Raw genomic sequence first — 53,224 nt, 5'->3', positions numbered from 1 at the left:
ATAAGGCCCGGCACCGCGTTTGATCGTCCAGGCCAGTTTCCACTTCTTCCAGAAGGGACGGCCGCGCGGCAGCGTGAGAGCGAAACCTGCAAAGCAATCGAACATCCATGCCAGCGCGATGCCGCCCATCAGCCACGCGCCCCAGTTGCCGGGCATGGTCAGCGAAGAGTGCAGCCTGTAAAGGAAGGGGATGAGGCGGAGCCGATCGAGGCCGAAGACGCCATTCATGCGCCTGCCAAGGATGGCGCCGGTGCCCGGGTCCACGAACAGCTGATCATAGGCGAGAGCGGTATCGCCGCCCCTGGAGCCGACAAACGCCTGGGCACTCTCGCCCGGCGCCGAGGGAAAGACGAGCGTGAAAATCTCAACAGCAGGATCGGCGTGTTCGATCGCCTTGGCGAGCCGCGAGGGCGACAATGACTGACCCGTCCGTTCGATATGGAACAGGCTGGGATTGAGCCAGGCGTCCAACTCGGACTGGAATGCCACTATGCTGCCGGTCAGTCCGGCGATGACGAGAAATCCCGCGATCGCCAGACCGACATATCGGTGAAGGATGACCAGCAGCGCGCGCATGGCCGGCGCCTAGAATCCCATTCTGGCCGTCAGCATGACATTGCGCGGATCACCGAAATAGCTCTGGCGCGACCAGCCCTCGATGCGGGTATAATATTTCTTGTCGGTGAGGTTTTCGCCCGTCAGCCGCAGGCTGAAGCGCTCGCTGAACTGGTAGCCGATCTGGGCCGAGAGCAAGGCATAGGCTTTCTGCTTCCATTCGAGATCGCCGGACCCGGCATAGATCCCGCTGCTCACATTGACGCCGCCGCCCAGAATCAGGCCGCGGCCGGTTTCCTTGCTGAAATCCCGCACGGCCCATAGCTTGAGATCATGCTCGGGGGTTCCGGGCGCGAAAACCAGGCCGGGCAGTCCTTCATCGGCGGTCAGATACCGAGTCCGCGTATAGGCATAGCCCAGCGTCACATTCCATCCGGTCGCGGGTTCTCCCACGACCTCCGCCTCGAAGCCCCGACTGCGCACCTTGCCCAGCGCCACCGACGCATCCGGATAGTCCGGATCGGTCATCGCCCGGTTACGGTCGATGATCTGATAGAGCGCCGCATGGCCGGTCAGCGCGCCGTCCAGGAACTGCCCCTTCAGTCCCAGTTCGTAGAGAGTGCCAGTGCGGGGCTTCAGCAGATTGCCGTCCCGATCGACGCTGGTCTGCGGAACGAAGGTCGCTGAATAGCTGGCATAGGCTGACAGCTCCGGCGTGATGTCATAGCTGAGCGCGGCATAGGGCACGAGCCGCGCCGATGCCTTGCTGTCGGCGCTCTGCCAGTTGGCCGACCCTTTGTACCAGCTCAGGCGGCCGCCCGCCGTCAGCGTCAAACGATCAACCAGCTTGAAACGCGCATTGGCATAGAGGCCCGTCTGAATGGTTCTGGAGGTCGTCGGCCCGTCATCCTCGAACGCAGGCTCGGGCGTCGTCGGATCGGGATTGAAGATGTTGCGGGTGATGACCGGTCCATAGATCCAGCGCGTGTAACTGCTGTTACGGCTGTGGTTGACGCCGATCACAAGGTTGTCGGCGCTGGTGAACAGCGTCGGCAGCGTCAGGCTGAGATCGACGGCCTCGTCACGGGAATGCCCGTTGCCCGCGATCTGCTGGATATCGACGTTGCCTGTCGCACGGTCGATATAGCTGTCGGTAAAGGCGCCCGACTTGAAATTGTAGGCACGGTCCGTTCGGTCGCCGCGCAGCCGGATCATCCCGCCATTGTCCAGATGATGCTCGACATCGACGAAATAGCGCTCGGCATCGTCGCGTTTGCGATCCCAGAGCGAGCCCATATAGACGCTGCGCCGCCCCATATAGAGGCCCCCGTCATCATAAGTGGGCAGGCCGAAGATCGGCCGCGAGGGGCCGCCCTGATGGATCGCGCCGACAGAAACGGTCGTGTCCGGCGTAATGTCATATTCCAGCGTGCCGTAGAGCACGAGCTTGCGCGCGAAGACATGGTCCATGTAGCTCCCACGATCATCATAGGCCGCGACAAGGCGGCCACGCAGGCTGCCGCTGGCGTCCAGACGGCCGGTCACATCCAGTTCGCCGCGATAGCGATCCCATGAACCGGCCTGCGCCATGATGTTGACATGCGTATCGGCGAGCGCCCGCTTGCGCACCAGATTGACCGCGCCGCCCGGCTCGCTGCTGCCCTGGAACAGCGCGGCGGGGCCACGGACCAGTTCGATCCGGTCATAGAAGGAAATATCGAAGCTGTCGGTCGTCCACGCCCCCTGCGTGTCGGCCGTCTGCAAACCATCGACCTGCAAGGTCGTGATGTTCATGCCGCGGGAGGTGAAACCGAAATTGCCGAGACTGTATTGCACCACCTGAACGCCGGCGACCTGCTTCAATCCATCGGCTACGCTATTGATGTTGCGGTCTTCGATCTGCTGCCGCGTGACGACGCTGACAGAATTGGGGATTTCCTTGAGCGACTGTGCTTGCCGGCCGATGGTGACGGCTTGCGCGGCATAGGATCCCGTTCCCTCGCTCGCCAGCATGGCGTCACCGCTTCGGGACGTGCCGGCCGCGCCCTCGACCTGCACCGGGCCGAGCTGGATGGCGTTTCCCGACGATTGCGGCGCCGTCTCGATCTGGACGCCGTTGCCCACGAAGCGGAACGTCAGGCCGGTTCCCGTGAGCATCTGGCTGAGCGCCTCGGCCGGGGCCAGCTCGCCCTTGACCGCCGTGCTGGTCTTGTCCTCCGTGACCGCACCTTCCGCCGTCACCTGCAACCCGGCCTGACGCCCGAAAATCATCAACGCCTGGGCAAGCGACTGCGACGGAATGTCGAAGCCGCGCCGTGCGCTGGCGCTCTGCGCCGCTGCCGGCGTGGCGACCAGGCCGGCCATCGCTGACGTCGCCATCAGGACTGCGCCCATTACCCCAAAGCGACGCCCGCGCCGCTCAGCACTCGCAAAACCCCCGAACATTGCAATCTCCACCTCATGTTACCGGCGCAGTTGCGAAGCATTTGCAATGCGCTCTCGAGGGCAGGATGCTCGGGACGGGCGCTTTTCCAAAAAAAGTTGAAATTATTTCGGGCGGGCGGTCCTGTCCGCTGTGCTTCGCGGACAGGAGCCTCAGTTTCCGCTGACGATCAACAGCCACGGCGTGATGCGCGTGATATGCCCGCCATAAGGCCGCACGATCATCTCCAGAGCCTTTTCGGGGTCTTTGACGTTATAGATGCCTGTCACGCGCCGACCGGCAAGCCGGGCGTCGTTGAGGACTATCCGGCCGCCGAACCATGGGCGGATTTCGTCGACGACGCTGCCGATCGTGCGGTTCTCGGCCAGCGCCTCGCCTTGCCCCCATCCGCCGACCAGTTGCGGCGCGAGTTTGCCGGTCTCATCGTGATGGGCGCCGTCGATACGAACCCAGTCGCCGGGAAGGAGGTCATGGGTAGTGGCAGGCACGTGCCCGGGATCCTCCACCCGCACATGTCCCCGCGCTACGGCAACGCTGGTAGTATCGCCCAACATCCGCACGTCGAACTTTGTGCCCAGCACGGTCGTCGTCACCTGTCCCGCCTCGACCCGGAACGGGCGAGAGGGATCATGCGTCACATCGAACAACGCTTGCCCGGAGAGCAGGCGCACGACGCGCCCGCGATCGCTGTAATCGACGGCGATGGCGCTGTCCGGCCCAACCTGCACCATGCTACCGTCGGCCAGACGCACCTGTTCGACGTGCCCCGCGCCCGTGATGTGATCCGCCCGCAAATGCAGGCTGACGATTGGAAGCGCCAGAACGATCGCGCATGCGGCAGCTACGGCCCCAGCGGCGATCTGGATGCCCCGCCTGCGCTGCTCCGGCGAGCGGCGGCGTGCAGATCTCCGTCCCCGGCGCTGTCCATTGCCAGGCAACGAATAGGAGCGCCAACCGGCAGGCGCGCGCCCGGCCACCTCCATGGTTTCGCACATATCGGTCCACGCTTCACCGTGGAGCGCATCGGCGCATAGCCAGTCCGAAAATTCGGCTTTCAGCGCCTCATCGTGCTCCTCCTCGCGGAGACGGACATACCAGTGAGAGGCGTCCCGGCGCGCCTCGGCCCCATCAAGCGCCATGGCCTGCGCATCCCACACCAGCCTCGGGAAGAAGCGCATACAAGGCGGGCGCTGGTGGCGGCTCATAGTGCCTAGATGCTTTTGCGCTGCGGTTTTCCAAAAGAATTTTGTTCGCGCCTCTCATTCCATGCCCCGTTTGCGCCGTTCGTCGCAAAGCTGCATCGCTTCGGTCACCAACAGATGTGCCAGCGACGTAGAAATACCGAGCCGCGTTGCGACTTCGCGCAGCTTCATGCCCTCGAAATGATACATTTTGAACGCCGCGATCTGCCTTTCCGGCAGGGCGTCCACCAAGTCCATCACCAGCCGCAAGTCATCACGGGCGATAAGTTCCGCTTCTGCCGACGGCGCCTCGTCGGGCAGCTGCGCGACGGCAGCCGTCATATCACCGCCGATGATCTGACCCTCGTAGCGGCTGCGACGTGCTTGCGCGAACACCAGATTGCGGACGATCCGCTTGAGATAACCCAATGGCTCGCGGATGGGTTTGCTGGCCGGTTGCCGGTCGAGCAGCAGCCAGGCGTCCTGCACGATATCTTCGGCCACGACAGGATCGCCGGAGAGTCGGCCCGCATAGGATATGAGCGACTCCCTGTGCGACTTGTAGAGGCTGAGAGCAATCGGCTCCGACTTCAACGCCACATCCTCGAACACGCGAAGCCCGCGCGCAGGAAACAAAGGCCTAGTTGCGAGCGATTATCAATAACCATGTAGCGGCGGCGGGCGGATTACGCAATGCTGAACGTTGGCATTGGCGGCGGGATTGATGGATTCGAACAGCAGTACCCACCCATGTTTCGCGCGAGGACCCGTGGTCAGCGTCCAGTTATCGCCCATGATGTTATGGACGATGCGGCTTCCCGGCCAGGTCAGCAGCGAGGGGATGACGAGACCAACGCCCTTCCCCGCTCGCGTCGGCGCATAGCAATGCACATGCTTGGGGCCGTCATGGCGCAAATAGTGCTTCTCATGCCAGCAGCAGCGTAGGCTCCTGTACGAAAGCTTCAGGAAAACATCAGGCTGGCGTTGCGCTGAGCCAGTCCATCGGCAACAACAATCCCTCCGGTCCAGCGCCCCAATGGATCCTGATAGCGGAACTGCATCGCTTTGAGGATTGGCCCGAAGCGTTGCCTCAGAGCCGCAGCGCCAGGCTGGACATGCACATTGGCCACATAGCCCGTGCAATAGGCTTCAGCCGCGATGGGATAGAGGAGAGCCGAACAGATGATATCGCAGATCTGGATACCGGCGTGGTTCTCACTGTGTCCGAAGGTCGGCAACTCGAGAATGCGCGTATAAACAGTCGATGAAGCCCGAAACTTCTGGGTGAAGACCGAATGCGCGACATTCACGTTTTTGAGATGGTCGCGACTGTCTGCAATGCAAAACCCAAGAGTATCCTCAGTCGACAGGAACTGGTCAAAATAGGTGTAAAGCCCCTGGATCGAGGAGGTGTAGACGGACTTGCCATTGAAAGGCTGTCCGAGCGCCTTGATCCAGATCCGGGCAATCAGGCGCACACCATGACTCTGCAGCATGGCGAGTAACTGATCGAGAAAGCCCGTTGCGTGGCGGCGCTGGTTGCGTCCCGATCGTGTCAGGTTGCGCCGAAGATCCCCGCCCTTGATCTCAGGGATGATTCGGTCGAGATGGTTGGAGGAAGGGTAAGGCAGGCCTGGAAACCACCGGCGCTTGAGATCAAGGAAATCCTGGGTGACGGCCTCGAGCCGGCTGGCGTCGATGATCAGTGCGCCGAGCACGAGAACCGGCTGGTCATTTCCCGCAGGCAGGGGCGCCGCTGGCAGTCCTCCAAGATCCCCGGATTCGTCGACGTACAAAATGTGCAATGACGAACCCCCAAAACAGCTATGGCCACCGTGAGGTGGCCATAGGATTTGCTGCCCGACGAATCGGGACAGCGATTAGCGTTGCTTCCGTTTAAATGGTCCACAGTTATCCAAAAGTCAAGATTTGCCCGTATTTCCACGCCACCGCCGCCCTGAGAGGCGTTGGCAATGCCGTCCGTGGCGTTTGGAGGCAAGGGTCATGGCTGGACCTTTTTGGCGAGAAAATGTATGGATATTGTCATGACAATGCCGTGATCGGTGCGGCGATGAAGGACAAAGATGATGGCGCGGGCAGAGCGGCACGAGAGCGGGCGGACGGCGCGCAAGGATGATGTGATCCAGATCCGGGCGATGGCAGGCACCAAGGCACTGCTCAATCGCGCAGCGGCGATGCGTGGCCAGAAGCTCTCCGAGTTCATGCTGGAGAGCGCGCGCCGCGAGGCGGAGAATGCCTTGCTCGACCAGCGCAGCTTCTTCCTCGACGATGAAGCCCATGAGGCCTTTGTGGCGCTGCTCGATGCGCCGCCTGCGCCCTCGTCGAAGCTCGTCGACCTGATGGCGCGCAAACCCGCCTGGGATCACTGAAGCGCTAGCGCGGGGATTATATGCCGGAACTATCGGTCACTGCGCCGGCGCCGCTGCGTGCCGATCATCTGGTTGTCGACTTTTCGTGCCAGACCCATGAGGCGCTGGACCACTGGCTGCGTGAGCGGGCGCTGACCAGCGAGGGGCTCTCGGCGCGAACCTATGTGATCTGCGCGCGCGACGAGCCGCAGCGGGTGGCCGGCTATTACACGATCACCACAGCCCAAGAGCATCGGGCGGTTCTGCCCAGCGCGAAGCCGCGCAAGGGGCAGCCGGACAGGGTGCCCTTGCTGCTGATCGCGCGCCTCGCGGTCGACGCCCGGTGGCAAGGAATGGGTCTTGGCGCCGATCTCCTCGCCGACGCCTTGCGCCGCTGTCTTGCCGCGTCGGGCATCGCGGGCGCGCGCGCCGTCATAGTCCATGCAATGGACGATGCGGCTGCGTCCTTCTACGAACGCTATGGCTTCTGCCGCTCGCCGCTGGGTGAGTTGACGCTCGTCCTGCCAATCGAGACGGTCCAGGCGATCGCCGGTTGAAACAGGATCATAGTCCGATCCCCCGACCGCGCCCGAGCGACCAGTCCACGCCGCCGCCAGGCTGCATGGTTCCGGTGATATGCTGGCCCAGATGCTGGTCGAGCGCCGGCCGCCAGGGCACGAGCTGGAAGCCCACCGCGTCGTCGATCATGGCGAAGCGCCCCGAAGCCAGAGTGACGCGCTCGCGATAGACGCCGCTCACATAATCGCCTGGCCCCGAAGGGCGATGGGCAAGGCCGGTGCGCTGCGCGATGGCGTCGATCTGCTGCTCGATCTCCTTCTCGCGAAGCGTCGCGATCAGATCACGCGCGAACAGGAAACCGGTCCCGCGCCGCTGGGCGAGCCCCTGGGTTTCGAGATGGCGGGCGCGCGCGTCCATCGCGTCGCGGACCTCCTGCCCGAACCCGTTGCCGGTCGCGACGGACTCGCGCGCGATGAGCTGACGGTCGAGCCAGGTCGCACCCGGCGCTTGTACCTGCTCGGCCAGCGTAAGGTCGGAGCGCGTCGCCAGCGACAAACGACTAATGCCTTTCACGTCCTGCCAGACCCGTGTCTCAACAATCGCACCGGCTTTGGCGTCACCGGTCATGTCGATGTCGCCGAAGCGCAGATGATGGGTGCGGCCGTCCGCGCCATCGATCACGGCATAGGCCGAGCCGGCCAGTTCGTCATGAAGGCCGCGCTCGACCAGCCGACCGATGATCGGATCGGCCGGCGTCGCCTGATGCAAGGCGATGCTGGCGGGATCGAGCGCGCGGGCCTGCCCCTGCATCGCCCGATGCATGGTCTTGATGATGTCGGTGCGGATCGAAAGATCGCGCAAGGTCTGCTCCGCGTCGGCGCGGAGCGTCCAGACTGCCGGCCCCTGATTATTGGCGAGACCCAGCCGTTCGAGCTTCTGCGCCCGCCCGATCAGCAATCGGTGCATCTCCGGATCATCGCCCGTCTGGGGGCGCAGATCGACGACGCCCGCCATCTCCTGGGCCATGCGCTCCAGCCGGCGATCGAGGCTGGTCCAGCGATCGGCGTCGACTTCGCGTTCGAGTGCGCTCCGGATATCCTGCTCGCTGCGCGGCCCCAGTTCCAGCGTGACGCGGGCCTGCGCCCGATCGCGCATACCTTCGCGGATATAATCACGGTCGATGACGAGATCGGCGCCGGTGTCGTCCACCCCGCGCAGCAGCACATGGATATGGGGATTGTCGGTGTTCCAGTGATCGACCGCGACCCAGTCGAGCCGGGTACCGAGATCGCGCGCCATGTCGTCCATCAGCTCGCGGGTGAAGGCACGCAGGTCGGCCATGTCGGCCGCATCCTCCGGGCTGACGATGAAGCGGAAATGATGCCGGTCCTGTTCGCAGGTGTCCGCGAAGGCCTTGCCATCGGCGGCATCACCCCGCGCATCGAACAGACTGGCGTCGCGCCCGTCGCGGGTAACGCCGTCGCGCTTCAGATAGGCGATGTGCCGGGCGAGCGGCGCCGCGCGATAGCGGCTGCCACTGTGCCGCACGACGCGCGCCTTGATAACGACGCGCCGGGCGTTGGCGGGCGAACGTGCATTGAGGCGAGCGATACGGCCGCGGCCATGACGCCCGGTCCCACGCCCCCGCGACGGTCCTTTGCGGCTATAGCCCGCCTTCGCGGCCGCGCGCTTCACCTGGGCCGCGAGACTCTGGGCCTTGCGCCCTACCCCCCTGCCCGCGTCCCCGCTCCTTCCCGGCCGCACCTCGAAATCATCGTCGCCGATGATCACAGGAGCCTCGCAGATGGCGGTGCCACCCGCTGACGCTTTGCATTGACGCGATAATTCCGAAAACGCGCCACCCGGGGCAATGCCGAGCCACCCGGAAAAATCCCACAATCCCAACCACATAACGCCCCACAGGTGGCGTCCTTTTTATCTCGCCTTCCCTTTTTCCCTTCAATTCCTGTGACTTGCCTTCCTTTCCACCACACTACGCCCTGCGCCGAATGACGCCTGCGAACGCCAGCGCGGCTCATCGCTCGCTGCTCCCCGAGACGGGCGCGAACAGCCCATGCGAAGCGAGGGTGGAGGCGCGTGAAGAGCGCATGGCAGACTGAGAGGGTGGAGCGGAGACAAGCCGTTCGGCCTGCGCGGAAGGTGCTGCACCGGATGCCGCATCGTCGCTGTCCGGTTCGCCATCGCCGCGCAGCACGAACAGCGTCGCGCTGCGCCAGGAGGGCCCGGCCGGTGCGATCGGCGTGCGCGAAACTACCGTCAGATCGGCCGACGCGGCGACGCCGGATGTGCCGACCATCGGCGCGATCTTCGCCACATAGGCGATCGTTTCGGCGGGTAGCGAACGACCACGCTGGCGCCAGTCGTCGACGCGGCCCGGCCCCGCATTATAGGCGGCGAGCGCGCTGGACAGATCGCCATAGCGGTCGACCATTTCGCGCAAGTATGCCGCACCGGCGAGGATATTGGCGCGCACGTCCCAGACATTGCTCCCCAGCCCATAGCGCGCGGTCAGCGTGCTCCAGGTGCCGGGCATGAGTTGCATGAGACCCATCGCGCCGACCGGCGATGTCGCGTTCGCATCGCCGTTGCTTTCGACGCGCATCACCGCCCATATCCACGCTTCGGGAATGCCGAAGCGCTGCGCCGCCTCGGCAACATGCGGGGCGTAAGGATGCGCGGCGATGGAGGCGACCTGCGCCGCCGCCGTGCCGGGCACCAGCAGAGCGATGACCGGGAAGAGGAAGGAAGCCGTGCCGGCAAGGACCGATGCGGCAGTGAAGCGAATGGCGCGGCGATGGCAGCGCGAAGCGAAGCGAGGCTGCATCGTCCTATTCCGCTTTGGGACGCCGCAGCCGCGGCGACCAGAGCAGCACATGTGCGTCACCGTCGCGATGGGAGCGCAGCAGATTGGCGCGAACCGGGCGCGAGAAGGACGGGCAATCGAGCTGGAGCGCGATGAAGCCGCCGGCCTTGCCGTCATGGTTCCAGCCGGAGCCGACCTCCAGCCCGATGCCCTCGGGCGCAGCGTCGTCGGCGAGATGGATGCGCCAGTCGGGCGCGCGGCCGTGGCCGGTAAAGCCGGTCGGCACGAGCCGCAGCGGCACGTCGAGCGTGAGCGTCAGCAAACGCCCGACGAAGCCGTCGCCGGATTGTTCAAAGCTACCGATCTGCATGGGACTTCTCCTTTTGCGTGGGGAAATGGTCTGAGCGCGCGCTACCGAAGCGCCAGCGCAGCGGCGCGTTCGGCGTGTCGCGGGTGAGGATCGGCGTCGCGCGGCCGAGCAGGCCCGCAGCCGGAACGGCCCCAAAATAGCGCCCGTCAAAACTGTCCGGTGCGGCATTGAGCAGGAACAGCTCGCCATCGCGCAGCACATGGCAGCCGCGCCAGACCGGCAAGGGACGGCCGTGGCTGTCCGCGGATTTCGCTGTCGCGACGCGGCGCCCGTCGATCGTCACCGTCGCATCGCGGCGGCAGATCAGGGCACCGGGCCGCGCGGCGACATGCTTGAGGAGCGGCACGCCGACAGGCAGATAATGGCGCTGCGCCATGATCCGGCCAAGCGCGGGCGGCGGCATGACGGCGACCATGTCGCCGACCGCCGGTTCGCGCAGCGGATTGATCGCATAGAGCCCGATCGGCGCGCTGGCGCTGGCGTTCCAGAGCAGCAATTTTGGCATGGGCAGGATGAGCGTGCTCACCGCCATGCCGATCGCCACGCCGGTCAGATGCGGCACATAATAAGAGAGCGGAAGGCGGCTCATTGCCCCAGCGCCTTGCGCTTGAGCCATGCCTGATGGCGCTCCATCGTATAGGCGCGGAACGGCTCGCCGGCGGAAAGCCGGTTGTGGACGTGGCGCCAGTGATCGGGCGCGATATCGCAGGGATCGAGGCCTTCGGCCTCGACCTGATCGATCGCCTCGATCACGGTGCGTACCCTGGGCCAGCCCTGGATCGAGAGCAGCAGTTCCCCGCCCGGCCGCACGAAAGGCACGGTGGTATAGGGCTCACCGCTGCGCACCGCGCGCAATATGTCGATGCGCGAATGGACGGTGCCATAGTCGTTGGCCGACCAGCGCACGAACGCGACGACGGCATCGGGCCGGAAGGCAAAGATGCGTGTCTTGCGCGTGAGGATGCGTTCGCTGGCGATCCGGCCGAAGCGTATCCAGTGCTCAAGCCGCTTCTCGATCCAGATCAGTTCGATCTCGGTGCGGTCATGGCGAAGCGGGACGGCGATGCCCGAAGGCACGCGCGCGCCGGGCGGCGGCTGGGTCATGGAAGGTCTCCGGAAAGAGGCGGTGCAGGGAGAGGAGGTGCGCAACCGAACGGCAGCGCCGCCGCGATGCGGATGCTCGCGCGGCGCGCCATGTCGGCGTCGATTTCGCAGCCAATGGAGCGCCGGGCGGTGGCGCGGCAGGCCTCGCCGACCGCGCCGGAACCTGCAAACCAGTCGCCGACGTGACCGCCCGGAGGACAACTGTTGCGGATCAGAATTTCGAGCAGGCCGACCGGCTTTTGCGTCGGATGGATGGCACGGCCATGACAATTGCGTGCATAGATGACCGAGCGCATCAGCCGGGGACCGCCATCCTGGCTCACATAGCAGCCGGCATCGATCTGCCCGGTATGCGGCGGACGATGCTTGCGCCGGGCGGTGCGCGCCGTCGCGTCGGATGTCGTCTGGACGTCATTGTAGATGTCCGACCAGCGCGCATCGTCGCGATAGAATTGGACGATCAGTTCATGGACACGCTTGAAGCGATCGGCATGAAAGGCGCTGCCATTCTGCTTTTCCCAGACCAGTTCCTGCGCATATCGCAGCCCGGCAGCGCGTATCTCGGCGCCGAGCGTGAGGAAGCTGCGCAGCGAACCGAACAGCCAGAGCGATCCTGAAGGCGCGAGCGCATTGTGCGCGAGTGCGAGCCAGCCCTCGACACGCCGATCCCAGCCCAATGAGGTATCGTCATAGGGCGGGTCGGCCAGAATCATGTCGAACGGCGCATGAGCCGGCATGAGGACGCGACAGTCGCTGGTCAGCAACGTCATGGCTGCGCACCCGCATGGCCTTGAAGAGGAGACTGACCGTTGCGCCAGTCTACGATTAAAGGACAACCAGTCTCCGGTTTAAGGGGAAGATCAGTCACCGATCACCCCCAGTCTTCGCTTTGCCGAAAACCGACACATTCGAACGCCGATCGTCCACAAACCGGCAACCGGTTAGCAAGAGTCCGAAGGACTCTATTGTTAGCACCGTTAGAAGGGGCGGATTCGTCGCAGATTTCCTGCGAGTCGCGCGGGCTTGAGGTTTTTGATAGGCCAAGCGGACGGTTTTCAATCGGCCAGGTCGCGCGGTTTTTAATAGGCCATGTCTCATGGCCGGTTATCCACAGGCCTGAGCTTGAGCCGGCGCATGGCGCGGTCGAGCGGATCAACCGGGGCGGCGACGAAGTTCAGCCGCTCGCGGCCGAAGCCATATTCGATGGTGAGGATATAACCGGGAAGCGCCTGTCGGCGGACGATACCGCGCACCTCGAACGCGAATTGCTTCAATGGCGAGAGCGCACCTGACTTGAGATGCAGATGCGCGATGTCGAAGCTCCAGCCGCCAGGCTGATGACCGCCATGCTTGCGCACGATGCGGTAGAGCCAGCGTTCCAGGCCACCGGTGAGATCGAAATAGGCGCGGTCGATGGTCAGCACGAGCGCGCGATCGACGACGCCAGCATAGAACCAGTCGGGCAGGATCAGTTCGATGCCGAGCGGTCGCCCCTGGCCATCGGCCAGTTCGCGCCATTCGTTGATCCAGGAAAAGCGATGACGGCGGCGCTGGTGCTGCTGGCGGATCGACGTGGCGACCGTGGTGGACTGCAGCCGGTCCAGCGCGGCCTTCAGGCGGTCATAATGATCGCGCCCGATGCTGCGGCCTGTGAAGGCGAGGATTTCATGGGGGGTCGTGACCATCAGCCGTGAGGTCGGGCGGCCGGCATCGCGCGCTTCGACGATCTGGCTCGCCGCCCAGATCAGGACATCCGCGTCCCAGATGGTCGCCATCCCGTGTTCCGGCACCGCCTCGACCGAGATCCATGTCTCGCCCATCCGGAAATCGATGGGCGCGGTGCGTTTGCGCTTGGCGAGGCTGAAGAAGGGCCAGGACATGAGATCCTGCGCATCGCGCGGGGCGATGTCGCCCGGCACCGACCGGAACAGGTCGAGCTGGGCGCGTTCGCCGGAGAGGGGGGAAACGGCGCGCGACATCGCCGGTCAATCCTGCCGGAACCGGCGCTGCGCGGGCAGGACGGTGCCGACGCCGGGATCGGAGGTCGATTTGCGCGTTCCCCGCGCCGCCCAGGCGTCAAGATCGTCGATCGCATAGACGATGCGACCGCCCAGCCGGCGATAGACCGGGCCGGTGCCAAAGCAGCGATGCTTTTCGAGGGTGCGGGGAGAAAGACCGAGATGCGTCGCGGCATCGGGGGTCTTCAGATAGCGCGGCCGCACGATCGCGGCCGGATTGGGCTCGGCGAGATAGCGTGGGCGAGCGGCGGTGGGCTCGGGCTCCATGATCGTCCTCCTGACAAGAGCCGGCAGCAACGGCGCTGACCGGCGATGAGGAGGGCAGGATTGGCGAGCGCGATGGCGTCGAAGAAGGGACAGACAAAAAAAGAAATTATGTCCCTATGGGCCGCCCAGCAGGGTGCGATATCCTCCTTCGACGAGTCGCATGGCCTCGGCGAGCCAGCGGCGCAGGCGCTTGCGCTCGGCGCTGTCGACCCAGTCGCCTGACGTAATGCGGGCGCAGGACGGATCGACGAGCACTGCGGCCATGTCGCGCAAGGGAATGCCAAGACGCGCGCCATCGAGCAGGCGCAGGAGGATATGGAGATGCGATCGTCGTGCCAGCGTATCCCAAAGCCCTTCGGGAGAAGGCTCCCGCATCTCGCCGCCGATCCGCGCCATCAGCCATTGGGCGGTGCGGGCGCGTGTACGGTTCGACGGCTCGAAGGGCAGCAGGATCGAACCCCAGCGATCCGCATCGGGCTCGATGCGCAGATGAACGATCGTCTCGCGCTCGCCCATCATGGCATGGAGACCGTCCTCGCCCTCCTCGACGATGGTCAGGCCCTGCAACCTGCCCAGTTCGATCGGCGCCACGCCGGCGAAGAGCGCCGGCATGCGGCCGATCAGCACGGTGAAGCGATTGACGTCAGCGCGCCAGATGATGCGGCGGTCAGGTGCCGGCCGGGATGGATCGACCAGGAAATCGCAGCCCCCACCGCTGGGCGGTGACGGCTTCCTCCTTTCGATCGGGATTTTTCCGGCGGGCGATTTGATCGAAATCATGGTGGTATGCAGGATTGCGCCGCAGAAACTCGAAAGCGGCGATGCCGATATCGGCATTGTCGGGAAGACGCGCGGGTTCCTCCGCGCGCCAGGCGTCGGCTGGCGACATGGTCCCCTCCCTTATCTTTTTGGGAAGGCAGGCTATCGCGTCACGGGAAAGGCGAATAATGCGCCTCGAGGCGTCAGGGACGCTACGGGAAGGACTGTTTCAGTCCTTTTTCGGCGATTCGCTACGCCGCATTTCCAGTGCGGCCAGTTGCCGGTAGCCCACCTCGGTCATCCAGCGGGCGCGAGCAAGGTGGGCCTCATGAACCTGATGTGCGCGGACGGGCTCGCGCGCGGCGTCGATTCCGAACAGGGTTTCCACTGTGTGCTGCCAGGACGTGCCCGGCGCCTTCTCCGCATCGAGCAACTGGATATAGGTGTCGAGATGCGCGAGATCATAAGCGGTGAGCACATCACTGCCCGGCGGAGTGTCCTCGAAAGGCACGATCGACATGTGCAGACATCCTTCCCTCACCCCAAGGCTGACGCGTCATGCCGTGCGCCACGCGGCCAGACGCGTGCCATTTCCTCGCCTCTGTGAACCATCCATTTTGGATCGATTGATTTTAGCGCCTTGACAGCGCCCGGACGACTCTTTCGCCGGATGCTAGTTTTCACGGATTTAGAGAGGGTTAAGGCCTCGAACCCGGTGGCCAAATTATTTGTCGATGACGTGAGGGGAGCCTCGCCGGCGTCTCGCGCGAGTCGCCTGACTGCCATCGCGATCAGGTTCAGCAAGAAAATCTCCAGCCTGGCCTCATTCTTACTGGCAGAATCCACGAGAGCCCCTCCCGATAGCCATTGTCGGTGTTGGGAGTTTCTCTAATCTCCGTCGCCAAAAAGCTGAGCTTTTCGAGTTTCTTAGCGGACCGCATTTTGTCGGTAATTTGCGGACTGGGCCAAAAATGTTGGAAGAAGGCGAACCGACGTGAAGGTCGCGCTTCGCTTCGATCACGGCAACAAGCGGGAAAGAGCTCAAGAACCGTCGCCGAGTTCGGTATTTACCGACATAATCCGTTCATCTTCCAACAACGACAGCCATGCGGCACACTGGCTTTCAGCGCGTCATGTAGAGAATACTCCGTGGTTAAATACTCTTCAAGAGTGCGTGTTTCCGGTCATGGAAATCCGGGAAACCTTTGCCGCCAACCTGCTCAAATATCGGCGAGCTGCTCGCTTGTCGCAGGAAGAACTTGCCCATCGAGCGCAGATAGATCGCACCTACATCAGTGCGCTGGAGCGGTGCGTCTATGCCGCCAGCATCGAGGTGGTCGACCGGCTTGCACGGGAATTGGGCGTAGAAGCTTCTGATTTGCTGGTTCGCTTCTCCCCACCCGGTCATGAGGCATAGCGCCGGCCACGCTCTGTCATCATTCTGTATGAATTGTCCCGTGCATTGGGCGTCAGCCATATCGATCTGGTGCGGCCCGACGATTGACCTTGAACGCTGCACGCGTCGGGGCGCCACCCGGCCGGTGCCGGGTGGCGCCCTGTCCGGCTCAGTCCCGCGCGCGGCGGGTCTGCCGGTTCCAGACCAGATCATAGCCGCCGTCTTCTGCTGCGAAGAGCTGCGCGAAGATCGGGGCGACGAAGCTGGGATCGTCGAGCTTGACCGAGAGATAGGGGCGGTCGTCGCTGGTCCGCTTCTCCCAGGCGGCGCCCACTTCGGCGTCTCCCACATAGATGCGGTGGCTGGGCGCGTTGCCGCTGGCCTCGCTGTCCGGGACGAAACGAACCGCCTTGGCCTGAAGCCCGAGCGTGACGATGTCGCCCTTGAGTTCACCCGAGACCTTCTTGAAGCTGCCGATCTTTGCCATTGCCTTTGTTCCTTTTGCTTCGAGCCCGCGACCATCGCGGCCTCGATGCGCAAGGGGAGCCGGCAGGCGACGGGCGCCGCAGCCTTCGGCCCGCAGCGCAGCGAAGGACGGCCGGCTGCCGATTTTCTTGGATCCGCGAGGAACGGCGGCACGCCGGGGGAAGAAAATGGGCGGAAGGCCGTTGCGGCAAGCCCGTCGAGCGGTACGCGATCCTGTCGGCATGACGCGCATCGAACCGAGGCCGCTCTGGCGCGGGCGGGCAAAGGCGCCAACAGGCTGGCGATTCCGGCATCTGGAGGTCGGGTAACCAGGAGACAACGGATGCCCCGGTACATGGGTTAAGCCTTCCTTGGCACCGGACAGGGACGCCCGTCGCGTCCAGCCACCGCGTCACTGTGGAAGACATCGGGCCTGCCGCCCGGAATGCAGCCAATGACCGGCCTGTCGGCTTTGCCGCGATCCCTCCGTGCCCTCTCGCGCCGCCTTATTCGGCGGCGGGAAGCGATGGCATCATGGGCTGCTGAACCTGTCCGCCCGGCTCGAAGCCGGTCAGCCGGGTCCAGGCGGTGCCCGCGATCAGGGCGGCGCCCAGACCGCTCAGAATGGTGAGCGTCGCACCGGGATCGATCGCGAGGCCCAACACACCATGGACGGCCTGATAGCCGGCAATGCCCGCTGGCAGGACGAAGAGAAGCGCAAGCGCGAGCCGCAACAGCGGCGAGCCCGACAGCGCGAAGAGCAATTGCCCGGCGAACAGCGTCGCGAACCCGGCCGCAAAGCCGGCAAGGATCGCGGGCGCATAGCCGCAGCCGGCCCCGTGCATCCAGAAGGCAAGGCCGATGCCAGCGTAGAGGGGCAGTGCATAGACGGCGAGGCTGAAGAGCAGCCAGAGCATATAGAGGCCGGCAAACAGGCCGAGAACGAGAAAGATGGTCATGGATAGCGTCCTTTGCATGACGAATGATCGTCGGACGCGCCCGCCACCACCTCCACAGCGCTTGTCTTGCAAGAAGCAACATAGCGCCTGAAGGGCCGAAGCGAAACAGATATTGCGTCGCTTCGACAAGGCAGGGTCGCCTTTTCGATCAGGAAAAGGGATCATATTCGCGGACCAGTTCGGCCGGATTGCCGTCGAACTCGTCCCAGGGCATCACCGCATAGCCATTGCCGGTCCGCACGATGACCATGATCGTCATCAGCGTCTTGGCGAGGTTCCAGGCGAGCGACTGGGCGGTCTTGAGCGGCATGGACTATACTCCTGTCGGAAGGAGCGGAAGACCATCCTCCGCTCGACAGGTGCCCCGCCGGCCGGGGGCTGGCCGCAATCACCGCGCCGGGACATGTCCCAAGCGGCCGCACGCTTGCGTAGCGGACCCCTTGCGGGTTGATTGAAGGAGGCCGGACTTCGGCCACAGGGATCAGCGCCGACACACGAGCGAGGTTGGACTTTTGCGTTACGGGCAGGCCCCATGCCGCGCCGCCCGGTCGCTCGCTTATGGCGCAAAGAATCTGATGGTCAGCACATGCGCGAGCCGCGTACAGATTCAGGATGACCGCATGACCAGTTCAGGGAGACAATGGGCTTGCCGAAATCCTTATCTTGCGAGATTGAAACCAGGCTGGCCGAATTCGACGAGCTGATTGCGTCACCGAAAGCGAACGAGAACGCCATTCAGGCATTTCTCGAGGCGAACACGATGTTCATGCCGACGCCGGACATGCTCAACCATCGGGTCCACATGAACAGCGTGATCGCCAAGTTTCCCGTCGGCGAACGATCGACCGATTATGCTTATCTGACCAAATCCAGCATCGAGTGGCGCCTGGTGCTGGTGGAACTGGAAGACAGCAGCAAGCCGATCTTCAAGAATTCCAGCAAGAATGTTGCCTTCAGCACCGAATTCAACGACGCGGTCGCGCAAGTCGACGTCTGGCGCGACTATGTCCATCAACATCCCGATCGCCTGCGCGACAAGCTGCGTCCGTTGATGGTGCCTGCGCCGATGGCGCAGCACCGGCTGTCGGTCCGCTACGTGCTGGTGATCGGTCGCTCGGCGGAATTTGAGCATCATGATGCACGCAAATTGCGGCTAGCCGGTTATGGCGCCGAACGCGATCTCACCATCATGACCTACGACACCATCCGCCGGGAGGTCGCGGCGGGGCACAACAAGCCGAAAGCGGTCTTGCGCGCCAATAGCCGCGGCTATCGCCTGCAGTCGGCAGAAGCGATGCCGACGATCATGTTCGCGCATATGAGGCCGGCTGAACTCGAGCTATCGGACATCGCCGAAGCCGCCCTGCGCGCCGAAGGCTATGACATCGATGCCTGGAAGCGGAACGAGCCGCTGGTCTTTAACGATAAATGGACCCGCGATTCCGAGCCGGCCCTGTATGAATCCATGCATCCCGCTGTCCAGAAATTCATGGCGCGGCAGAAGAAATCTCGGCCCGGCGGCCATTCCGGTTGAACGGCCGCCGGGCTTTACAATGGCGATGCAGAACCAAGGGCAAGGTTCCGGCCCCACCCGAAGGCGGGGCCGCCGCAGGCCCTGGGGGTCAGGCCGGCGGATTCCAGATGATGACCTTCTTCGTCGGATCGTCGCCCGGCGCGTTGGCGATATTGCCGTAGATGGGAGCGTCGAACTCCGGCGCCATCATCGACACCGAAGTATATTCGGCGCCGGTGGTCTGCGAGAAGCGGTTCCAACCGCCGCCCAGCTCATATCCGGTCTTACGGCTGAAGATGCGGTAGTCGGGCTCGCTGTCCTTCACCTTGCGGCCGTTGGGGACGATGGCGATCGGGGCCTGGACGGTCAGGGTGGCGAGCATGCCCTCCATGCTGCCGTCATTCTTCACGGTGAGGTTGGCGATCGTGGCCATGACGAAAACTCCTTGTGGTTGCTCGGGGACCATCCCCGATGGCGCCCACAGGAGAGACCGGATGCCGACGTCACCGGAGCGTCAGCGCAGGGGAACCCCTTGCGGGTTGACGGAACAAGGCGGCCGAGGCTCGTATCAGGCGACAAAAGAGGGGTTGGTCTCCAGCAGCCCGGAGAAAGTCCGCTGTGGCCATAGCCGACCTGTCTGAAGATCGGTTGCAGTGGCGCATGCCTATCGCACGCCTCAGCCCCAGAATTGCAGGCCTTCCCACCGCCGCCCCAGGGGCATCGCATCAGCCCGCCGCGCATCAGGCGCGGCGCGTCGCCAGGTTGCGGCGCAACGCTTTCCCGCAGACCTTCGGCGATCGTACCGCTGTTCGTGCCGCATCGGGTTCGGCTGCATCGCGCCATCGCCATGGGCCGGGCCGGACGATATTCGGGAAGATCCGCTCAGCCCGGCCGCCGGAACGCCTCACGGGCGCGCTGCGCTTTCGCGCGGGTGACGCAGCCTTGCGCATGATCGTTGATGAGGCCCATCGCCTGCATGAAGGCATGGACCGTAGTCGGACCGACAAAAGCCCAGCCGCGCTTCTTCAGATCCTTCGACATCGCAATGGACGCAGGCGAGGTTGAGGCGAGATACGGGATATCCGCGCCCTGCGGCTCGAAGCTCCAGACATAGGCAGCAAGCGATCCGGCCTCGCGCACGAGGTCCTGCGCCCGGGCGGCATTGTTGATCACCGCCTCGATCTTGCCGCGATGCCGCACGATGCCCGCATCCTGCAGCAGGCGTTCGACGTCGGCCTTATCGAAGGCCGCTACGCTGTCGATATCGAACCCGTCAAAGGCCGCACGAAAATTCTCGCGCTTGGTGAGAATGGTCCGCCAGGACAGGCCGGACTGGAAGCCCTCCAGACTCAATTTCTCGAACAGGCGGCGATCGTCATCGACCGGAAAACCCCATTCGCTGTCGTGATAGGCGATATAGTCGTTCGACGCCGCGCACCAGAGGCAGCGTGGTTGCCTATCAGGTGGCGTGAACAGGACGCTCATGTCGTGTGACGCAAAGGGGCATCCAGACGCAGCGCCGTGGTTTTGCGCATGCGCCTCACCCTCGCGATCACCTGTGTCACGCGCGCAGGCGACAGGTTGAACTGGCGACCGAGCGCTGCATAACTGGCGCCTTCGCTATGAAGCCTTTCAAGCTCGGCGTTGCGAGCAGCCTTGCCCGTCATCGAAAATCCCCTGCTAGAGTCCGCCAGCCCGTGCGGCAGATATATGAGATAGGGCATCGACGTTCATGAGCGCAAGATTTTCGTTCTTGTTTCGTTTCAAATTCCGGATCACCCGGCCCGTTTCCGGAAATCCCAGACGCGGATGCCGAGCTTGCGGGCCTTGTCGGCGAGATTGTCCTGGATGCCGGTGCCGGGGAAGACGATCACGCCCTTGGGCATGTCCGCCAGCATCACATCGTTGCGCTTGAACGGCGCGGCCTTCTTGTGCCGGTTCCAGTCGGGACGGTACGGATCCTGCGGCACATTGCGATCACGTGCCCAGCAGGCGGCGATGCGTTCTCCGCCGGTCGAGGTCGCGCCGTGCCTGAGGATCATCGTCGGCAGTTGCTGATGGACCTTATCGAGCACTTTATAGATGCGCTGGTGATCGTTGTAGTCGGCGCCGCAAGTGAAGACGATGCGTACTCCCTCGGGATCGAGCAGCCGCTGCTTCTGATAGCCGCGCTTCTCGACATGCTTGCGGCTGTCGAGCACCGCCGAGGTCAGCGCCTTGTGGTTGACCATCGGCCCGGAACGGGGAAGCCAGGGTTTGCGCAGATGGATGCGGAACTGGTCGGCGGCGGCATCGCGGAAAAACTCCATCGTGTCGCGGCGTTCGATCATGGTGATGCCTTCGGCGATCGCGCGTTCCAGCTCGACCGACTTGACCTCGCTGCCATCCTGTTCGCGCTGCATGCGCTTCTGCGCCTGTTCATTGTCGTCAAGCTCGCGTTCAACACGTTCGCCGGCGCGGTGGAAGACATTGACGATGCCCCAGGCGAGATCCTCAAGGTCGGGTTCGATTCGCGTGTCGATCAGGCAGGAGACCAGGGCATCGAACATTTCGGCGACCGCGCCGCCGGCGATGCGGTCGTCGGGCAGCGGGCGATGATCGGGTTCATCATCATAGGGCCGGTAGCCGTAAAGCTGCATTTCCTGAAGGAGATAGGCGGTGGAGCCGGGCTGCGGATCCTGGGGCTGGTCATCATGCGTCATCGAAAGTCTTCCGTGCCTGTCAGCCGCGCCTCTCGCGGCCTTCGTGGCGACGGCCAGCGGCGGGCGGAACGGGACTGCACCGCAGCCCCTGGGGTGCGGCCGGAGCAAAGCGGAGGATGGCGCAGCGGGGGCTATTTTGCCTCGCGATGCAAAGGGGCTTCAGCCCCGGCGGAAAATAGCCCCCCGCGCAGCCATTGCCGTCCCGGGCCGACTGCCGCAGTCGCCCTCTCCCGAAGGCCGGTGGCGTGGCGTCTCCTAAAGGCCGGAGCCGATGGCGATGATCCACCAGCGCAGACGGTGATCCGCTGCTCCTCAACCGAGCGTCAGGAAGCGCGCGGCATCCTCGGCCCGCAGTTGACCTCGAAGCCCTGCCGCCAGACGCTCCCGCCCGAAGGCCATAAGGTCGTCGTTGAAATCGCCGAGCCTCGGTTCAAGCGGCACGATCTCGATCCCCGCCGGGATCGTTCGCTGGGTCAATGTCTTCAACGCCCCCGCGCCGGCAGGATCGTCGTCGCGCGCGACATAGAGGCGCTTCAGCCCTGCCGGGAACAGGATGGCGGCGAGATGGGCGGCGGAGAGCCCGGCGATCGCGGGCATCACCGGCATGACCTGGCGCAGCGACAGCATGGTCTCGATGCCTTCGCCGGCCATCATCACCGCGCCGGCACGCCCGAACCGCACCCCGTTTCCGAGCAGGTCGCCCATGGCGCGGCGGGGATAGGCGACCGGCGCCTTGGCGGAGCCGTCGAGCGCGAGCCAGGTGCGATGCGCTCCGGTGATGCTGCCATCGAGATCGGTGACCGCAGCGATCATCGCCGGCCATGCGGGACGAACATCGGGGAGGTCGTCGTCCGATGCCCGATACCAGCAATGCGGATGGAAGCGCAGCGCCTCGCACCCCGTGAGATTCGTGATGTGCCGGGACGCGAGATAGGTTCGGACCAGGCTGCTGCCGATCGGCTTCGATCCGCCATGAAGCCGCCGCGCGGCCTCGGGCGTTCCGGTCGGCGCCTTGCTCCGTCTGAACGGCTCGTTCTCGACCGGCGGCGGCATGGGCAGGCTCAGGAAATGCCGGGCCTCGTCGAGCGTCTCGCGCAGGCTGTGATGCGAGCAGGCCGCGGCGATCACGTCGAGCAGGTCGCCATGATCGCCGCTTTGCGCATCGGTCCACTTGCCCGCCGCCCCGCGCCCGTCTGGGGACGCGGAGAGACGGACATAGAGGCTGCGTCCCGGCGTGTTCCGCACATCGCCCACCAGCCAGTAGCAGCCTTCACGATGGCCCTTCGAGAGATAATGGCGACACACGGCCTCGGCGTTGTCGGCAAGAGCAACGGCAATCTGGCTGGCCGGACTTGTCAGCATTTTGGTGGGCATCATGGGGCTCCTCAGGCGGCCTTGCGCCCGGAGATCCGCTCGACCGGGAAACGATCGAACAGACGCTCCAGCACGCCGACGCCGACAGCCCCTGTCGGCACATAGAGCTTCAGCTTCCACGAGACGATCTCGGAGATCAAGCCCATGGATTTGAGGCGCTCGACGCCCAGATCGTTGAAGCCGGTCAGTTCGATCCGCCAGTCATTCATCGCGCGAACGCGCTGGAGCTTCTGGTTCTGCGCCAGAAGCAGCGCGGCTTCGCCCGACATCAGCAGCGCCATGGCTTCATCGCCCGTCAGCTTGACCGGGCCGTCATCATTGGCGACGCGCGCTGCCCAGGCCGGAGAGACGCGCCGACCGATGATCCGCTCGCCGTCATCGCTCTGCAACCGGTAAACGCGGGTCGATTCGTCCGGGAGCAACTTCCAGATCGGTAGCAACAGGCCCGAGACCATATGCAGCGTCGAGACCTCATGACTCGGCAAGCCGGCAAGCTCGGCTGCCCAGGCAGCGCTGAAGGCATCGCGCCCCACTTCCTCCCAGTGGCCGGCAAGCAGCATCTCGGCCGGGATCATGCTGTCGGTGAGTGGCCAGACCAGGCGCACGCGCGCATGGATCGCACCGTCATCATCGGTCACGCTGCGCGCCCGGCGCTGGATCGCGGCCTTGCCGGTCCTGGCATTCACCAGCAGCTTCGCGCCGCTTGTCTCGGCCTGTGCGAGGGCGTCGGCCAGCGACAGCGGGGTCAGCCGGTCCTTGCGCTCGATCGTCAGCAGCGCCGTCTGTGCGCCGGTGCCTGGATGAGTGTAGATCGGCGCGCGGCCGACGACGCGGAAGCTCTCGGCCTGCAAGGTCTCGAGGCCCACCTCATAGCTTCCCGACGCCTGCGCCTGTTCGATCCGGGCAGTGAGCAGACCTTCGAACGCCTCGAACAGCAGGTTCTGCATCGCGACGGTCAGCGCCAGCATGCGGTTCAGGAAGATGTTGATGCCGGGCAGCTCATCCTTGAGCCCGCCATCGCTGTCGAGCAGTGACAGGCCGGTCGCTGCCTCGAAGCGGGCGAGCGAGCAGCCCTCGACCTTGCCGCGCGCGAGCAGGACATAGAGCTGGCGCAGCGCATCGCGCGCATACCAGCTTTCCAGATTATCCTCGGGACGGAACATATTCTGCCCGCCGGTCTGGCGCTGGCCGCGCGTGATCGCGCCCAGCGAGTCCAGACGCCGGGCGATGGTCGAGATGAAGCGCTTCTGCGCCTTCACATCGGTCGAGACCGGCCGGAACAGCGGCGGCTGCTTCTGATTGGTGCGATTGGTCCGCCCGAAGCCCTGGATCGCGGCGTCCGCCTTCCAGCCCGCTTCGAGCAGATAATGCACGCGGCGGCGCTGGTTCACCGCGCCGAGATCGGCATGATAGGACCGGCCCGTGCCGCCCGCTTCGGAAAAGATCAGGATGCGCTTCTGATCGTTCTGGAAGGCGTCGGTCTCGAGCAGCGCCGCCGAGGCCGGACGGTTCTCGACCGCGAAGCGCACCGTGCCGTCGTCCCGCTGCTTCGGCACCACGCGCCGCGAGCGGCCCGTCACCTCCGCCACCATCTCCGTCCCGAAATGCTGCACGATCTGGTCAAGCGCACCGGGAACGGGCGGCAGCGCGGCAAGCCGCTCGATCATCGCATCACGCAAGCGCACCGACTCGCGGTTGACGATCGGATTGCCCTCCGCGTCATGGACCGGCCGGGACGAGAGATTACCCTCGCCATCGGTGAACGGCTCGTAGAGCTGCACCGGGAAGCTGTGCTGCAGGTAGGAGAGAACGCCGTCCCGCGGCGTGATGTCCACCGACACGTCATTCCACTCGTCGGCGGGGATTTCGGCGAGACGACGCTCCTGCATCGCTTCGCCGGTCGAGACGATCTGCACCACGGCGGCATGGCCCGCCTCCAGATCGCATGCGATGCTGGCGATGACAGCGGGCGTCTGCATGCTGGTGATGAGATGATTGAAGAAGCGCTGGAGCATGCCTTGGTAGGCCGACTTGGCCTGCGCCTTGGCCTGACGGTTCAGCGTGCCGTGACTGGCGCTGGTGACCCCGGCGGCTTCGAGCGCGGCGTCGAGATTGTTGTGGATCACCTCGAACGCCGAGGCATAGCTGTCGTAGATGCGCACCTGCTCAGGCGTCAGCCGGTGCTCGAGCATCTCATATTCGACACCGTCGAAGGATAGCGAACGGGCGGCATAAAGCCCGAGCGCCTTCAGATCCCTCGCGAGCACCTCCATCGCCGCGACCCCGCCATTCTCGATCGCGGTGACGAACTCCCCGCGCGTCGCGAACGGGAAGTCGTCGCCCCCCCAGAGGCCCAGACGCTGGGCATAGGCAAGGTTCTGCACCGTGGTCGCGCCGGTTGCGGAGACATAGACGATGCGGGCATTGGGCAGTGCATGCTGCAGACGCAGTCCGGCGCGGCCCTGCTGCGAAGGGGCGACATCGCCGCGTTCGCCCTTGCCGCCGGCGGCATTCGCCATCGCGTGCGCCTCGTCGAACACGATCACCCCGTCGAACTCGGTGCCGAGCCACTCGACGATCTGCTCGACCCGTGATTTCTTGCCGCCGCGCTCAGCCGAGCGCAGCGTCGCATAGGTCGTGAACAGCACGCCCTCGTCGAGCCGGATATCGCTGCCCTGCTTGAACCGCGAGAGCGGCGTCACCAGCAGGCGCTCCTGACCGAGCGCGGTCCAGTCGCGCTGCGCGTCCTCTAGCAACCGATCCGAGACCGATAGCCACAAGGCTTTGCGCCGGCCCTTGAGCCAATTGTCCAGGATGATCGCGGCAACCTGCCGGCCCTTGCCCGCGCCGGTGCCGTCGCCGAGGAACCAGCCGCGCCGGAAGCGGACACTACCCTCGCTATCCTCGGGCGCGGCGGTGACCACGTCGCAGGTGGCATCCACCTTCCAGGCGCCCGACATATGCCCGCTATGCGCTTCGCCCGCATAGATCACGGATTCGATCTGCGCGTCGGAGAGGATACCCAGCGTGGCGAGTTGCGGTGGCAGATGCGGCCGGTAAGAGGGCCTGGGCGGCGCGACGGAGGCCATCGCGGCGGACTGGACCAGCGGGGTCGGATGCGCGCCCGCGCCCGGAATCACGAGCGACTGGAGCGCATAAGGCTCATAGATACTCTCGCCGAGCCGGTCGGCGGGCGGCGTCCAGTCGATCGTCTTATAGACGAGTTCGACCGCTTCGGCCTCCGGGACGGCGGGAACCGAAGGTGTGGCCGTGATCGGTGCTTTCGCCGGAGCGCGCGAAGCCGATGCGGTGACCGGCAGGACCGCTGCCGGCGACGGCGTAACTGGTGCCCGCGGCGGCACGGTCTCCAGCACCCAGCCAAGCAGCGTGGCGGTATCGGCCGCTATGCCCGTGCTCGCCGGCAGCACCGTGGGATCGTCGGCCGGGAGCTTGTCGATCACGGTCAGCCGCGTGTCGATGGTCGTGCCATGCTTCGCATAGACCTTGCCGTCGATCGCGGCGGTGAACACCACGCGCGCGGACGCCTGCAACGTTTCGAACGCATCGCGCCAGGCCGGCGCATCGGGCGAACAGCTCGCGCCCGTGATCGCGACCAGCCGGCCACCCGGTTCGAGCCGGGCCAGCGCCGATGCGATATGGCGCAATGCCGCGTCCTTCATCGTGCGGTCGACATGCGCGACCGCCGAGAACGGCGGGTTCATCAGCACCACGCTCGGGCGCACGACGCCGGGCAGCCGGTCGTCGATCGACGCGGCATCATGGTTCGAGACGGCGATGCCCGGAAACAGAGCCCCAAGCAGTTCGGCGCGGGTCTCGGCCAACTCGTTGAGCGTGAGGCCCGCCCGCGCCAGCAGGGCATGGACGGCGAGCATGCCGGTGCCGGCCGAAGGTTCGAGCACATGATCGCCGGGCACGAGCACCGCGGCGACCGAAGCGACATAGGCAAGGCCGGGCGGTGTCGAATATTGCTGGAGCGCATGGGAGGTTTCAGAGCGGCGGGTGTGCGTCGGCAGCAGGGTGGCAATCCGTTCGATCAGCGCCAGCGCGCTGGCGGGCGCACGGCCGATGATCGTCTGGCCATAGCGGCGCAGGAACAGGATCTCGGCGGCCTCGCAGGCATCATAGGCGTTCTTCCAGTCCCACGCGCCTTCGGCGTCGGTCCCGCCAAAGGCTCGCGACATCGCCGCGCGCAAGGTTGCGGCGTCGATCGGTCGCCCGGCCTCCAGGCTGGGCAGGATGCCACGCGCGGCGGTGAGCAGGGCAACGCCCTGCGAAGCGAAGCCGGATGGAGCAAGGCCGGGTGCAGCCGCGAGGGGCGCGGCGCGAAGCGCCGCGTCGGACAGGGTGTGGGTCATGGGGGCAAGTCTCCGGGAGAGCGCGAAAGGGCGAAGCCCGCCGGACGCTCTCTCTAAGCCCGGCCGGGTTCCCCCTTCCCGGCCAAGCCTCTCCCTCTCACCCGGGCTCGATATCGAGGTCTTCCTCGACGCCCAGCGCCTTGAGCCGCGCATGATCGTCACTGCGCACGATCTCATAGTCGTCTGACCTGTGCGTGAAATGACCGGCCCAAACTTCGCCGAGTGTCGCCCAGACGCCATCAGGCCAGACGGCAATGTCGTCGCGGTGATAGGCTTGCGTGTCCTGGGTCATGGTCGTCTCCGTTCTCGTGCGGGACAATCCCCGCAGATGCCGGAAACAAGGGCCGGACGAGACCGTCACCGAGCGTCAGAGAGGGGAACCCCTCGCGGGTTGACGGACATGAGGCCGTACCTCTTGCCGGACGTCGGTCAGGCGGGATGGAGCCGTGCAGAGGCAGATGACCATGCCCGAAGATCGTGAACATGGCGGTCGCTTCTTCGCCTGAACCCGCCATGGGAAGCGGTGGAATGGCAGATCGCGCCCCCGGCGTCGCTTGAGCAGCTTTGGAGTAAAGGCTGCAAGGCGTTGAGCCAGGGATGAGTCGTGGAACCGCGACGCTATTGCGATTCGCTCGCAAAAATTGTAAAGTCCGCATCGTGCATGAAGGACGGAACCGTGGATCGACAGGGCGGGACTACCAGGCCCTTCGTCGAAGGGCGGAAATTTGACACATCCCGGTTTGGGGTGATTTTTCTGACGCTCGCACTCCACGGGGTGCTGCTCGCCGCCATTTCCGCAGCCTTCCACGTCGTTTTTCCGGGCGAAGTTCAACCGTCGCGGCAGCCGCTTGTGTTCGATCTTCAAAGCCATGGTTCGGCCCCTCGTCCTCAACCGGACGAAGGGATAAAGGGGACGATCGGCCGCACAGTCGCTCCGCGACCCTTGCCGCGATCCATGCCGGCCCCGTTGCCCGTTGCAAATACGGTCGGATTGCAGGCCCTGGCCGATCCACCGCTCGAGCCTACGGCCAATACGGATTCCGTCGATGTGGACGCTTATCGTCGCTCGCTGCACGACCGGATCGTCGCAGCCCGTGTCTATCCGGAAGCGTCCCGGCAGGCGCGTGAAGAAGGCAGTGCCCAGATCGCCTTCGTCCTGCACCGTGACGGGACCGTGTCCGACCTGGAAGTGGTGCAAAGCTCAGGCCATCGCTCACTCGATGCGGCAGCGCGCGATGCCGTGAGCCGGGCCGAACCCTTCCCCGTCATTCCTGCCGCACTTCCCGATCTCGTCGATATCCGCGTGCCGGTGGTCTTCGTTCTCGAACGCACGTCCGTCAGACAGGTCGCGAGCCGGTGAGCCAGAGCAGCCGACATTGGGGCCGACACGCCGGCCTTCATCATATTGGCTTGCGCCAATGGGTGCGTTCCAGGCTCGGCGGGCGGGCGGACGCGGACGATATCGCACAGGAATCCTGGCTGCGTGCGGGACCGGCCCTGGCGCGCGGAGGGATCGACAACGCGGAAGCCTATCTGAAGCGTGTAGCGTCGAACCTGATCGTCGATGATGCTCGCCTCACCAGCAAGCGCACGGAAATCATCTGCGATGCTCCCGAAAGGTTCGAGATCGCCAGCTCTGAGCCAAACGCTGAAGCGTTGCTCATCGAGCGGGAGCGGATGCGTTTGCTCTCGGAAGCGATCGACGACCTGCCGCCACGTTGCCGCGACGTGTTCCTGTTGCGCAAGCAGGAAGGTCTCTCCAGCATCGAGATCGGCAAACGGCTCGGCATCGGCCGCAACATGGTCGACAAGCATCTGCGATCCGCCATGATGCTCATCGCCGCCCGGATCGGGGAGGCGGAAGCGTGACCGGGACGCCCCTTCCAAAAGCGATCGCCCAAGCCGCGAGCGACTGGATCCTCCGCCGCGAGGAGGGCCTCAGCGCGGTCGACGAACATGCTCTGGATGCGTGGCGCGCCGCTGACCCTCGCCATGAGGACGCGCTCCGCCGCATGGAGGCGCTCTGGTATGATCTCGACCGTTGCGTCGAAACCCGACCGGTGGCCGCAGCCGTCACGCATCCGCGCCGCTTCGTGAGATGGTCCCAGGTGCCATGGGCCATCGCGGCCAGCCTGCTCCTGCTATGGCTCGGTCCGGGCGGTCACTGGTTCGCCCGCCTTGGCGCCGATTATGTTACCGAACCCGGCACCGTGCGAACCGTCGCGTTGGCGGACGGCTCTCAGGTCGTCCTCGACAGCGACACGGCTATCGCTGTGCATTTTACGTCAAGGAAGCGGGCGGTCAGGTTGATCGGCGGCCGCGCGCTTTTCGCTGTGGCGGCAGACAGGGACCACCCCTTCGTAGTGGAAGCTGCGAACGGCAGCGCGACAGCGTTGGGCACACGCTTCATTGTGGCGACCGATGGGACCACAGCCTCTGCGGTCGTCACCGAACATAGGATCGAGGTTCGGTCGGGAAATACCAGCAAACGCCTGGGGCTGGGCGACGCGGTCGACTGGCAGGATGGCGAGGTCGGCCGCGTCCGGGCAGTCGATATCGATGGTAGCCAGGCCTGGACGCGGGGAAAACTCGTCGCAGCTGGCATGCCACTCACCGATGTCCTGCGCGAAGTGGGACGTTATCGGCGCGGTTATGTCCTGGCCCTCGGCGAGGCCAAGACGATCCGGGTCAGCGGGGTCTTCGACCTTACCCGGCCTGACGATGCGATCGAGGCTGTCCGCAAAAGCCTGGGACTTCGCGAGACCCGGCTTACGGATCGGCTCATTCTGCTGCGGCGCTGATTTTTTGAGCGCGACACATACCCAAATCGGAGACCGTCCCGTCTTTGCTATTGAGTGTCGGTCGCATGTCGCGGCCGGCCGCAATATTCGGGGGAATGATGATCCGTCCAGCGTCCGCGCTCGCCTTGCTGCTGTCCACGTCGCTTGCTGCCACACCAGCCCTTGCCCAAACGACACAGACCACATCTGTCTCTGCCTATGCCATCCCGGCTGGCCCGCTCACCGCTGCGCTCAATCGCCTCGCGGAAGCGAGCGGACTGCAGATCTCCTATGAAGCGGGGTTGACCGAACGGCTAGCCACATCCGGTGTGGAGGGACGAATGAGCGCCGAGCAGGCGCTGTCCCAGCTGCTCAAGGGCACGGGGCTTTCCTGGCGCTGGCTGGACGGCCGGACAATTACCGTGGTCCGCGCATCCCGTGCCGCACTGGCGCTCGAGCCGGTTCTCGTCAGCGCGACGCCCGCTGCCGACGATAGCCGCAGCACCGCTTCCGAAAGCGCGGAGGGACGCTCCGCCCGCAGCAGGCAAGACATCATTGTGACGGCCGTTCTGCCCGACACCGCTGCGATCAGTGGGACCAAGCTTGCCATCCCGCTCATCGAGACGCCCCAGTCGATCTCGGTCATCGATCTCGACGAGATGCGGATGCGCAATGTCCTGTCGGTCGGCGACGCGGTCGCTTATAGCGCCGGCGTCTTCGCCAATGGCAAGGGCAACACCTATGGCGGCGATGCCGTCGCGGTGCGCGGCTTCGGCAATGACGGCACGACAGGCGCCGCCATCAACACCTATATCGACGGCCTCCGTCTTGGCGGCACCGGCTATGTGACGGCCGGGCTCGATCCATGGCTCTATGAGCGCGTGGAGGTGGTCAAAGGACCGGCATCGGTCCTGTTTGGCCAGTCGGTGCCGGGCGGACTCATCAACATGATCAGTCGCCGGCCACAGGCGGAGTTCGGCGGGGAACTGCTGCTCCGCTACGGCAGCTTCGATCGCAAGCAGGTCGGTCTCGACGTGACCGGCCCGGTCACGCAGGACGGCAGCCTGCTCGCCCGCTTTTCGGGGACGGCTTTCGAGACCCATGACATCTATTCCTATTCCGACAGGAAGCGCGTCATGGTGGCGCCTGCGCTCACCTGGCGGCCGGACGAGCGCACCAGTCTCACGCTGCTCAGCCATTACCAGCATGACGATTTCGCCGGATCGACGCTGAACTGGCTGCCGACGATCGGCACCATCATCGCCAACCCTTATGGGCAGGTGTCGCGGACGCTCTTCACGGGCGACCCCAATTACCAGCGCTGGGACCGCACGACGGCGTCGATCGGCTATCAGTTCGAACATCGTTTCAGCGACGCTGTCAGCTTCAACCAGGCGCTACGCTTCACGCACAACCGGCTCGACAATCAAAACACATACATCTCGCGCCTGACCGCCGATTTGCGCACCGCCAACCGGCAGGCCTTCGGACTTCTCGAGCATTCGAACGATCTCACCGTCGACACCCGCCTCTCGGCCCGGTTCATGACGGGCGGTCTCCAGCATCAGCTTCTCGGCGGTGTCGACTGGCAGCTGCTGAAGAGCGACACCTTGCGCGAGTTCGCGGTCGCACCGACGCTCGACATCTTCGCGCCAGTCTATGGCCAGACGATTCCTCCCCGCGTACAGTTCCGCGACCAGGCCTATCGCAACGAGCAGACCGGTCTCTATCTCCAGGACCAGATCGCCCTCGATCGCTGGCGCCTGCTGATCGGGCTTCGCCAGGACTGGGCATCGGGCCGCACGCGCGACAATCCCAGCGGTCTCAGCCAGACGCAAAAGGCTGACGCGCTCACCAAGCGCGCAGGCCTCCTGTATCTCTTCGACAATGGGCTGGCCCCTTATGTGAGCTATGCGGAATCCTTCACGCCGCAGGATGGGACGGACTGGCAAGGCAACGCTTTCGCGCCCGAACATGGTCGACAGGTCGAGGCCGGGATCAAATATCAGCCCAAGGGTGGTCGCAGCTTCGTAACCGCATCCATTTTCGACCTGCGCCGCCGCAATGTTCTCACCACCGATCCTGATCATCCGGACTTTTCCCGCCAGACCGGAGAGATTCGCATGCGCGGTTTCGAGGTTGAAGCCAATGTCGCTCTTGCCAAGACTTTCAGCCTGATCGGCAGCTACACGCTGCTCGATCCGCGCGTGACCAGCAGCAACGACAGCGTGAGCGGCATCAATCCGGTGACGCGGCAGATCGAGGACCGCGCCCAGCAGGGGCTGCGCCCGATCGCCGTGCCGCGCCATACGGCCGCTCTCTGGCTGAACTATGATGCGCCGGCCGGGGTCGGCGCCGGAGCGGGCCTGCGCTATGTCAGCGCGAGCTGGGGCGATGACGCGAACCTTTCCCGCGTACCGGCTTACGTCCTCGTCGACGCTTCGCTCCGGTTCGAACTCGGGCACTGGATCACCTCGCTCAAGGGCCTGCAATTCTCGGTCAAGGCCAACAATCTGCTCGACAAGACCTATGTCGCGTCCTGCAGCGGGATCGACCGCTGTTATTACGGCCAGGCGCGCAACGTCACCGCCGATCTCTCATGGCGATGGTAGATCGGCGCGGGCCATCGCGGGGTGCAGTGCTCGGCCGGACGATCGCAGCGCTCGGCGGCGGCTATCTGCTGGCAAGCCTGTGGGCGTCGCTCCTCGCCATCGCCCTGCCGGGCCCTGCCGTGGAAGCAAGCCTTGCTGCCTCGCTGTCGGCCTATATTCTGTTCGTCCTCGTCGCGCTCTGGGCCTTTGTCCCCAGGCGCGGCTGGACAGTCTGGGCAAGCGTCGCCGGCGCAGCCACGGCCCTGTTTGCGCTGGGCAGCATGGTCGGCCGATGAAGGACAGTTTCCGGCAAAGCATGGCCTTCCTCCATGGCTGGGCAGGCCTTATTCCAGGCTGGCTGCTCTATGCGGTCTTCCTCACCGGCTCGCTGACCTACTATCGGCAGGAGATCACACAGTGGATGCGGCCGGAGCTGACGGGCGTGACCGCCGATCCCAGCGCAGTACCCCATGCGCTCGCATGGCTTGGCGAACATGGGCAGGGGGCGACCCTGTGGCGCATCGACCTGCCGACACCGCGCACTCCCGTCACCGAAGTCCTGTGGAAAGGCGATGGCGGCTTCGCCTCGCAGCTGCTCGACCCGCGAACGGGCGGTCCACTCCGGGTGCGCGAGACCATGGGCGGCGACTTCCTGTTCTATTTCCATTTCGATCTCAATGCGCCGGGCAGCGGCGGCCGCTGGCTGGTCTGTTTCGCGGCGATCATCATGCTGGTGGCGCTCATCAGCGGGATCGTAACCCATCGCCGCATCTTCGCCGACTTCTTCACCTTCCGTCCCCGCAAAGGACAGCGCAGCTGGCTCGATGCTCATAATGTCGCGGGAGTCGCCGCGCTGCCCTATCATCTCCTGATCAGTTTCACGGGGCTAGTCGCGCTCATGACGATGTTCATGCCCTGGGGCATCGACAAGGCCTTTTCAGGCAATGTCAGCGCGTTCCGTAGCGCACTTGCGGAGCAGACGCCGATCACCTTCCCAGCGGGCCCCAGGGCGCCGCTTCGGATTGATGCGATGCTTACGGACGCGCGCAGCCATTGGCACGGCTCAGCGCCGGGGCGCATCCTTGTCGAGCATCCTGGGACAGCTGACGCCCTCACGACGATCGAACGGGCCGACCGCGATAGCATTTCCTATGATCTTGCCTGGCGGCGCTACCGGGCAGACGGCGCGCTCATCGACGCGCATGACAACAGCGGGCCGGCCGTCGCCGCCTATCAATGGCTCTACGGCTTTCACCTGGCGCGTTTCTCGAGCGAGGCGATGCGGTTTCTCTTTTTCGCATCGGGTCTGCTCGCGACCGCCATGATCGCCACCGGCCTCATACTCTGGGTCAAAAAGCGCGCGGCGCGCGAGGATAGTGCAGAGAATCTTGCCGCGCGGATCAATGTCGCGGTAATCGCAGGCCTGCCCATCGGCGTCGCATCGCTGCTGACCGCCAATCGGTTGATCCCTTCCGACTTTGCAGGGCGCGCCAGTCTTGAGGGGGCAGCGTTCTTCCTGGCCTGGTTGATCATGCTGGTCCATGCGCTCTGCGTTCGACCAGCCCGCGCATGGCGGCAACAAGGGGTCGTGCTCGGCATTCTGTGTCTTGCCACGCCTTTCATACCGATCGAACCGACCGGTATTGGTCTTCTTGCCTGGATAGCGCGAGGCAATGCAGCACCATTAATGGTCGATGGGGCGCTGCTGGCGGCTGGCCTGCTGAGCCTTTCGGTGTCCCTCTTTCGGCCCCAACGCGCGTGAACGGCGTGATGCAGATCGGCGTGGCGTTTGCGTTGCTACTTCTGTGCCTGTCGATGAAGCGGCACCAGCGCGACGTCATCGGACGGACGCTGCAACCATCACTGTCGCGCTCGTGCAGGCGGACGGGAATATTATTGCTTCTTCTGTCAGCAGTGCATGCCTGCATCGGCGGCGCCATGGCGATCTTCGCACTCTTGGGGAGCGCCAGCCTGACGATCGTCGCAATCGCTCTGCTCCTGCCTGTCTGCGGAGTTCTAAGAAAGCGATAGTTCCGACCAACAGCTGTTCGCTTAGTGCTGACGAAACAAAGTCGAAAGCCGCGACATAAGGCTGGCTCTGACCGGCAGGCATAGAAAAAGCCCGTCCCGATAACCGGGACGGGCTCCGCTCAGGCGGGAAGCATGGCGTGTCGGGCGGGATCGATCACGAAACCGTGTCGTCCGGCGCTATATTCGGCGCAGGGCACGAGCCAGGCGCGGGTTTGCAACGCATCGCGCCGACCACCATTCGCGGCGATGGTCTCGACGAAACCCGGATGCTGTTTGGACGTGACGGCGGAGATCACCACCCAGTCCGCCGCGTGTTCGCGCTCGAACCGCTGCCGGCCACGGGTGAACGAATCCTCGGCGCTCAGCACTCGGCCATGGACGGCCTCCCAGGCATCGGGTTCCCAGTCGCGAAGCGTCCGGTCGGCAGATCGTTTCTCCCGGTCGGTGAAGAGGTCGGGGAAGCCGACCGCCACCCGCGCCCAGTCTCCGTCTTCCTCATACCACCCGCCCTTGATCCGCAAGGCCGGATGCAGCGCGGCGTTGCGGGCGCGATCGAGCTTGAACCCGCCATGCGAAGCGGTGGAATGGCAGACCACGCCTTCGGCATAGATGGTCGCGCCCTGCGACAGGCCCCAGGGCGTCGAGACACGCAGCCGCACCTCCTTGCGTCCCAGGGCTTCGCGCTGGGTGAGATGGCGCGCGACATCCTCAACATGCGCGCGAAAGCCCGCGGCATCAGGCACGATGCCCTCGCTGCCATAGACATCGGCTTCGCGCCATTCCCCGATCGGACGCCGCAGCCGCCATCCCGACGCGAGACGCAGACCCGATGCGCCCGGCAGCGCGATATAGGCAAGGTCGCCGACCCGGGCCGCGAGGTGCCCGTCGGCGCTGGTGCCATAGTCCGGAAGGACCGCGCTCATGCTACCCTCCTGTCGCCATAAGCCAGCCTTGGCGCATGGTCGGGACCGTAACTGCGCGTTCGCGCGAAGCTCGGATCATCGGCCTCGTCGACCAGATACTCGGTGACCTCCTCGGCATAGTCGGCGTCGATCACGGCCGGATGGACCGGAATCAGTCCCACGGCGTTCCGGTCACCGAACACCACAGCGTCAGCGGCGCGCATGGCCGCGCGATGATCGCACGCATCGACCGCCACTTTGATCCGGATGGTCGCATAGACATGCACGAAATGACGCAGCCTGCTCATGCCGCCCTCCCGAGCCGAACGGGCGGCACGACGCTGTCGGGGGTCATGACCTCCTCCATGACCGCGCCATGATAGCGATGCTCCGCGGCCCAGGCCTCGGCCGCAGCAAAGTCGGGCGCGAGATGGTGCAGTTCCTCGCGGCCATCGCGGCGCGACAGGATACGGACCATGCCGGCCTTGGGCTGGTCGGCGATCTCGAACCGAAGCTGGCTGGTGACGGTGTAGATCCGGCGGACCACCATGGTGATGATGCCTTGGCTGCCATAATTGCCGAGATGGAGCGCGAAGGTCGCGGGCGACACAAAGCGGCCGGAATGACCGGCAGACCGCTCGACCAGACGCCCCATGCCATTCTCATCGTTCCAGGCGCGCAATTTGCGTGTGAACCTCTGGGGCGGACGCGGCTCGCCATTGGAGAAAGTGATCAGGCTGCCGAGCGGCGCGCTGTCATAGATATGCTGTGCGGACATTTTTATGCTCCTTGAAACGCGAAAGCCCGGCGCATGGCCGGGCTTTCGAGGGGGTGGTTGGGGAAGGGAAAAGGATCAGGCGGACGCGGCGCGCGCGAGCCGGATGGCGGCCATGGCGGCGCTGAATTCCAGACCGCGAAGCTGCTCGTCGAGGTCGAGCGTCGGGATCAGCGCGGCGCAGGCCTGGCGGATCTGCTCGTCGCTGACCGTGACACCGGCGGCATCGGTGCCCTCATAGGCCTGCTGGATATCCGCCACCATGGAGCGGATCTCGGCTTCGTCGAGCGTCAGCACGGGATGCTTGCCGTGCCCGGGCGCACAGCCAGGATCGCCATAGTCGGCGCGGTCAAGCAATTGCGCCTCCATCTCGTGGGTGGAACTCCAGAAGACATGGCCCGCCGTCACGACGGTGACACTGCCACCAAAACCATCGGGCTGCATCCTGGTGCAGGTCCAGGCGGAAGTGATGACGACATGATCGAGGGCATCGCAACGCCGCACGATCGGTTGGAAGATATGCGTCTCGTCCAGATCGGACAGGTCGAGTTCCAGTTCGACGTCATCGGGACCGGCCTGGGCCAGTCGATCCCGCACAAAGGCGGTGATTTCTCCCTCAACGATGGTTTCGGCGGCAAGCAGTGTCTTTGCCTCCGCAATGTCGAGCGAGACACTGCTCGACGCACCTTCGCTGGCGAAGAAATACAGCGCGTCGCCATCAGCCTCATGCTCGAACATGGCGGTGAGCAGGGCCAGTTCGAGCGGCGTAATCGCTCCGGCGGGAATGCTCGGGCGCACGACGGTCGGCGAATGGTAATCAGTCATGATCGGTCTCCAGATATGCAAAAGCCCGGCGCGACGGCCGGGCTCGGTGGTTAAACAAGGTGAAGGGGGGCGCCCGGCTACCCCCAGTCGAAGACGGGAAGTTCGTCGATCTCGTCTGCATCGCGGTCGAAGTTGATATATTCCGCGCCGAGCGAGCGGGCGTGCGCCATGATCGCGGCAAGATCGTCCGGTACATCCTCGCCGGGTTCTTCGCTGGCCCAGACGGACCAGCCATAGGGCGTCGACGACGCGATCACGTCCGTCCTGTCGACATAGCTGCGCGCATCAGGCGAGAGGTGCGCCGTCGAGCAATCGAGGAAGAGCCGCAAAGGATAGATGGCGGTCATGGTCCTTCTCCCGCTATGGGCGTCACCGCAGCGGGTTGCCGCTCCGGATCTCCGGTGGCGAACGGATCGACATCGCGATGGATCGGCTGCGCCCGGCCCATCCAGGGTTCGGGACGGATGCAGCGCACCCAGTCCGCAAAGCTGGGAATGAACCCGAGATCTTCTCGAACGTGCTGTTCGCCTATCTGCCGGACCGGAACAACCCGGCCTGTCGACACGGTGACGGTCGCTCCGAAGGCCCTCTCCAGTTCGAATATACCCTGAGCGTGGTGCCGGAGCGCACGATGACGGAAATCCGCTATGATCTCCTTGGAGGGTTGATCGAACCACTGGTGCAGGGCCAGATAGTCTTCCGGCACGCCGCCCCATTTGCGAACCGAAGAGAGCGCGTGATGATAGCAAGGTCCCATCGCTTCCTCCTCACCAGCTATAGGCATGATGTTCGGACGACATGAACCGCTCATTGTAGTCGAGCGTGATCGTGCCGGCGGCGACGTCGAAGGTGAATTCGCCATAAGCCCCGTCCGAATTTTCCCAGCCATCATGCTTCTCCTTGAGAAGGTCAAAGGCCATGGTCTCGAGCGCCAGTTCGGCACTGTGCTGCCGTTCGACAGGCTGGGTTTGTCCATAGGGAAGATCGAGGCTCAACACCTTGCCGTCGGGCAGCGCGACCTGCGCGTCACCCTGATAGGCGGTGATATCCTCGATCTGGCTGCTATCGCCTTCACCGTCGAAGAGCACGGTGACGCGCGTGATGCGGGCTGAGGCGAGGAAGGCGAAGAGCCGGGCCTTGTTGTCTGGGACGAGCGCGGCGGCGGCGGCTTCCCAGAGGGCGTATTTCGACATGAGCGCATCCATGTCGATGGTGGGCTGAGTGGTGTCCGTCATGACGGATCTCCTGAACGGCGAAAGCCCGGCGCTGTGACCGGGCTTTCTGGAAAAAACGGGACGGTGAAAATCGGGGACGGTGCGTCATTCGCGCAAAGCCCCGTTGGCGATGTCAGCGATCCATTCGGCCGCTTCGTCGAAATCGGTGTCATCATCCTCGACGAGCCGGGCGAGCGCCACGGCCCCCTCACGGCCCAACTGACCGAGACGGTGCAAGGCGGCGTGCAGGATGGGCGCCAGACGGTCGGCGCTGGCGGTCTCAAGATTGGCAGCAGACATGGGTCGATCCTTCAGGAACGAATGAAAGAAAAGACGGGGCAGCGAATGCCACCCCGCCCGGACGCTCAGGCCGCTTCCGGCAGCGCCTCGCCATCGTCATTGTCGGCAGCGGTGCCAGCCCCGTCCAGCTCCTCGTCGAGGAAGGCCGGAAGCGCTTCGGCTTCCTCAACCGCAGTCGGTTCATCGACCGCGAGCCCATCGACCAACGCCGGCGTGCGCATCGGCTCGGGCAGCCAGTCGCCATCCTCGAGCAGCCGTTCGGCCTCGCGGGCCATGTCGGCCTTCTTGAGATGGTCGATCATCTCCGCGAACTTCGCGCCCTTGGCCTCGGCCACATCGGCGATGATCCGCTGCTTGGTGACGCTACCGAGATAGCCCGCCACCGTCGGCCGCCAGCCCGCGCCGACCAGGTCCAGTCCGACCGCACGGGCAAGGACATGACTATGCTCGACCCGGCGCTCGATGCTGCTCTTCGAGATGCGGCCATTGTCGTACTTGGGGACCACCTCCTGCTGGGCATTGAGCACCCGCGAGGCGCAATGCGCGAACAGCGCCGCCTGCTCATTGCCGTCGAAGGCGAGCAGCACGTCCCACAGATCCTTGTCGGAATCCGGAAGCCGGTCGGCCCAGCGCTTGTGCCGCTCGGCGATCGCCCGCGCCGGCGCGCTGTCGCGCAGCCCCGTCGTCGAGAAACCGAACGACGCTTCATTGAGCGAGATCTGCAGGCAGGACTCGCGGGTCGAAGAGTAGAAGCAGTCGAGCACGAAGGCGTGCAGCACCGCCGCGAAGGCCGTCGAGGGCGACTGTGCGAACGCATCCTGCAGCGCCAGCGTCCGCCAGGCGGTGAGTTCGGCGACGAGCCGGTCGGGCAGCGGCTTGACCACCTCACCATCCTCATCGCCGTCGTCATTCGACGCCGCGCCGCCCACACCACCAATAGCGACCACGTTGGAGACGGCGGGGCCAGCCACGCCTTCCTCCTCATCGTCACCATCAGCACCGGCACGATAGTCGGCATCGCCATCGATACCGGCATCCGTCTCGCCATCGGCCTCGACCACCGGCTCATCCTCGGGACGGACATAGCCGCGCTCGACCGAAAGCGTGCCGTCGACCTCGATCGACAGGAACGCGCCGGCGATCGCCATGTCCTGCGCCTCGAAGGTCATCGGCCGTTCGATCAGAGCGCCGATCGCGGCATCGATGGCCTCGATACGCGCCTGGACCTCGTCGGGAACCTCGGGCGCATCGGCCCATTCGGCTTCCAGCTCCTCGATCTCGGTCTGGAGCGTGGCGAGCCGTTCTTCCTCCTCACCGGTCATGGCAAGTTCGACCCCGTCGATCTCGCGCAGGCCGTTAGTCACGCCCCAGGGCATGTCGACGGCGGTCGCGACCCATTTCCAGCCCTCGGCGGCAATGGTCTCGCCTTCGGCCTGAAGCTTCTCGCCGACCAGACGATCGAGCAGCGCGGGATCGGTCAGCCAGCCGCCATCATCGGGTTCGAACAGGTCGCGCATCACACAGCCGCCCGCCGCGACATAGGCCTCGACACCGATGAAGCGCACCCGCTTGTCGCCCGCGCGCACCGAATTCTCGGTGAGCTTCTGGCGGATATAAGCGCCCGACTTGTTATAGCTGTGCGCCAGCATCTCCCAGACCTGTTCCTGGCGCGCATGATCATCGGAGACCGCGAAGGCCATGAGCTGCTCGAGCGTCATGCCGTCCTCGGCATAGATGTCATGCAGCGTTGGCGAGACCCTGGCGAGGCGCAGGCGCTGATTGACGACCGCCGGGGTCACCAGGAAATGCGCGGCGATCGCTTCCACGCCCTCGCCCTTGTCGACCATCGCCTGCATGGCACGGAACTGGTCGAGGGGATGGAGCTGCTCGCGGAAGGTATTTTCCGCAAAGCTGTCTTCCTCGGCCGATACGGCATCATTGGCCGCCTTGACGACGCACGGGATGGGCGCGTCCTTGGCGAGCCGCTTCTGCTTGACGAGGAGTTCGAGCGCACGGAACCGCCGGCCACCGGCCGGCACCTCGAACTGGCCGGTCTCCTGGCCCGCCGCGTCCAGGATGGGCCGCACATTAAGGCTCTGAAGCAGGGTGCGCCGCACGATGTCGGCGGCCAGTTCGCCGATCGACACGCCGGCCTTCACGCGCCGGACATTGGATTGGGACAGGACCAGACGGTCGAACGGGATGTCGCGCGAGCCGCTGAGGATGATCTTTTGAGGCGCTTTGGCCATGGGTTTTCTCCATGACGGGCCGCCGGAAGACTCTCTCCCGGCTCCCAGCCCGTCACGAAGCCCCGGCTTCCCTCTTCCTCTTCCGGGCCTGCCACCGGCAGGCCCGTGTCGCTCACCCCCGACACCACCCGGCGCCCTCACAGCATACCGGCCAGAACCAGAACTGCCGCCCAGCACAGGAGCGCTCCCAGAAGGATGACCAGCAGCGACAAGCCTGGCGACAGGCGGGTTTCATGGACCCGCGCCTCATAATCTGCGGCGTCCATGTCGGGTGTTGCTTCCATCACAAGCCAGGCCGCGACAAAGGCGCGCAGGCGGGCAATGACAGGATGCGAAGAGGTGGTTTGGGTCATGGGGTTCTCCATGACGAGCGACCGCGAGACTCTCTCCCGGCTTCCTGCCCGTCACGAGACCCGCAGGGATCCTCTCGCTCTTGGGCGCCGCCGCAGGCAGGCCGCCCACGCCCCTATGCTCGGGCGCATGTCGAGCGCTGTTCACGGTCTGACGGGCATGTTGCTGTTGCCCGAGCGGGACGGACCCGCCAGACGAGCCTGATGATCATTCGCGCCGAAACACCCGCCGACATCTCGTCCATTCGCGCCCTGACCGAAGCCGCCTTCAAACATGCCGAACACAGCAGCCAGACCGAAGGCGCGATCGTCGACGCGCTCAGAGCTGCCGGCGCGCTCACCCTCTCGCTTGTCGCGGAGCAGGATGGCGAGATCGTGGGGCATATCGCCTTCTCGCCGGTGCTGATCGGCGGCAAGGATCTGGGCTGGTTCGGCCTGGGGCCGGTATCGGTCTGGCCCAACCGCCAGTGCGGTGGCATCGGCAGCGCCTTGATCCGGGAGGGATTGCAGCAACTTCGGCAACGGGGCGCGGCGGGATGCGTCCTGCTCGGCGACCCCGCATATTATCGTCGCTTCGGGTTCAGCAGCGATCATGCACTGCATTATGGCGATGTTCCGCCGGAATATTTCCAGTCGCTGATCCTGTCAGGCGAGCCTTGCGCGGGCGAGGTTTCCTACCATGAAGGCTTCGCCGCGCACTGACAGCGCCGTTGAAGTCAGCCTTGGCGAGCGCGCGTCAAGGCACGGCGGCGGGGGTATTCATCGCAAGTCGATTGCCAGAATGTTCGTTATTTGTTCTCATGTCCACATGGAACGAATCGAACGACAGGAACTGTCCGCCATCTTGCTGGCGGCGCCGGGCTGGGCACCCGTTGGGCTGACGATGCCCGATAAACATATGCGTGAACGGGCCGCCGATACGCTCGCGGCAACGATCATCGAGAAACTGGAAGGCGTGCCCGCGCCCGATATCAATCAGCTCAGGCTTCCGCTCTGAGCCTTTCGGTGCCCACAGGCGCGGCATCGAACACGCCCCGCCGGACCGCAAGACGATCGGAGAAGGTCACGACGTTGGTCCGTCCATCCGCGTCGACCTGGGTGAAGCGCAATATGTCACCCTTGAGGATTTCGATCGTCACCGGCGGCAGTTCGTCCAGCGGATCGTGAAAGGTCTGACGGTTTTTGGGCATCGGCGCGACTCCAGCGGAACGACGGTCCCTCCATAGCATGCGCCGGATCGGGATGCTCAGCGATGTTCCTCGGGCACATCCTCCTCATGGCCCTGCCAGACGATCCGATCGCCTTCATAGATGGTGACGAACCCGCGCCCGCGCACAATCGGCGCCGGCGGCTTCGCCGAGAAGTTCAGGCATCCGAAGGTGTCGACCGTCGCCGAAAAAGCCAGCGGCTTGCCCGCCTGCATCAGTACCCGGTCGCAGGTGCCAGACGGACGCTTAACCCGCCTTTTCGAGAGACCAAGCTGGAAGGCATCATAGGCGCGCACGTCCCAATCGGACGGCGGCGACCAGTGCCGGCAGTATTTGCAATAGCGCGGGGTCGGCGAGCCGTTGTCCTCCTCGTCGAGCGCCGGCCCGCCATTATGCCCGACACGGGCGCGCGGATCGCTCATGGCCCGCGCCCCTGTTCGAGCCAGGCGCGCAGGCGCTGGCGCATCACGCCGATCCCGGCGTTGATTTCGGTGATCTCGGCATCGGGGGTGATGCAGCGCATCTCGCGAAAGCCTTCGAGGAAGGCGCGCATGACCTTGAGGTAGAGGCCGCCACCGACCAGCGCGACGTCAGTGAAGGGCCGCGTGCCATGATAGCAGAGGCTGGCGATCTCGCAGCCGGGATGCGAGCCATAATTGTCGGGCTTGTTCGGGCTCGGCGGCCGTGGCCAGCGCATCGTCATGCCACCCGCGATCATACGGTCAGCGAGATCGGGCGACAGCCGCGCATCATAATCCTCGATCGGCCGGTCGCCCGCGCCGAAGCCGTAGCGCGCCGACAGGAAGCTGACGCGCGCGAGCTTGCGATCGGGATCGACACTACGCCAAGTCTGCCAGAGCGGCCCGTCATAGCGCTCCCAGGCCGGCATCCATCCCGGATCGTGCCGCTTGGTCGCCGAACAGGCGAGGATGAGGAGGCGATGCGAGAAACCGGTGGCGCGGGTATGCGGCAGATCGACCCGCACCACCCGAACCGGCTGCTGCCGCTCTGCTTCGGCAAGTCGGCCGATCAGCGCGATATCGGCATCGGTGCAGACGCCCCGGACCTGGAAGGTTGTAAGACCATCGGCGTCGACCGGCGGCACTGCGTCGATGAACAGGATGCCATGCCCGAGATGACCGCAATATTGGGGCGCCTCGACTGGAGGGAAGCCGGGTGCGGGCTCGATCCTGCGCTGGCCGACCCGCTTGAAGGCGTCGCCGAAACGGACAGGAGTCGCTATCATGCGCGCCTGCGGACGCGCATGATATTTCCACGGCGGCCGTCCCGGATCGACCTTGCCGATGCGGATCTGGTGCAACAGGTCCGAGAAGCTTGAGGGATCGCCCGGATAGGGACAATCCCGCCAGGCCCGTCGGATCGTCCGGCGCTGTGCTTCGGGAAAGGCGAACAGGCTCGCCCGTGCCGAGCGCCAGACGGCGGCGCGCGCGTCCCGCCGGTCCTGCTGCTGGCGGGGCCACCATTCGGCCCGGCGCGCCATCTCCTCCTCGACGCTATGTTGCCCTCTGGCGATCAGATCGGCGAAGAGTGGCAGCGCCTCGCGCTCGCGCCGCTGCTTATGGGCGAAGGCGGCGCGTTTGCGCGACGTCTCCTCATAGGCGGTGGGCCGGGGCCATTTGGCGAAGCGCATCACGCACCACCTTTCGCGGCCCGGGAAGCCCGATAGAGGATGCGTTCGCCTTCAATCAGCGAGCCGGCGCGGCGGGCGGCTTCGGCATAGACCGAAAGCGGAAACGCGCCTTCGAACAGGGTGTCGCGCTCGATGCCGAGACCAAAAGGCAGCTGGATCGCCTCCATCTCCTCCAGCGCAAAGCTACCCAGCTCCGGACAGCCGAAACCGAGGTCCGCGAGGCCGAAGAAAATGTCGTCCTCATCCAGCTCGGTCGCGAGCCAGGTGGCCGCTCCGACCGGATTGAAGAAACGGACCACCGGCACCGGATCGGGTGCCCGATCGCCGCGACGAAGCGCTTCGCACCGGGCAAGGTCGTTGGCGCGAAGCTGGTCGCGTAATTCTGGGGTGAGGAGGATCATGCCGCAGCCCTCCCTTCGAGCGCCATGGCGCAGTCGGGATCGGGGTCCGGATCGTCGTCATTGGCGGCGAGCGCGGATTCAGGCCGGAAGGCGAGCAGATAGTCGGCCGTCTTCGAGGCAGCACTGGCGGCGCGCAGGATGGCGCGATGATCGTCCTTGAGGATTTCAAGCCAGGAGCCTATATAATCGGCGTGTCGGACGGTGGGTGCGATTCCCAGCGCAGCGCAGCAGTAAGCTGCTGAAATCTCTGCAATAAGTTCTTCCCGCGCATAGCCGGGCGATCCGAAGATACCACTCTGATCGCGATTGAGACGCGAGGGGTGGCCGACCCAGTGCGACAGCTCATGCAGCGCCGTCCGGTGCCAGTTCACCGGCTCGAAATAATCGTCCGGCCGTGGCACCTGCACATAGTCATGGCGCGGGGAATAATAAGCCATTGCTCCGCCAATGCGGAAATCGGCACCGGTTGCTGCGATCAGCGCCTCGGCCTGCGGGAGGATCAGCCCTTCGGGGATCGGCGGCGGCGGTTCGCAGATATGGGCGGGAAGCCCGTCGCATTGCTCGACCGAAAAGACGGTGAAGCTCTTGAGGAAGGGGATGCCGCCCGAAGGTTCGCGTCCTTCATTCTCGGCGCGACGCCGCTCTTCGCCGGGGATGAAGCGGCGAGTATAAATGATGCCGACGCCATGCTCACCCTTACGCACCGAGCCGCCGAGCGCGATTGCCTGCCGGAAGGTCAGGAAAGCGTGTCCGGCAAAGCCGCGTTCGACGACGGCGTTCCACAGCGTCAGGATATTGAGGCCGCTGTAACGCCGGTTGCTGACGGCATTGTAGGGCATGCCGATCGCGGCGCGGGACGAACCCCAGGGCTGAACCCAGGGCACGCGCCCGGATTCGAGTTCGGCGATGATGCGGTTGGTGATCTGTTCGTAGAGGTTCACCCGTTCGGTCGTCGAGCGGGTGCGGCGTGAAGATGCCATGGCCTGTCTCCGCGGCGGGCCGGCGGCGAGCCTCTCTCGCCACCCTCAACCCGTCACGGCCAACCGGCTTTCCTCTCCCTCTATTGGGGCGTTACGGGGCGCGAGCCCCGTTCGAAGGGGTCCGGGGAGACTCGCAAAGCGTGGCTGCCCGGCAGGGGAAGGCTTTCCCCTTTAAGCCCACGACAAAGAAATTCTGGAAACTTTCATATTTTGGAAGTATCAAGAACTTCATGTCCTCCCTGGCACAGCAGATTAAGGCGGCAGGTCTCGCCGATCATATCCTGAGCGAACGCCAGTTGGGACGCTTGCTCGGCGGCGGCGATGCGCGGCGTTATGGTTTGGTCAATCGCGCGCTCAAGGATGGCTCGCTGCTCCGGGTCAAGCGCGGCACCTATCTGCTAGGATCACGCTATCGCAGCGAGATGGTCCATCCCTTCGCGATCGCGCAAAGTCTGCTGCCCGGGAGCTATGTCTCCTTCGAAAGCGCGCTCGCTTATCATGGCTGGATTCCCGAAGGTGTCTTCGTCACCGCCAGCGTCTCGCCGGGGCGCAAGACGCTGCATTATGAGACGCCGGACTTCGGCCCCTTCGATTTTCACCCGCTCGCCATCGCCGACTATCGCTTCCTGACCGGCGTTGATCGGACCCCCATCGGCAACCTCACGGCGTTCGTCGCGCAGCCCCTGCGCGCGCTGATGGATCTCGTCGCGCTGCGCAAGCAGCCATGGACCGGGATCGACTGGGTCATCGAGGGAATGCGGATCGAGGAAGACAGGCTTGCCGCGCTCCGTCGCAAGGACTTTGCCAAGCTCCAACCCGTGTACAAGCACAAGGCAGTCAACGCCTTCCTCGCCGCGCTGGAAAGCACCGTACTCCCGGCCAGAAAGCAATCACCAGCCCATGATTGACATCATCAAGGAAAAGCTGCGCCGATATGAAGCGGTCAATGCGCTCGAGGAGGAGAATGCCGTCAAGGAAATCCTCCAGGAGATCGCGCTCTATGCCCTGTGGCGCGGCGATTTCTTCGACGTCGCCTTGTTCCAGGGTGGCACCTCGCTGCGCATCCTGCATGGCCTGCCCCGCTTTTCGGAGGATCTGGATTTTCTGTTGCGCGTGCCTGACCCGGATTTCGACTGGTCGCCCTATCTCAAGATACTGGTCGAGGTCTTCGAGCAGTTCGGGCTCAAACTCGACGCGCTGCCCAAAGCGAAGATGGACAGCGCGATCCGGCAGGCCCTGCTCAAGAATGATTCGATCGCGAGCCAACTCGACCTGTCCTTCGCGGGAACCGGCAAACCCCGGACGATCCGGATCAAGCTGGAGATCGATGTTAACCCACCCACCGGCTCGTACGAGGATGCGACCTATCTCGACTTCCCGGCCGATCATGAAGTGCGCCACCAGGATCTGCCATCCAATTTCGCACTCAAGATCCATGCCCTGCTCTGCCGCGGCTTCCTCAAGGGCAGGGATTGGTATGATTTCTCCTGGTATGTCGCCAGGGGAACCGCGCCCAACCTCACCCTGCTCCGCACCGCGCTGATTCAGGCTGGCCCATGGGCAGGAGACGAGAGCATCGTCGTCGACATGCCCTGGCTCAAACAGGCGCTCGGCGACACAATCGCGAAGATCGACTGGAACGCGGCGGCCGAGGATGTACGCCGCTTCCTGCGCCCCGCCGAAACCAAATCGCTCGACCTATGGAGCGAGCGCTTCTTCCTCGCCAAGCTTGACCGGTTAACCCCTCTTTCGAGGGAGACGGACAATGCATGACTGCCCACCTCCCAAACAAGCGCTCGAAGCCTGGCTCAAAGCCTATGGTACGGTGCGCGGCGGCAATTACGGCCATCTCCTGCTCGAGCAGCAGCAGGAAATCGATGACGAGTTGATCACCGCGCTGCGCCCCTATTTCGAGTCGGCGCATCTCGATGCCCGGGAATATTTCCACCGCAAGATCGGCATCAGCCTGCATCCCGACGGTGCGGCGGCGCCTGTCATCGCCTATCCCAACTGCCTGCCGTCCAAGGCGCTCAGGGGCCTGTTCGGGGAAGTGATGGCCGGCCTCGTAACCGAGGCCTATCAGGAAGACTTTGTCGGTCAGCATGCCTGGCGCGTGCCGATCTTTCTGTTTCGCGAACATGATGATGTCGAGAAATATCTCTGGGCGCTGCGCTTCGATCCGGAACGTGTGCGGGAAATCTATGGCCGCCACGGCACAGATTTTGTCGGCATCGCCTTGAATGGCGGCGGTGAAGTCATCCGCGTCATTGCCGGCGAAGCCAAGTGGCGAAAGACGCTGACCGAATCGGCGGTGGCGGCGCTGCTGCACGGCAAGAAGGTGCGCAATCCGGACACGAACGAACTCGAGCATAATGGCAAGGGGATCTGGTTCGAGATGAACCGGGACACAGCCATCCCACATGGCCTGCGGCAATTGCAGTTCCTGCTCGAACAGCGTGACCGGGAAGGCCATGCGGCGACGATCGTATCGATTGACCGTGCTGTCATGCAACTCGGACCACAGCCCGAGCGAACCGACCTTGTCGTGATCTGCGGCAATGGCGCCGCCAAACGTGAGGCGAGTGAGACCGTCGTGGGCTGGGAGGAAAGGCCCGCCGATTACAAGGCCGGACGGGATCTGCAGGTTGTCGAGGTCATTCTGGAAGATGGCGACAGCCTGATCGATGACCTCTACGCCCTTCTCTGGAGTGAGGGCTGATGGCTGCGCTTGACGAAGAACGCCTGGTCCTGGCCGAACAGATCCGGCAGGCCCTCGCAATCGAGAACGCGCTCACCCGGCCCCAGGCGCGCGCCTATGTCCGCTGTCTGCAGACGACCTGGCAGGTTCCAACGATTGGCTGGGGCGACCGCGAATCGGCAAGTCAGTTGAACGACGCGCGCCGGCTTCTTCACGCCGCCCATATATTCAGCACAATCGAAGGCCGAGAATCCCCCCGAGCGGTCGATTGCTACCGGCGAACGGGAGAAATTCTCGAATGGCTCTCGCGGGCCGAGGATGGCGTGCGCGGCATCGTACCCATCGAACTTCTCGCCGCTGCGGCGTACCAACTAGGCGGTTTGCCCGCGATGGCGTCGGGGCTGCTGGATCAGATCGAGAGCGAGCATGAAGGTGTCCGCCTCTATTCCGCCTTCCTCCGCGCGGATTTCGACAGGGTCGTGCAGCGGAGCGCCGCCTTTTGGCGAGCCAATCCCGGACTGACGAGCGCAGACGCCGAGAACGCCATATTCGCCGCCATGCACGGTGAAGACGATACGCCCGGTTTCCTGTGGACCGTGACCGTCGAACTGGTGCGCTCGCTCGGCCTGATCGCCGACAGCCTTCGACGCGGGGACGATGAGCGTTTGGCGCCCGCGATGGCCAAGCTGCGAGCGTTGGACGACCTTGCCAACCAGCTGTTCAGCCATGATGCCGCGCTGGTGATCGGGCTGATGCGACAGGTTGCAGACCGCTATGTCGCCGCATCGATTTTCACCCCGCTGCGGCGCCTTGCTGCCTTGCGTCCGGAACGCACCGACCGGCTGCTACGCTATGCCCGTGACCAGTTCAGCCGCAATCGGGGCATCCTATGGACGTCCCAGCTTCATGGGATTGAACGGCTTCTTCGGGAATCGAGTTTCGCGCTTTGCACCCCCACGGGGTCAGGCAAGACGCTTGTCGCCAATCTGGCCCTCATCAAGGAATTGCTGCTCAGAGCGCCGGACGGGCTCGGGCCATTGGCGCTCTACATTGTCCCTTCAAGAGCGCTCGCTGGCGAGGTGGAAGCCAAGCTCAGTTCGGAGTTGCGTGGCGATGTCATCGTCACCGGTCTCTATGGCGGTGCGGACTGGGGGATTACCGATGCCTGGCTGACCAGTGAAGAGCCGGTGGTCCTGATCGCCACCGTCGAAAAGGCCGATGCCCTGCTGCGCTATCTGGGCAAGCTGCTGATCGCGCGGCTCTCCCTGCTGATCATTGATGAAGCGCATCAGGTCGTGCCCGAAGCCAGCGAGGCGACGGCCGTCAGCTTTTCCGACCACAGCAATCGATCGCTCCGCCTCGAGAACCTTGTGTCGCGAATCCTTGCCCAGCGCCCGGAAGTCACCCGGATTGCGCTGACGGCAGTAGCGGGCGGCGCATCCGGCCCGGTGGCGCGATGGATCGAGGGACATGCAGAAGCCAAGGCGGTCGGCGTCCGATACCGCAGCACGCGGCAGGTGATCGGTGTGCTGGAAACCGCGCCGGGATCATCCGGGCAGATCCTGCTCGACCTCATGAATGGTAAGCCGCTCTATCTGCGGGGCCAGGAGAACCCCGTCTATCTCCCGCTTCGTTTCGCGCCCATGCCCCTGCTGGCGGCGCAATGGCGTAACAGCCTCAATCGTTTCAACAGCCTGAGCGTCCTGTGGACGGCTCTACATCTGGCCCGTGAAGAGCAGCGCATCCTGATTTCGGTCGCGCAGGAGCCCGAGCAGACGATGCGCTGGTTCAGCGAGGCACTGGCCCTCGGCGCCTGGGAAGCGGTCGTCGAATTCGAGCGGCCGGAAGGATTTCTGGGCGACCGCTTCGATGAAGCCCGTGCCGCATGCCTCGATTATTGCGGGGCCGATTCTTTCGAACTGTTCCTGCTCGATCGTGGCATCGCCACTAGCCATGGCCAGATGCCGCAGCGGCTACGCCGCCTGATGGTCGAGATGATCGATCGGAAAATCTGTCCAATTACAGTGGCGACGGCCACGCTGACCGAAGGTGTCAATCTCCCGTTCGACCTTATCTTTCTGACTTCACTCAAGCGACGCTCCTGGGATCCGGTCGAGGAAGCCCCGATCGTCGCGCCATTCTCTACATCAGAGTTCCGCAACCTGGCTGGTCGAGCCGGGCGACCCGGCGCCGCACGCGGTATCGAGGGTATGACGCTGGTGGCGTTGCCGACACGGATTTCGACGACGTCGAATTCGACGAAGCCGAAGGCGCCCAGACCCGTTCAGGAACGCCAACTTCGCGAGTGGACGGCCGAGTATCAGGAACTGACCCGCAGATTGCTCGCCGAGGAACAGGAAGCCGATGCGGCCGAAAGCCCGCTGGCGCTGCTATTGACTCGAATCTGGCGCAAGGCGAACGAATTGCTGCGAATAGCGCCGGACGCTTTCATGGACTGGCTGGAGCGAACAGCTCCGGGAACCGTCAGCGGCGATGCGGGGACGGGAGCAAGCGATCCGACATCGCGCCTCGCCGATGCGATGGATGAACTCGACAGCGTGCTGCTGACCGCGCTTGCCGAGACGGAGCGCGATGAAGAGGGGGCGATGACGCCCGCCCGCGCCGAAGAACAGTTACGCGCGCTTTGGGCAAGGACATTCACGGCCGTCGCGGCCGAGCAGGAGGCGTGGCTGGAGGTCGCATTCATCCGTCGCGGCAGTGGGATCATCCAGCATATCTATCCCGACGCTGGCGAACGGCAGCGCCTCTACCAATATGGATTCACGCCTTGGGTGGGTCGGCGTTTTGAGGCGGTTGCGGCGCAGATCCTGGCCTCGATTGCCGGCGCGGTCGACTATGGTGCGCTCGACGCCGAAGGGCGGATCGACCTGTTCGAGCAAATTGGCAGCCTTCTCGAGGGCGATAAGGGATTCGGATTCCGCGTGCGCCCTACCCTCGGTGATCAGGCGCTGCTCGATCAATGGAATGACGTGCTGGGCTGGTGGATGAACGAGCCGGGCGCCAGAGCTCCGGACGCGGAAAGCCTGCGCGCGTGGCAACGCTTCGTGGCCGACAATCTCGAATTCCGGCTGGGCGTCGCGATTGGCGCTGTTGTCGCCAAAGCCTGGTCCGATGGCGCGCCTGACGCCGTGACCACGCCGACGCTGGCGGACTGGAAGCAAACGACCGGCTTGCCATGGTTCGGCTTCTGGGCGCGAGAACTGCTGCGTTGGGGCACCCATGATCCCTTCGTTGCCTTCTGCCTTTCGCAAGGACTGGCGCGGACCAGAGAAGCAGCCACGGCCCGGCGCCTGGAATTCGATGCATGGATCGAGGAAGATATCGATGAGCCGGACAGCGAAGATCGCATCGACCCTCAACTCTTCCAGCGCTGGCAGGCGAGCTTGCCGCGACGGGAAATGCCCGAAACAGCCCCGGAGTTATTCAACGCTGACCTCACCGGTACGAATGGCCATCGGCAACGATACGCGGTCATACCCGTGGAGGAAGGTGAAAGAATGCGCTGGCTTGATCCCGCCGGCTTTGAGCTTGCTGTTTCGAATGGAAGAAAGCCGGACGGCCGGGGACCTTTCCGGAGCGATTTCGAACTTCGCACAACAGGAAAACAGGCGGCCGTGATCCGCATCTTCCGACCGGTTTGAGAGAGGTCAGACACGCAGATGAAGCTGTTTTTGCAGGATCAACTCGAGGCAATTGCGGGGGCGCTCGGTGACACCGACAACGGCCTGCAGAACAGTGAAATCGGCTTTCTGCTTCAGTCTGCCAAAATGGTCGATCCTGGCCAGAGCACGAAACGGTTACGCATTTATAATGCGTTCGCGGAAAGTCAGAACAGCAAGCGCAATAGGACCCATGTGCTGGAGTTCATCCGGCTCGCGATGAGTCCGGCACGCTACAGCCGCGAACCCCATCGCTTTGAACCGATGCGCGCTGCGCTCAATCAGGCGCTGGCCTTCGCCGGTCTTGTCGTTGACGAAACAGGCGCACTGAAAAGCGTGGCGCAGGCGACAACTCTCCCTGAAGCACAACGCCGGGCGCGGGATTTGCGGACGGACCTGGAAGGTCGCGGTGTTCACCCGGACGTTCTTGCATTTTGCAGGGCCGAGTTATTGGCCGACAATTATTTTCATGCTGTGCAGGAAGCCGTGAAGAGCGTAGCCGATAAGATACGGCGCCTGACCGGCGTCACTGACGATGGCGGCAGTCTCGTCGATCAGGCGCTCGGCGGGGTATCCCCGATGCTGGCGATCAACTCCCGATCGACGATCAGCGAGAGAAGCGAACAGAGCGGCTTTGCCAATCTCGTCAGAGGCACGTTTGGCATGTTCAGGAATCCTACGGCGCATGAGGCGCGCATCCATTGGGAGATGACCAAGGATGATGCGGAGGATTTGCTGACGATCGTGTCGCTGATCCACCGCCGTCTCGACAAGTCGACGCGGACATCGCAACTCTAAGGGACAGGGAATGCCGACCAGAGGCGACCTATTGGGCTGACTGGTCAACGAATGGCGGGCGCTCCCTGTCTCCACTGCAATCCAGGGAGATGGTTGAACTGAGTGCATCCGTCTGCGGGGATGCCCAGCCGCCGATGTCTGTTCGCGGCCAGGCCACTTTCCCGAGTCGGAAGCGTCACAGAACCGCGTCGGAGTTTTTTTCGCACGCAGCGGCACGAGCGGGGCTCAAGCAAACTACGCCATTCTTTCCGCAAAAGTGATTCCGATATGATTCCGGAGGGCGAATTTGCTTCCGGATTCCGGGCACTAAAAAGCCCTCTAACTGCTTGAGTTAGAGGGCTTTTAGATGGTTGCGGGAGTAGGATTTGAACCTACGACCTTCAGGTTATGAGCCTGACGAGCTACCGGGCTGCTCCACCCCGCGTCACCATTGTGGGCTGGTTTATCAGCCCGGGAGTATTTTTGTCCATTCCGACGTTGTCGGCGTGGCCGGCGGGCTGCTCCACCCCGCGTTACTGTTTGCGCCGTGTTGAGACGCAAAAAGGGGGCTTTTTGGCCCCCTGTTTTGTTTGTCATTGTGATGGGTTTTTTATCTAG

Annotated in this window: 59 protein-coding genes, 1 tRNA gene and 1 pseudogene; 18 read left to right on the top strand and 43 right to left on the bottom strand. The window is 64.3% G+C overall.

All coding sequences use genetic code 11. The annotated features are described in order from the left end of the window. The 6 genes and pseudogenes from ACODRZ_RS22055 to ACODRZ_RS22030 all read right to left on the bottom strand — a co-directional run. Positions 1 to 576, bottom strand: a 576-nt coding sequence (locus ACODRZ_RS22055) for a PepSY-associated TM helix domain-containing protein (RefSeq protein ID WP_488972477.1), incomplete at its 3' end; no start/stop codon positions are given. Positions 577 to 585: 9 nt separating this feature from the next. Further along, positions 586 to 2,919: a TonB-dependent siderophore receptor gene (locus ACODRZ_RS22050; RefSeq protein WP_488972478.1), complete on the bottom strand. Its 2,334-nt coding sequence runs from the start codon at positions 2,917 to 2,919 to the stop codon at positions 586 to 588. Between the two features lie 231 nt (positions 2,920 to 3,150). Further along, positions 3,151 to 4,137 (bottom strand): FecR family protein, encoded by a 987-nt coding sequence (locus ACODRZ_RS22045; protein ID WP_488986236.1) that lies wholly within the window; start codon positions 4,135 to 4,137, stop codon positions 3,151 to 3,153. 120 nt (positions 4,138 to 4,257) lie between these two features. Then, a complete protein-coding gene (locus tag ACODRZ_RS22040; RefSeq protein WP_176392498.1) occupies positions 4,258 to 4,791 on the bottom strand; it encodes a sigma-70 family RNA polymerase sigma factor in 534 nt (177 codons plus the stop codon). Between the two features lie 93 nt (positions 4,792 to 4,884). Next, a pseudogene (locus tag ACODRZ_RS22035) lies at positions 4,885 to 5,106 on the bottom strand (type IV secretory system conjugative DNA transfer family protein); the annotation flags it as partial. 35 nt (positions 5,107 to 5,141) lie between these two features. Next, positions 5,142 to 5,975, bottom strand: coding sequence for a DUF3800 domain-containing protein (locus tag ACODRZ_RS22030; RefSeq protein ID WP_217895225.1), 834 nt, complete (start codon positions 5,973 to 5,975; stop codon positions 5,142 to 5,144). A gap of 291 nt (positions 5,976 to 6,266) precedes the next feature. Between ACODRZ_RS22030 and ACODRZ_RS22025 the strand changes: the two genes are divergently transcribed. After that, positions 6,267 to 6,569 (top strand): type II toxin-antitoxin system TacA family antitoxin, encoded by a 303-nt coding sequence (locus tag ACODRZ_RS22025; RefSeq protein WP_421837922.1) that lies wholly within the window; start codon positions 6,267 to 6,269, stop codon positions 6,567 to 6,569. A 20-nt stretch (positions 6,570 to 6,589) separates the two neighbouring features. Then, positions 6,590 to 7,105: a GNAT family N-acetyltransferase gene (locus ACODRZ_RS22020; RefSeq protein ID WP_488972479.1), complete on the top strand. Its 516-nt coding sequence runs from the start codon at positions 6,590 to 6,592 to the stop codon at positions 7,103 to 7,105. Between the two features lie 7 nt (positions 7,106 to 7,112). Here ACODRZ_RS22020 and ACODRZ_RS22015 read toward each other — a convergent pair whose 3' ends face one another. The 11 genes from ACODRZ_RS22015 to ACODRZ_RS21965 form a co-directional block, all read right to left on the bottom strand. Then, positions 7,113 to 8,858 (bottom strand): relaxase/mobilization nuclease domain-containing protein, encoded by a 1,746-nt coding sequence (locus tag ACODRZ_RS22015; protein WP_087573817.1) that lies wholly within the window; start codon positions 8,856 to 8,858, stop codon positions 7,113 to 7,115. A 244-nt stretch (positions 8,859 to 9,102) separates the two neighbouring features. Next, on the bottom strand, positions 9,103 to 9,912 hold the full coding sequence (locus tag ACODRZ_RS22010) for a lytic transglycosylase domain-containing protein (RefSeq protein WP_087573811.1): 810 nt from the start codon (positions 9,910 to 9,912) through the stop codon (positions 9,103 to 9,105). A gap of 4 nt (positions 9,913 to 9,916) precedes the next feature. Beyond that, positions 9,917 to 10,261 carry a DUF736 domain-containing protein gene (locus ACODRZ_RS22005; RefSeq protein ID WP_087573810.1) on the bottom strand — a complete coding sequence of 115 codons (345 nt, stop codon included), beginning with the start codon at positions 10,259 to 10,261 and terminating at the stop codon, positions 9,917 to 9,919. Further along, a complete protein-coding gene (locus tag ACODRZ_RS22000; protein WP_087573809.1) occupies positions 10,248 to 10,850 on the bottom strand; it encodes a S26 family signal peptidase in 603 nt (200 codons plus the stop codon). Before ACODRZ_RS22000 ends, ACODRZ_RS22005 begins: the two co-directional genes overlap by 14 nt. After that, on the bottom strand, positions 10,847 to 11,365 hold the full coding sequence (locus ACODRZ_RS21995) for a DUF2840 domain-containing protein (protein WP_087573808.1): 519 nt from the start codon (positions 11,363 to 11,365) through the stop codon (positions 10,847 to 10,849). The genes ACODRZ_RS22000 and ACODRZ_RS21995 overlap by 4 nt, the downstream gene beginning before the upstream one ends. Further along, a complete protein-coding gene (locus ACODRZ_RS21990) occupies positions 11,362 to 12,135 on the bottom strand; it encodes a DNA-methyltransferase (protein ID WP_087573807.1) in 774 nt (257 codons plus the stop codon). Before ACODRZ_RS21990 ends, ACODRZ_RS21995 begins: the two co-directional genes overlap by 4 nt. 324 nt (positions 12,136 to 12,459) lie before the next feature. After that, positions 12,460 to 13,344 carry a replication initiator protein A gene (locus ACODRZ_RS21985; protein WP_087573806.1) on the bottom strand — a complete coding sequence of 295 codons (885 nt, stop codon included), beginning with the start codon at positions 13,342 to 13,344 and terminating at the stop codon, positions 12,460 to 12,462. 6 nt (positions 13,345 to 13,350) lie between these two features. Continuing rightward, positions 13,351 to 13,650 carry a helix-turn-helix transcriptional regulator gene (locus tag ACODRZ_RS21980; protein WP_087573805.1) on the bottom strand — a complete coding sequence of 100 codons (300 nt, stop codon included), beginning with the start codon at positions 13,648 to 13,650 and terminating at the stop codon, positions 13,351 to 13,353. A gap of 114 nt (positions 13,651 to 13,764) precedes the next feature. After that, positions 13,765 to 14,262, bottom strand: a complete 498-nt coding sequence (locus ACODRZ_RS21975; RefSeq protein ID WP_421837921.1) for a DUF2285 domain-containing protein — start codon at positions 14,260 to 14,262, stop codon at positions 13,765 to 13,767. Between the two features lie 55 nt (positions 14,263 to 14,317). After that, on the bottom strand, positions 14,318 to 14,539 hold the full coding sequence (locus ACODRZ_RS21970) for a transcriptional regulator domain-containing protein (protein ID WP_366484225.1): 222 nt from the start codon (positions 14,537 to 14,539) through the stop codon (positions 14,318 to 14,320). Between the two features lie 99 nt (positions 14,540 to 14,638). Continuing rightward, positions 14,639 to 14,929 (bottom strand): DUF2285 domain-containing protein, encoded by a 291-nt coding sequence (locus tag ACODRZ_RS21965; RefSeq protein ID WP_087573803.1) that lies wholly within the window; start codon positions 14,927 to 14,929, stop codon positions 14,639 to 14,641. Positions 14,930 to 15,403: 474 nt separating this feature from the next. On the opposite strand from ACODRZ_RS21965, the gene ACODRZ_RS21960 reads away from it, so the two are divergent. Further along, a complete protein-coding gene (locus tag ACODRZ_RS21960; RefSeq protein WP_254911426.1) occupies positions 15,404 to 15,826 on the top strand; it encodes a helix-turn-helix domain-containing protein in 423 nt (140 codons plus the stop codon). Positions 15,827 to 15,974: 148 nt separating this feature from the next. Here the strand turns inward: ACODRZ_RS21960 and ACODRZ_RS21955 are convergent, their stop codons facing one another. The 3 genes from ACODRZ_RS21955 to ACODRZ_RS21945 all read right to left on the bottom strand — a co-directional run bounded on the left by ACODRZ_RS21955 (position 15,975) and on the right by ACODRZ_RS21945 (position 17,539). Continuing rightward, entirely contained in the window at positions 15,975 to 16,292 is a 318-nt protein-coding gene (locus ACODRZ_RS21955; RefSeq protein WP_087573801.1) for a DUF736 domain-containing protein, read from the bottom strand. Between the two features lie 484 nt (positions 16,293 to 16,776). Continuing rightward, on the bottom strand, positions 16,777 to 17,229 hold the full coding sequence (locus ACODRZ_RS21950) for a hypothetical protein (RefSeq protein ID WP_087573800.1): 453 nt from the start codon (positions 17,227 to 17,229) through the stop codon (positions 16,777 to 16,779). Between the two features lie 148 nt (positions 17,230 to 17,377). Beyond that, positions 17,378 to 17,539 carry a hypothetical protein gene (locus ACODRZ_RS21945; protein ID WP_176392285.1) on the bottom strand — a complete coding sequence of 54 codons (162 nt, stop codon included), beginning with the start codon at positions 17,537 to 17,539 and terminating at the stop codon, positions 17,378 to 17,380. A 330-nt stretch (positions 17,540 to 17,869) separates the two neighbouring features. On the opposite strand from ACODRZ_RS21945, the gene ACODRZ_RS21940 reads away from it, so the two are divergent. Further along, positions 17,870 to 18,763, top strand: coding sequence for a Shedu immune nuclease family protein (locus tag ACODRZ_RS21940; RefSeq protein WP_087573799.1), 894 nt, complete (start codon positions 17,870 to 17,872; stop codon positions 18,761 to 18,763). 88 nt (positions 18,764 to 18,851) lie between these two features. On the opposite strand, the gene ACODRZ_RS21935 is transcribed toward ACODRZ_RS21940, so the two are convergent. From ACODRZ_RS21935 to ACODRZ_RS21905, 7 genes are all read right to left on the bottom strand, one after another. Continuing rightward, positions 18,852 to 19,175 carry a DUF736 domain-containing protein gene (locus ACODRZ_RS21935; RefSeq protein WP_087573798.1) on the bottom strand — a complete coding sequence of 108 codons (324 nt, stop codon included), beginning with the start codon at positions 19,173 to 19,175 and terminating at the stop codon, positions 18,852 to 18,854. Positions 19,176 to 19,624: 449 nt separating this feature from the next. Beyond that, complete coding sequence (locus ACODRZ_RS21930) at positions 19,625 to 20,227, bottom strand: DNA-3-methyladenine glycosylase I (protein ID WP_087573797.1); 603 nt, start codon at positions 20,225 to 20,227, stop codon at positions 19,625 to 19,627. Further along, positions 20,224 to 20,409 carry a hypothetical protein gene (locus ACODRZ_RS21925; protein ID WP_140404525.1) on the bottom strand — a complete coding sequence of 62 codons (186 nt, stop codon included), beginning with the start codon at positions 20,407 to 20,409 and terminating at the stop codon, positions 20,224 to 20,226. Before ACODRZ_RS21925 ends, ACODRZ_RS21930 begins: the two co-directional genes overlap by 4 nt. A 108-nt stretch (positions 20,410 to 20,517) precedes the next feature. Next, entirely contained in the window at positions 20,518 to 21,444 is a 927-nt protein-coding gene (locus ACODRZ_RS21920; RefSeq protein WP_087573795.1) for a DUF2493 domain-containing protein, read from the bottom strand. Positions 21,445 to 21,756: 312 nt separating this feature from the next. Then, positions 21,757 to 22,821: a DUF7146 domain-containing protein gene (locus ACODRZ_RS21915; protein ID WP_176392283.1), complete on the bottom strand. Its 1,065-nt coding sequence runs from the start codon at positions 22,819 to 22,821 to the stop codon at positions 21,757 to 21,759. Positions 22,822 to 22,829: 8 nt separating this feature from the next. Continuing rightward, entirely contained in the window at positions 22,830 to 27,194 is a 4,365-nt protein-coding gene (locus ACODRZ_RS21910; RefSeq protein ID WP_488972480.1) for a strawberry notch-like NTP hydrolase domain-containing protein, read from the bottom strand. A gap of 97 nt (positions 27,195 to 27,291) precedes the next feature. Continuing rightward, complete coding sequence (locus tag ACODRZ_RS21905; protein ID WP_087573793.1) at positions 27,292 to 27,486, bottom strand: hypothetical protein; 195 nt, start codon at positions 27,484 to 27,486, stop codon at positions 27,292 to 27,294. A gap of 369 nt (positions 27,487 to 27,855) precedes the next feature. Here ACODRZ_RS21905 and ACODRZ_RS21900 point away from each other — a divergent pair, with 369 nt between their 5' ends. From ACODRZ_RS21900 to ACODRZ_RS21870, 7 genes are all read left to right on the top strand, one after another. Next, complete coding sequence (locus ACODRZ_RS21900; protein ID WP_087573792.1) at positions 27,856 to 28,554, top strand: energy transducer TonB; 699 nt, start codon at positions 27,856 to 27,858, stop codon at positions 28,552 to 28,554. Continuing rightward, entirely contained in the window at positions 28,551 to 29,063 is a 513-nt protein-coding gene (locus ACODRZ_RS21895) for an RNA polymerase sigma factor (protein WP_087573791.1), read from the top strand. Before ACODRZ_RS21900 ends, ACODRZ_RS21895 begins: the two co-directional genes overlap by 4 nt. Further along, positions 29,060 to 29,995: a FecR family protein gene (locus ACODRZ_RS21890; RefSeq protein WP_176392280.1), complete on the top strand. Its 936-nt coding sequence runs from the start codon at positions 29,060 to 29,062 to the stop codon at positions 29,993 to 29,995. The genes ACODRZ_RS21895 and ACODRZ_RS21890 overlap by 4 nt, the downstream gene beginning before the upstream one ends. Positions 29,996 to 30,093: 98 nt before the next feature. Further along, positions 30,094 to 32,586, top strand: a complete 2,493-nt coding sequence (locus ACODRZ_RS21885; protein WP_293778692.1) for a TonB-dependent siderophore receptor — start codon at positions 30,094 to 30,096, stop codon at positions 32,584 to 32,586. Continuing rightward, positions 32,574 to 32,861 (top strand): hypothetical protein, encoded by a 288-nt coding sequence (locus ACODRZ_RS21880; protein ID WP_176392279.1) that lies wholly within the window; start codon positions 32,574 to 32,576, stop codon positions 32,859 to 32,861. Before ACODRZ_RS21885 ends, ACODRZ_RS21880 begins: the two co-directional genes overlap by 13 nt. Then, positions 32,858 to 34,327, top strand: a complete 1,470-nt coding sequence (locus tag ACODRZ_RS21875; RefSeq protein WP_176392278.1) for a PepSY-associated TM helix domain-containing protein — start codon at positions 32,858 to 32,860, stop codon at positions 34,325 to 34,327. The genes ACODRZ_RS21880 and ACODRZ_RS21875 overlap by 4 nt, the downstream gene beginning before the upstream one ends. Positions 34,328 to 34,335: 8 nt before the next feature. Continuing rightward, a complete protein-coding gene (locus ACODRZ_RS21870; protein WP_366484234.1) occupies positions 34,336 to 34,596 on the top strand; it encodes a DUF3325 family protein in 261 nt (86 codons plus the stop codon). Between the two features lie 119 nt (positions 34,597 to 34,715). Here the strand turns inward: ACODRZ_RS21870 and ACODRZ_RS21865 are convergent, their stop codons facing one another. The 10 genes from ACODRZ_RS21865 to ACODRZ_RS21820 form a co-directional block, all read right to left on the bottom strand. Then, positions 34,716 to 35,519: a DUF7007 domain-containing protein gene (locus tag ACODRZ_RS21865; RefSeq protein ID WP_087573786.1), complete on the bottom strand. Its 804-nt coding sequence runs from the start codon at positions 35,517 to 35,519 to the stop codon at positions 34,716 to 34,718. Next, positions 35,516 to 35,806, bottom strand: coding sequence for a hypothetical protein (locus tag ACODRZ_RS21860; protein ID WP_087573785.1), 291 nt, complete (start codon positions 35,804 to 35,806; stop codon positions 35,516 to 35,518). The genes ACODRZ_RS21865 and ACODRZ_RS21860 overlap by 4 nt, the downstream gene beginning before the upstream one ends. Continuing rightward, positions 35,803 to 36,276 (bottom strand): hypothetical protein, encoded by a 474-nt coding sequence (locus ACODRZ_RS21855; protein WP_087573784.1) that lies wholly within the window; start codon positions 36,274 to 36,276, stop codon positions 35,803 to 35,805. The genes ACODRZ_RS21860 and ACODRZ_RS21855 overlap by 4 nt, the downstream gene beginning before the upstream one ends. A gap of 75 nt (positions 36,277 to 36,351) precedes the next feature. Next, on the bottom strand, positions 36,352 to 37,098 hold the full coding sequence (locus ACODRZ_RS21850; protein ID WP_087573783.1) for a hypothetical protein: 747 nt from the start codon (positions 37,096 to 37,098) through the stop codon (positions 36,352 to 36,354). 77 nt (positions 37,099 to 37,175) lie between these two features. Beyond that, a complete protein-coding gene (locus tag ACODRZ_RS21845; protein ID WP_087573782.1) occupies positions 37,176 to 37,445 on the bottom strand; it encodes a DUF5983 family protein in 270 nt (89 codons plus the stop codon). Further along, the gene (locus tag ACODRZ_RS21840; RefSeq protein ID WP_087573781.1) at positions 37,442 to 37,855 is read right to left on the bottom strand and encodes a DUF6915 family protein; all 414 of its coding nucleotides are present in this window, start codon (positions 37,853 to 37,855) and stop codon (positions 37,442 to 37,444) included. The genes ACODRZ_RS21845 and ACODRZ_RS21840 overlap by 4 nt, the downstream gene beginning before the upstream one ends. 10 nt (positions 37,856 to 37,865) lie before the next feature. Further along, positions 37,866 to 38,333 (bottom strand): DUF6878 family protein, encoded by a 468-nt coding sequence (locus ACODRZ_RS21835; RefSeq protein ID WP_087573780.1) that lies wholly within the window; start codon positions 38,331 to 38,333, stop codon positions 37,866 to 37,868. Between the two features lie 84 nt (positions 38,334 to 38,417). Further along, on the bottom strand, positions 38,418 to 38,612 hold the full coding sequence (locus ACODRZ_RS21830) for a hypothetical protein (RefSeq protein ID WP_087573779.1): 195 nt from the start codon (positions 38,610 to 38,612) through the stop codon (positions 38,418 to 38,420). 65 nt (positions 38,613 to 38,677) lie between these two features. Next, positions 38,678 to 40,861: a ParB/RepB/Spo0J family partition protein gene (locus tag ACODRZ_RS21825; protein WP_087573778.1), complete on the bottom strand. Its 2,184-nt coding sequence runs from the start codon at positions 40,859 to 40,861 to the stop codon at positions 38,678 to 38,680. Between the two features lie 137 nt (positions 40,862 to 40,998). Next, positions 40,999 to 41,214: a hypothetical protein gene (locus ACODRZ_RS21820; protein ID WP_087573777.1), complete on the bottom strand. Its 216-nt coding sequence runs from the start codon at positions 41,212 to 41,214 to the stop codon at positions 40,999 to 41,001. A gap of 201 nt (positions 41,215 to 41,415) precedes the next feature. Between ACODRZ_RS21820 and ACODRZ_RS21815 the strand changes: the two genes are divergently transcribed. Beyond that, entirely contained in the window at positions 41,416 to 41,913 is a 498-nt protein-coding gene (locus ACODRZ_RS21815; RefSeq protein ID WP_087573775.1) for a GNAT family N-acetyltransferase, read from the top strand. Further along, positions 41,891 to 42,208, top strand: a complete 318-nt coding sequence (locus tag ACODRZ_RS21810; protein WP_254911425.1) for a DUF6771 family protein — start codon at positions 41,891 to 41,893, stop codon at positions 42,206 to 42,208. The genes ACODRZ_RS21815 and ACODRZ_RS21810 overlap by 23 nt, the downstream gene beginning before the upstream one ends. Here the strand turns inward: ACODRZ_RS21810 and ACODRZ_RS21805 are convergent. Genes ACODRZ_RS21805 through ACODRZ_RS21785 form a run of 5 tightly spaced genes read right to left on the bottom strand, consistent with a single transcriptional unit; the run spans position 42,192 to position 45,451 of the window. Next, positions 42,192 to 42,401 (bottom strand): hypothetical protein, encoded by a 210-nt coding sequence (locus tag ACODRZ_RS21805; protein WP_087573774.1) that lies wholly within the window; start codon positions 42,399 to 42,401, stop codon positions 42,192 to 42,194. The two genes, ACODRZ_RS21810 and ACODRZ_RS21805, sit on opposite strands and share 17 nt — an antisense overlap. 56 nt (positions 42,402 to 42,457) lie before the next feature. After that, a complete protein-coding gene (locus ACODRZ_RS21800; protein ID WP_087573773.1) occupies positions 42,458 to 42,841 on the bottom strand; it encodes a hypothetical protein in 384 nt (127 codons plus the stop codon). Then, positions 42,838 to 44,070: a hypothetical protein gene (locus tag ACODRZ_RS21795; RefSeq protein WP_087573772.1), complete on the bottom strand. Its 1,233-nt coding sequence runs from the start codon at positions 44,068 to 44,070 to the stop codon at positions 42,838 to 42,840. The genes ACODRZ_RS21800 and ACODRZ_RS21795 overlap by 4 nt, the downstream gene beginning before the upstream one ends. After that, a complete protein-coding gene (locus ACODRZ_RS21790) occupies positions 44,070 to 44,471 on the bottom strand; it encodes a DUF2958 domain-containing protein (protein ID WP_087573771.1) in 402 nt (133 codons plus the stop codon). The genes ACODRZ_RS21795 and ACODRZ_RS21790 overlap by 1 nt, the downstream gene beginning before the upstream one ends. Beyond that, entirely contained in the window at positions 44,468 to 45,451 is a 984-nt protein-coding gene (locus ACODRZ_RS21785) for an ArdC family protein (RefSeq protein ID WP_293778710.1), read from the bottom strand. The genes ACODRZ_RS21790 and ACODRZ_RS21785 overlap by 4 nt, the downstream gene beginning before the upstream one ends. A 230-nt stretch (positions 45,452 to 45,681) precedes the next feature. On the opposite strand from ACODRZ_RS21785, the gene ACODRZ_RS21780 reads away from it, so the two are divergent. Genes ACODRZ_RS21780 through ACODRZ_RS21760 form a run of 5 tightly spaced genes read left to right on the top strand, consistent with a single transcriptional unit; the run spans position 45,682 to position 52,627 of the window. Continuing rightward, entirely contained in the window at positions 45,682 to 46,359 is a 678-nt protein-coding gene (locus ACODRZ_RS21780) for a type IV toxin-antitoxin system AbiEi family antitoxin domain-containing protein (RefSeq protein ID WP_006954983.1), read from the top strand. Further along, on the top strand, positions 46,352 to 47,224 hold the full coding sequence (locus ACODRZ_RS21775) for a nucleotidyl transferase AbiEii/AbiGii toxin family protein (RefSeq protein ID WP_006954982.1): 873 nt from the start codon (positions 46,352 to 46,354) through the stop codon (positions 47,222 to 47,224). The genes ACODRZ_RS21780 and ACODRZ_RS21775 overlap by 8 nt, the downstream gene beginning before the upstream one ends. Beyond that, the gene (locus tag ACODRZ_RS21770; protein ID WP_006954980.1) at positions 47,217 to 48,170 is read left to right on the top strand and encodes a hypothetical protein; all 954 of its coding nucleotides are present in this window, start codon (positions 47,217 to 47,219) and stop codon (positions 48,168 to 48,170) included. The genes ACODRZ_RS21775 and ACODRZ_RS21770 overlap by 8 nt, the downstream gene beginning before the upstream one ends. Next, on the top strand, positions 48,170 to 51,811 hold the full coding sequence (locus ACODRZ_RS21765; RefSeq protein ID WP_006954977.1) for a DEAD/DEAH box helicase: 3,642 nt from the start codon (positions 48,170 to 48,172) through the stop codon (positions 51,809 to 51,811). Before ACODRZ_RS21770 ends, ACODRZ_RS21765 begins: the two co-directional genes overlap by 1 nt. An 18-nt stretch (positions 51,812 to 51,829) precedes the next feature. Next, positions 51,830 to 52,627 carry a TIGR02391 family protein gene (locus tag ACODRZ_RS21760; protein ID WP_087575911.1) on the top strand — a complete coding sequence of 266 codons (798 nt, stop codon included), beginning with the start codon at positions 51,830 to 51,832 and terminating at the stop codon, positions 52,625 to 52,627. Positions 52,628 to 52,974: 347 nt separating this feature from the next. On the opposite strand, the gene ACODRZ_RS21755 is transcribed toward ACODRZ_RS21760, so the two are convergent. Further along, positions 52,975 to 53,051 (bottom strand) — tRNA-Met (locus ACODRZ_RS21755). Between the last annotated feature and the right edge of the window lie 173 nt (positions 53,052 to 53,224).

The sequence above is a fragment of the Novosphingobium sp. FG90 genome (assembly GCF_057808725.1).
This window is presented reverse-complemented; position numbering and strand designations above follow the sequence as displayed.

Bases quoted from the DNA above. Each gene is read 5' to 3' on its own strand.
- ACODRZ_RS21945 (WP_176392285.1), bottom strand. From the start codon at position 17,539: ATGCCGCTCAAGACCGCCCAGTCGCTCGCCTGGAACCTCGCCAAGACG.
- ACODRZ_RS21925 (WP_140404525.1), bottom strand. From the start codon at position 20,409: ATGACGGGCAAGGCTGCTCGCAACGCCGAGCTTGAAAGGCTTCATAGC.
- ACODRZ_RS21835 (WP_087573780.1), bottom strand. From the start codon at position 38,333: ATGACGGACACCACTCAGCCCACCATCGACATGGATGCGCTCATGTCG.
- ACODRZ_RS21885 (WP_293778692.1), top strand. From the start codon at position 30,094: ATGATCCGTCCAGCGTCCGCGCTCGCCTTGCTGCTGTCCACGTCGCTT.
- ACODRZ_RS21820 (WP_087573777.1), bottom strand. From the start codon at position 41,214: ATGACCCAAACCACCTCTTCGCATCCTGTCATTGCCCGCCTGCGCGCC.
- ACODRZ_RS22025 (WP_421837922.1), top strand. From the start codon at position 6,267: ATGGCGCGGGCAGAGCGGCACGAGAGCGGGCGGACGGCGCGCAAGGAT.
- ACODRZ_RS21985 (WP_087573806.1), bottom strand. From the start codon at position 13,344: ATGTCGCGCGCCGTTTCCCCCCTCTCCGGCGAACGCGCCCAGCTCGAC.
- ACODRZ_RS21760 (WP_087575911.1), top strand. From the start codon at position 51,830: ATGAAGCTGTTTTTGCAGGATCAACTCGAGGCAATTGCGGGGGCGCTC.
- ACODRZ_RS21900 (WP_087573792.1), top strand. From the start codon at position 27,856: ATGAAGGACGGAACCGTGGATCGACAGGGCGGGACTACCAGGCCCTTC.
- ACODRZ_RS21990 (WP_087573807.1), bottom strand. From the start codon at position 12,135: ATGACGTTGCTGACCAGCGACTGTCGCGTCCTCATGCCGGCTCATGCG.
- ACODRZ_RS21940 (WP_087573799.1), top strand. From the start codon at position 17,870: ATGGGCTTGCCGAAATCCTTATCTTGCGAGATTGAAACCAGGCTGGCC.
- ACODRZ_RS21970 (WP_366484225.1), bottom strand. From the start codon at position 14,539: ATGTCGCCAGCCGACGCCTGGCGCGCGGAGGAACCCGCGCGTCTTCCC.
- ACODRZ_RS21950 (WP_087573800.1), bottom strand. From the start codon at position 17,229: ATGACCATCTTTCTCGTTCTCGGCCTGTTTGCCGGCCTCTATATGCTC.
- ACODRZ_RS21785 (WP_293778710.1), bottom strand. From the start codon at position 45,451: ATGGCATCTTCACGCCGCACCCGCTCGACGACCGAACGGGTGAACCTC.
- ACODRZ_RS21815 (WP_087573775.1), top strand. From the start codon at position 41,416: ATGATCATTCGCGCCGAAACACCCGCCGACATCTCGTCCATTCGCGCC.
- ACODRZ_RS21805 (WP_087573774.1), bottom strand. From the start codon at position 42,401: ATGCCCAAAAACCGTCAGACCTTTCACGATCCGCTGGACGAACTGCCG.
- ACODRZ_RS21830 (WP_087573779.1), bottom strand. From the start codon at position 38,612: ATGTCTGCTGCCAATCTTGAGACCGCCAGCGCCGACCGTCTGGCGCCC.
- ACODRZ_RS21875 (WP_176392278.1), top strand. From the start codon at position 32,858: ATGAAGGACAGTTTCCGGCAAAGCATGGCCTTCCTCCATGGCTGGGCA.
- ACODRZ_RS22005 (WP_087573810.1), bottom strand. From the start codon at position 10,261: ATGCAGATCGGTAGCTTTGAACAATCCGGCGACGGCTTCGTCGGGCGT.
- ACODRZ_RS21795 (WP_087573772.1), bottom strand. From the start codon at position 44,070: ATGCGCTTCGCCAAATGGCCCCGGCCCACCGCCTATGAGGAGACGTCG.
- ACODRZ_RS21845 (WP_087573782.1), bottom strand. From the start codon at position 37,445: ATGACCGCCATCTATCCTTTGCGGCTCTTCCTCGATTGCTCGACGGCG.
- ACODRZ_RS21790 (WP_087573771.1), bottom strand. From the start codon at position 44,471: ATGATCCTCCTCACCCCAGAATTACGCGACCAGCTTCGCGCCAACGAC.
- ACODRZ_RS21775 (WP_006954982.1), top strand. From the start codon at position 46,352: ATGATTGACATCATCAAGGAAAAGCTGCGCCGATATGAAGCGGTCAAT.
- ACODRZ_RS22050 (WP_488972478.1), bottom strand. From the start codon at position 2,919: ATGGCCGGCCTGGTCGCCACGCCGGCAGCGGCGCAGAGCGCCAGCGCA.
- ACODRZ_RS21770 (WP_006954980.1), top strand. From the start codon at position 47,217: ATGCATGACTGCCCACCTCCCAAACAAGCGCTCGAAGCCTGGCTCAAA.
- ACODRZ_RS21905 (WP_087573793.1), bottom strand. From the start codon at position 27,486: ATGACCCAGGACACGCAAGCCTATCACCGCGACGACATTGCCGTCTGG.
- ACODRZ_RS21930 (WP_087573797.1), bottom strand. From the start codon at position 20,227: ATGAGCGTCCTGTTCACGCCACCTGATAGGCAACCACGCTGCCTCTGG.
- ACODRZ_RS21965 (WP_087573803.1), bottom strand. From the start codon at position 14,929: ATGTCGATCGTGCCTTTCGAGGACACTCCGCCGGGCAGTGATGTGCTC.
- ACODRZ_RS21840 (WP_087573781.1), bottom strand. From the start codon at position 37,855: ATGGGACCTTGCTATCATCACGCGCTCTCTTCGGTTCGCAAATGGGGC.
- ACODRZ_RS21800 (WP_087573773.1), bottom strand. From the start codon at position 42,841: ATGAGCGATCCGCGCGCCCGTGTCGGGCATAATGGCGGGCCGGCGCTC.
- ACODRZ_RS21765 (WP_006954977.1), top strand. From the start codon at position 48,170: ATGGCTGCGCTTGACGAAGAACGCCTGGTCCTGGCCGAACAGATCCGG.
- ACODRZ_RS21975 (WP_421837921.1), bottom strand. From the start codon at position 14,262: ATGCCGGCGCTCTTCGCCGGCGTGGCGCCGATCGAACTGGGCAGGTTG.
- ACODRZ_RS21860 (WP_087573785.1), bottom strand. From the start codon at position 35,806: ATGAGCAGGCTGCGTCATTTCGTGCATGTCTATGCGACCATCCGGATC.
- ACODRZ_RS21780 (WP_006954983.1), top strand. From the start codon at position 45,682: ATGTCCTCCCTGGCACAGCAGATTAAGGCGGCAGGTCTCGCCGATCAT.
- ACODRZ_RS21910 (WP_488972480.1), bottom strand. From the start codon at position 27,194: ATGACCCACACCCTGTCCGACGCGGCGCTTCGCGCCGCGCCCCTCGCG.
- ACODRZ_RS21935 (WP_087573798.1), bottom strand. From the start codon at position 19,175: ATGGCCACGATCGCCAACCTCACCGTGAAGAATGACGGCAGCATGGAG.
- ACODRZ_RS21880 (WP_176392279.1), top strand. From the start codon at position 32,574: ATGGCGATGGTAGATCGGCGCGGGCCATCGCGGGGTGCAGTGCTCGGC.
- ACODRZ_RS21810 (WP_254911425.1), top strand. From the start codon at position 41,891: ATGAAGGCTTCGCCGCGCACTGACAGCGCCGTTGAAGTCAGCCTTGGC.
- ACODRZ_RS21955 (WP_087573801.1), bottom strand. From the start codon at position 16,292: ATGGCAAAGATCGGCAGCTTCAAGAAGGTCTCGGGTGAACTCAAGGGC.
- ACODRZ_RS21915 (WP_176392283.1), bottom strand. From the start codon at position 22,821: ATGATGCCCACCAAAATGCTGACAAGTCCGGCCAGCCAGATTGCCGTT.
- ACODRZ_RS21980 (WP_087573805.1), bottom strand. From the start codon at position 13,650: ATGGAGCCCGAGCCCACCGCCGCTCGCCCACGCTATCTCGCCGAGCCC.
- ACODRZ_RS21865 (WP_087573786.1), bottom strand. From the start codon at position 35,519: ATGAGCGCGGTCCTTCCGGACTATGGCACCAGCGCCGACGGGCACCTC.
- ACODRZ_RS21850 (WP_087573783.1), bottom strand. From the start codon at position 37,098: ATGACTGATTACCATTCGCCGACCGTCGTGCGCCCGAGCATTCCCGCC.
- ACODRZ_RS21870 (WP_366484234.1), top strand. From the start codon at position 34,336: ATGCAGATCGGCGTGGCGTTTGCGTTGCTACTTCTGTGCCTGTCGATG.
- ACODRZ_RS21920 (WP_087573795.1), bottom strand. From the start codon at position 21,444: ATGACGCATGATGACCAGCCCCAGGATCCGCAGCCCGGCTCCACCGCC.
- ACODRZ_RS22010 (WP_087573811.1), bottom strand. From the start codon at position 9,912: ATGCAGCCTCGCTTCGCTTCGCGCTGCCATCGCCGCGCCATTCGCTTC.
- ACODRZ_RS22045 (WP_488986236.1), bottom strand. From the start codon at position 4,137: ATGGCGCTTGATGGGGCCGAGGCGCGCCGGGACGCCTCTCACTGGTAT.
- ACODRZ_RS22000 (WP_087573809.1), bottom strand. From the start codon at position 10,850: ATGAGCCGCCTTCCGCTCTCTTATTATGTGCCGCATCTGACCGGCGTG.
- ACODRZ_RS22020 (WP_488972479.1), top strand. From the start codon at position 6,590: ATGCCGGAACTATCGGTCACTGCGCCGGCGCCGCTGCGTGCCGATCAT.
- ACODRZ_RS21825 (WP_087573778.1), bottom strand. From the start codon at position 40,861: ATGGCCAAAGCGCCTCAAAAGATCATCCTCAGCGGCTCGCGCGACATC.
- ACODRZ_RS21855 (WP_087573784.1), bottom strand. From the start codon at position 36,276: ATGTCCGCACAGCATATCTATGACAGCGCGCCGCTCGGCAGCCTGATC.
- ACODRZ_RS21995 (WP_087573808.1), bottom strand. From the start codon at position 11,365: ATGACCCAGCCGCCGCCCGGCGCGCGCGTGCCTTCGGGCATCGCCGTC.